57 protein-coding genes (1 of these 57 cut by a window edge) are annotated in these 57370 nt (G+C 58.6%); 24 read left to right on the top strand and 33 right to left on the bottom strand.

Annotation, left to right across the window (positions count from 1 at the left end):
* The 11 genes from C8N31_RS19070 to C8N31_RS19020 form a co-directional block, all read left to right on the top strand.
* On the top strand, positions 1-285 hold the 3' end of the coding sequence (locus C8N31_RS19070) for a histidine phosphatase family protein (RefSeq protein WP_025046875.1). The gene continues 369 nt to the left of window position 1, outside the view; the window shows 285 of its 654 coding nt (coding positions 370-654); its start codon lies beyond the left edge, outside the window; the stop codon is at positions 283-285.
* 10 nt (positions 286-295) lie between these two features.
* Entirely contained in the window at positions 296-1327 is a 1032-nt protein-coding gene (locus C8N31_RS19065) for a phosphotransferase family protein (RefSeq protein WP_025046876.1), read from the top strand.
* Between the two features lie 13 nt (positions 1328-1340).
* On the top strand, positions 1341-2123 hold the full coding sequence (locus C8N31_RS19060) for an IclR family transcriptional regulator (protein ID WP_037917690.1): 783 nt from the start codon (positions 1341-1343) through the stop codon (positions 2121-2123).
* 442 nt (positions 2124-2565) lie between these two features.
* Complete coding sequence (locus tag C8N31_RS19055) at positions 2566-3810, top strand: branched-chain amino acid ABC transporter substrate-binding protein (RefSeq protein WP_025046878.1); 1245 nt, start codon at positions 2566-2568, stop codon at positions 3808-3810.
* A gap of 92 nt (positions 3811-3902) precedes the next feature.
* Positions 3903-4859 carry a branched-chain amino acid ABC transporter permease gene (locus C8N31_RS19050; protein WP_037917662.1) on the top strand — a complete coding sequence of 319 codons (957 nt, stop codon included), beginning with the start codon at positions 3903-3905 and terminating at the stop codon, positions 4857-4859.
* Complete coding sequence (locus C8N31_RS19045) at positions 4856-6154, top strand: branched-chain amino acid ABC transporter permease (protein ID WP_025046880.1); 1299 nt, start codon at positions 4856-4858, stop codon at positions 6152-6154. The genes C8N31_RS19050 and C8N31_RS19045 overlap by 4 nt, the downstream gene beginning before the upstream one ends.
* Complete coding sequence (locus C8N31_RS19040) at positions 6151-6912, top strand: ABC transporter ATP-binding protein (protein WP_025046881.1); 762 nt, start codon at positions 6151-6153, stop codon at positions 6910-6912. Before C8N31_RS19045 ends, C8N31_RS19040 begins: the two co-directional genes overlap by 4 nt.
* A complete protein-coding gene (locus C8N31_RS19035) occupies positions 6909-7613 on the top strand; it encodes an ABC transporter ATP-binding protein (protein WP_081785631.1) in 705 nt (234 codons plus the stop codon). The genes C8N31_RS19040 and C8N31_RS19035 overlap by 4 nt, the downstream gene beginning before the upstream one ends.
* 24 nt (positions 7614-7637) lie before the next feature.
* A complete protein-coding gene (locus C8N31_RS19030; protein WP_037917663.1) occupies positions 7638-8843 on the top strand; it encodes a serine hydrolase domain-containing protein in 1206 nt (401 codons plus the stop codon).
* Positions 8840-10795 (top strand): acetoacetate--CoA ligase, encoded by a 1956-nt coding sequence (locus tag C8N31_RS19025; protein WP_025046884.1) that lies wholly within the window; start codon positions 8840-8842, stop codon positions 10793-10795. The genes C8N31_RS19030 and C8N31_RS19025 overlap by 4 nt, the downstream gene beginning before the upstream one ends.
* A gap of 9 nt (positions 10796-10804) precedes the next feature.
* Entirely contained in the window at positions 10805-11671 is an 867-nt protein-coding gene (locus C8N31_RS19020) for an acyl-CoA thioesterase (protein ID WP_025046885.1), read from the top strand.
* A 534-nt stretch (positions 11672-12205) separates the two neighbouring features.
* Here the strand turns inward: C8N31_RS19020 and C8N31_RS19015 are convergent.
* The 8 genes from C8N31_RS19015 to C8N31_RS18980 are packed head-to-tail and all read right to left on the bottom strand — an operon-like array spanning position 12206 to position 19829.
* Positions 12206-12754, bottom strand: coding sequence for a gamma carbonic anhydrase family protein (locus C8N31_RS19015; RefSeq protein ID WP_025046886.1), 549 nt, complete (start codon positions 12752-12754; stop codon positions 12206-12208).
* Positions 12747-13118, bottom strand: coding sequence for a VOC family protein (locus C8N31_RS19010; RefSeq protein ID WP_025046887.1), 372 nt, complete (start codon positions 13116-13118; stop codon positions 12747-12749). Before C8N31_RS19010 ends, C8N31_RS19015 begins: the two co-directional genes overlap by 8 nt.
* Positions 13119-13174: 56 nt before the next feature.
* On the bottom strand, positions 13175-13948 hold the full coding sequence (locus C8N31_RS19005; protein WP_025046888.1) for an SDR family oxidoreductase: 774 nt from the start codon (positions 13946-13948) through the stop codon (positions 13175-13177).
* A 4-nt stretch (positions 13949-13952) separates the two neighbouring features.
* Entirely contained in the window at positions 13953-14723 is a 771-nt protein-coding gene (locus C8N31_RS19000) for an SDR family NAD(P)-dependent oxidoreductase (protein WP_025046889.1), read from the bottom strand.
* Positions 14720-16036 carry an acyl-CoA dehydrogenase family protein gene (locus C8N31_RS18995; protein ID WP_037910891.1) on the bottom strand — a complete coding sequence of 439 codons (1317 nt, stop codon included), beginning with the start codon at positions 16034-16036 and terminating at the stop codon, positions 14720-14722. Before C8N31_RS18995 ends, C8N31_RS19000 begins: the two co-directional genes overlap by 4 nt.
* Before the next feature lie 21 nt (positions 16037-16057).
* Positions 16058-16837, bottom strand: coding sequence for an enoyl-CoA hydratase-related protein (locus C8N31_RS18990; protein WP_025046830.1), 780 nt, complete (start codon positions 16835-16837; stop codon positions 16058-16060).
* Positions 16834-18126, bottom strand: a complete 1293-nt coding sequence (locus C8N31_RS18985) for a 3-hydroxyacyl-CoA dehydrogenase (protein ID WP_025046831.1) — start codon at positions 18124-18126, stop codon at positions 16834-16836. The genes C8N31_RS18990 and C8N31_RS18985 overlap by 4 nt, the downstream gene beginning before the upstream one ends.
* Positions 18123-19829 carry a class I adenylate-forming enzyme family protein gene (locus tag C8N31_RS18980; protein ID WP_025046832.1) on the bottom strand — a complete coding sequence of 569 codons (1707 nt, stop codon included), beginning with the start codon at positions 19827-19829 and terminating at the stop codon, positions 18123-18125. Before C8N31_RS18980 ends, C8N31_RS18985 begins: the two co-directional genes overlap by 4 nt.
* A gap of 358 nt (positions 19830-20187) precedes the next feature.
* On the opposite strand from C8N31_RS18980, the gene C8N31_RS18975 reads away from it, so the two are divergent.
* Positions 20188-20622, top strand: a complete 435-nt coding sequence (locus C8N31_RS18975; RefSeq protein ID WP_146173153.1) for a DUF4274 domain-containing protein — start codon at positions 20188-20190, stop codon at positions 20620-20622.
* Positions 20623-20722: 100 nt separating this feature from the next.
* Here the strand turns inward: C8N31_RS18975 and C8N31_RS18970 are convergent, their stop codons facing one another.
* The 5 genes from C8N31_RS18970 to C8N31_RS20655 form a co-directional block, all read right to left on the bottom strand.
* Entirely contained in the window at positions 20723-21469 is a 747-nt protein-coding gene (locus tag C8N31_RS18970; protein WP_037917659.1) for an amino acid ABC transporter ATP-binding protein, read from the bottom strand.
* Between the two features lie 21 nt (positions 21470-21490).
* Positions 21491-22597 carry an amino acid ABC transporter permease gene (locus C8N31_RS18965; RefSeq protein WP_025046835.1) on the bottom strand — a complete coding sequence of 369 codons (1107 nt, stop codon included), beginning with the start codon at positions 22595-22597 and terminating at the stop codon, positions 21491-21493.
* A gap of 3 nt (positions 22598-22600) precedes the next feature.
* Positions 22601-23740: an amino acid ABC transporter permease gene (locus C8N31_RS18960; RefSeq protein ID WP_025046836.1), complete on the bottom strand. Its 1140-nt coding sequence runs from the start codon at positions 23738-23740 to the stop codon at positions 22601-22603.
* Positions 23741-23799: 59 nt separating this feature from the next.
* A complete protein-coding gene (locus tag C8N31_RS18955; protein ID WP_025046837.1) occupies positions 23800-24813 on the bottom strand; it encodes an amino acid ABC transporter substrate-binding protein in 1014 nt (337 codons plus the stop codon).
* Positions 24814-24967: 154 nt separating this feature from the next.
* Entirely contained in the window at positions 24968-25621 is a 654-nt protein-coding gene (locus C8N31_RS20655) for a GntR family transcriptional regulator (RefSeq protein WP_025046838.1), read from the bottom strand.
* A gap of 142 nt (positions 25622-25763) precedes the next feature.
* On the opposite strand from C8N31_RS20655, the gene iadA reads away from it, so the two are divergent.
* Entirely contained in the window at positions 25764-26936 is a 1173-nt protein-coding gene (gene iadA, locus C8N31_RS18945; RefSeq protein ID WP_025046839.1) for a beta-aspartyl-peptidase, read from the top strand.
* Here iadA and C8N31_RS18940 read toward each other — a convergent pair.
* Together C8N31_RS18940 and C8N31_RS18935 are read right to left on the bottom strand one after the other, a co-directional pair.
* Positions 26925-27146, bottom strand: coding sequence for a helix-turn-helix domain-containing protein (locus C8N31_RS18940; protein ID WP_025046840.1), 222 nt, complete (start codon positions 27144-27146; stop codon positions 26925-26927). The two genes, iadA and C8N31_RS18940, sit on opposite strands and share 12 nt — an antisense overlap.
* A gap of 118 nt (positions 27147-27264) precedes the next feature.
* Complete coding sequence (locus tag C8N31_RS18935) at positions 27265-27732, bottom strand: Lrp/AsnC family transcriptional regulator (RefSeq protein WP_025046841.1); 468 nt, start codon at positions 27730-27732, stop codon at positions 27265-27267.
* 92 nt (positions 27733-27824) lie between these two features.
* Here C8N31_RS18935 and C8N31_RS18930 point away from each other — a divergent pair, with 92 nt between their 5' ends.
* The 4 genes from C8N31_RS18930 (at position 27825) to C8N31_RS18915 (ending at position 33394) form a co-directional block, all read left to right on the top strand.
* Positions 27825-29027 (top strand): methionine gamma-lyase, encoded by a 1203-nt coding sequence (locus C8N31_RS18930; protein ID WP_025046842.1) that lies wholly within the window; start codon positions 27825-27827, stop codon positions 29025-29027.
* A gap of 76 nt (positions 29028-29103) precedes the next feature.
* Positions 29104-30426: a trans-sulfuration enzyme family protein gene (locus C8N31_RS18925; RefSeq protein WP_025046843.1), complete on the top strand. Its 1323-nt coding sequence runs from the start codon at positions 29104-29106 to the stop codon at positions 30424-30426.
* On the top strand, positions 30419-30970 hold the full coding sequence (locus C8N31_RS18920) for an OsmC family protein (protein ID WP_025046844.1): 552 nt from the start codon (positions 30419-30421) through the stop codon (positions 30968-30970). The genes C8N31_RS18925 and C8N31_RS18920 overlap by 8 nt, the downstream gene beginning before the upstream one ends.
* A 39-nt stretch (positions 30971-31009) precedes the next feature.
* A complete protein-coding gene (locus tag C8N31_RS18915) occupies positions 31010-33394 on the top strand; it encodes a transketolase-like TK C-terminal-containing protein (RefSeq protein WP_025046845.1) in 2385 nt (794 codons plus the stop codon).
* 2 nt (positions 33395-33396) lie between these two features.
* Here the strand turns inward: C8N31_RS18915 and C8N31_RS18910 are convergent, their stop codons facing one another.
* Complete coding sequence (locus C8N31_RS18910) at positions 33397-34440, bottom strand: helix-turn-helix domain-containing protein (RefSeq protein ID WP_025046846.1); 1044 nt, start codon at positions 34438-34440, stop codon at positions 33397-33399.
* An 83-nt stretch (positions 34441-34523) separates the two neighbouring features.
* On the opposite strand from C8N31_RS18910, the gene C8N31_RS18905 reads away from it, so the two are divergent.
* On the top strand, positions 34524-36329 hold the full coding sequence (locus C8N31_RS18905; RefSeq protein ID WP_025046847.1) for an acyl-CoA dehydrogenase family protein: 1806 nt from the start codon (positions 34524-34526) through the stop codon (positions 36327-36329).
* 37 nt (positions 36330-36366) lie between these two features.
* Complete coding sequence (dmdD, locus tag C8N31_RS18900; protein ID WP_025046848.1) at positions 36367-37173, top strand: methylthioacryloyl-CoA hydratase; 807 nt, start codon at positions 36367-36369, stop codon at positions 37171-37173.
* A gap of 44 nt (positions 37174-37217) precedes the next feature.
* On the opposite strand, the gene C8N31_RS18895 is transcribed toward dmdD, so the two are convergent.
* The 3 genes from C8N31_RS18895 to hemF form a co-directional block, all read right to left on the bottom strand.
* A complete protein-coding gene (locus C8N31_RS18895) occupies positions 37218-39062 on the bottom strand; it encodes a polysaccharide biosynthesis protein (protein ID WP_478126601.1) in 1845 nt (614 codons plus the stop codon).
* A gap of 244 nt (positions 39063-39306) precedes the next feature.
* Complete coding sequence (locus tag C8N31_RS18890; RefSeq protein ID WP_025046850.1) at positions 39307-39987, bottom strand: DUF1045 domain-containing protein; 681 nt, start codon at positions 39985-39987, stop codon at positions 39307-39309.
* A gap of 7 nt (positions 39988-39994) precedes the next feature.
* Positions 39995-40876 (bottom strand): oxygen-dependent coproporphyrinogen oxidase, encoded by an 882-nt coding sequence (hemF, locus tag C8N31_RS18885; protein ID WP_025046851.1) that lies wholly within the window; start codon positions 40874-40876, stop codon positions 39995-39997.
* A gap of 156 nt (positions 40877-41032) precedes the next feature.
* Between hemF and C8N31_RS18880 the strand changes: the two genes are divergently transcribed.
* Positions 41033-41503 (top strand): MarR family winged helix-turn-helix transcriptional regulator, encoded by a 471-nt coding sequence (locus C8N31_RS18880; protein WP_037910959.1) that lies wholly within the window; start codon positions 41033-41035, stop codon positions 41501-41503.
* Here the strand turns inward: C8N31_RS18880 and C8N31_RS18875 are convergent.
* From C8N31_RS18875 to C8N31_RS18840, 8 genes are all read right to left on the bottom strand, one after another.
* Positions 41500-41898 carry a RidA family protein gene (locus C8N31_RS18875; protein ID WP_025046853.1) on the bottom strand — a complete coding sequence of 133 codons (399 nt, stop codon included), beginning with the start codon at positions 41896-41898 and terminating at the stop codon, positions 41500-41502. The two genes, C8N31_RS18880 and C8N31_RS18875, sit on opposite strands and share 4 nt — an antisense overlap.
* An 11-nt stretch (positions 41899-41909) precedes the next feature.
* Positions 41910-42305 carry an acyl-CoA thioesterase gene (locus tag C8N31_RS18870; protein ID WP_025046854.1) on the bottom strand — a complete coding sequence of 132 codons (396 nt, stop codon included), beginning with the start codon at positions 42303-42305 and terminating at the stop codon, positions 41910-41912.
* 2 nt (positions 42306-42307) lie between these two features.
* On the bottom strand, positions 42308-42997 hold the full coding sequence (locus C8N31_RS18865) for an ABC transporter ATP-binding protein (RefSeq protein ID WP_025046855.1): 690 nt from the start codon (positions 42995-42997) through the stop codon (positions 42308-42310).
* Positions 42994-43749, bottom strand: coding sequence for an ABC transporter ATP-binding protein (locus C8N31_RS18860; protein ID WP_025046856.1), 756 nt, complete (start codon positions 43747-43749; stop codon positions 42994-42996). The genes C8N31_RS18865 and C8N31_RS18860 overlap by 4 nt, the downstream gene beginning before the upstream one ends.
* Entirely contained in the window at positions 43739-44725 is a 987-nt protein-coding gene (locus tag C8N31_RS18855) for a branched-chain amino acid ABC transporter permease (protein WP_025046857.1), read from the bottom strand. Before C8N31_RS18855 ends, C8N31_RS18860 begins: the two co-directional genes overlap by 11 nt.
* Position 44726: 1 nt before the next feature.
* Positions 44727-45644 carry a branched-chain amino acid ABC transporter permease gene (locus C8N31_RS18850; protein WP_025046858.1) on the bottom strand — a complete coding sequence of 306 codons (918 nt, stop codon included), beginning with the start codon at positions 45642-45644 and terminating at the stop codon, positions 44727-44729.
* 61 nt (positions 45645-45705) lie between these two features.
* Positions 45706-46854 (bottom strand): ABC transporter substrate-binding protein, encoded by a 1149-nt coding sequence (locus C8N31_RS18845; protein ID WP_025046859.1) that lies wholly within the window; start codon positions 46852-46854, stop codon positions 45706-45708.
* 243 nt (positions 46855-47097) lie between these two features.
* Entirely contained in the window at positions 47098-47553 is a 456-nt protein-coding gene (locus C8N31_RS18840; protein ID WP_025046860.1) for a c-type cytochrome, read from the bottom strand.
* 191 nt (positions 47554-47744) lie between these two features.
* On the opposite strand from C8N31_RS18840, the gene idi reads away from it, so the two are divergent.
* Positions 47745-48284: an isopentenyl-diphosphate Delta-isomerase gene (idi, locus tag C8N31_RS18835; protein WP_037917676.1), complete on the top strand. Its 540-nt coding sequence runs from the start codon at positions 47745-47747 to the stop codon at positions 48282-48284.
* A gap of 102 nt (positions 48285-48386) precedes the next feature.
* Here idi and C8N31_RS18830 read toward each other — a convergent pair whose 3' ends face one another.
* Both C8N31_RS18830 and C8N31_RS18825 read right to left on the bottom strand, forming a co-directional pair.
* Entirely contained in the window at positions 48387-49475 is a 1089-nt protein-coding gene (locus C8N31_RS18830; RefSeq protein ID WP_025046862.1) for a ParB/RepB/Spo0J family partition protein, read from the bottom strand.
* Positions 49462-50853 carry an AAA family ATPase gene (locus C8N31_RS18825; RefSeq protein WP_025046863.1) on the bottom strand — a complete coding sequence of 464 codons (1392 nt, stop codon included), beginning with the start codon at positions 50851-50853 and terminating at the stop codon, positions 49462-49464. The genes C8N31_RS18830 and C8N31_RS18825 overlap by 14 nt, the downstream gene beginning before the upstream one ends.
* Before the next feature lie 494 nt (positions 50854-51347).
* Here C8N31_RS18825 and C8N31_RS18820 point away from each other — a divergent pair, with 494 nt between their 5' ends.
* The gene (locus C8N31_RS18820; protein ID WP_231476696.1) at positions 51348-52526 is read left to right on the top strand and encodes a replication initiation protein; all 1179 of its coding nucleotides are present in this window, start codon (positions 51348-51350) and stop codon (positions 52524-52526) included.
* A gap of 13 nt (positions 52527-52539) precedes the next feature.
* Here the strand turns inward: C8N31_RS18820 and hemE are convergent, their stop codons facing one another.
* On the bottom strand, positions 52540-53574 hold the full coding sequence (hemE, locus tag C8N31_RS18815) for a uroporphyrinogen decarboxylase (RefSeq protein WP_025046864.1): 1035 nt from the start codon (positions 53572-53574) through the stop codon (positions 52540-52542).
* Between the two features lie 97 nt (positions 53575-53671).
* Here hemE and hemC point away from each other — a divergent pair, with 97 nt between their 5' ends.
* Complete coding sequence (hemC, locus tag C8N31_RS18810) at positions 53672-54616, top strand: hydroxymethylbilane synthase (RefSeq protein WP_025046865.1); 945 nt, start codon at positions 53672-53674, stop codon at positions 54614-54616.
* Here hemC and C8N31_RS18805 read toward each other — a convergent pair whose 3' ends face one another.
* Together C8N31_RS18805 and C8N31_RS18800 are read right to left on the bottom strand one after the other, a co-directional pair.
* On the bottom strand, positions 54617-55087 hold the full coding sequence (locus C8N31_RS18805; protein WP_025046866.1) for a MaoC family dehydratase: 471 nt from the start codon (positions 55085-55087) through the stop codon (positions 54617-54619).
* 11 nt (positions 55088-55098) lie between these two features.
* Positions 55099-56103, bottom strand: coding sequence for an NADP-dependent oxidoreductase (locus C8N31_RS18800; protein ID WP_025046867.1), 1005 nt, complete (start codon positions 56101-56103; stop codon positions 55099-55101).
* Positions 56104-56149: 46 nt separating this feature from the next.
* Here C8N31_RS18800 and C8N31_RS18795 point away from each other — a divergent pair, with 46 nt between their 5' ends.
* Positions 56150-56803, top strand: a complete 654-nt coding sequence (locus tag C8N31_RS18795; RefSeq protein WP_025046868.1) for a histidine phosphatase family protein — start codon at positions 56150-56152, stop codon at positions 56801-56803.
* Positions 56804-56851: 48 nt separating this feature from the next.
* Here the strand turns inward: C8N31_RS18795 and C8N31_RS18790 are convergent.
* Positions 56852-57370: zinc-binding dehydrogenase (locus C8N31_RS18790; RefSeq protein WP_146173152.1), on the bottom strand; the 519-nt coding region annotated here is incomplete at its 5' end.

Below are 57370 nucleotides of genomic sequence, written 5' to 3'. Positions count from 1 at the left end.
GAGACCTATGCCGACTTTGCCGCACGGGTTGAGGCGGCGCGGGAATTTGCCACGGATACGCAGGCCAAGCGGGTCTTGGTGATCAGTTCCGGCGGGGTGATTGGCCAGATGACAGCCACGGCCCTTGGCGCGCCTGCGCGGCAGATGATGCAGTTGAACTTGCAGATCAAGAACACCGCAATGACGCGATTTATGTTTTCAGGGCCAATGTTTTCGTTGCATGAATTTAACGCAACACCGCATTTTGCCTCTGCGGCGGGCGCAAAACTGCTGAGCTATAGTTAGAAAAACGGGGATGAGCGTGGACACACAAACACTCGATCAAGCGGCGGTCAGCGCCTATCTGGAACAGCATCTGCCCGGATTTGCAGGGCTGAGCGAGGTGACAAAGTTTCAGGGGGGGCAATCCAACCCCACGTTCCTGTTGACCACACCCAAAGACAATTACGTGCTGCGCCGCAAACCGCCGGGGGTCTTGTTGAAATCGGCCCATGCGGTGGACCGGGAATACCGGGTGCAAAAGGCGCTGGCGGGCACGGATGTGCCAGTCGCCAAGATGTATCTGCTGTGTGAAGACGACGATGTGATCGGATCGGCGTTTTATATCATGGAGCAGGTCGCAGGCCGCAACATCACTGATCCCGCGATGCCGGATTTCAGCACCGCAGATCGCGGCGCCATCATCGACGAGATGAACCGCGTTCTGGCAGCGTTGCATCAGGTGGATATTGATGCGGTTGGGCTGTCCGATTATGGCCCTGAGGGCAATTACTTTGAGCGGCAGGTGGGCCGCTGGTCCAAGCAATATCGCGCCTCGGAAACCGAAAAAGTGCCGGCGATGGATCAATTGATGGATGCGCTGGTGGCGGAGCGGCCCGAAGATGACGGGCAGCGCACATTGGTGCATGGCGATTACCGGATCGACAACATGATGTTTGATGCAACGGGCACCCAATGCCGTGCGGTGCTGGATTGGGAATTGTCCACGATTGGTCACCCGTTTGCCGATCTGGCCGGGGTGATTATGCAATGGCAAATGCCCACAGGCACCGAAGGGCGCGGGATGGGCGGGCTGGACCGCGCCGCGCTCGGCTTGCCCAGCGATCAGGAGTTTATCGCGGCTTATTGCGCGCGTCGGGGTCTGAACGGGATTGATCATTTCGGGTATTATCTGGGGTTTTGTTTCTTCCGCATGGCGGGGATCATTCAGGGCGTTCTGAAACGCGCCATTGACGGCAATGCGTCCAACCCTGAAAGAGCGATCAAGCTGGGGCAATATGTGCCGGTGTTTGCGCAACACGGGCTGGATGCGCTGAAGCGGGGATAAAGCGATGCATGACATGGACGCAGATCAGGCAGAGGGTAAGGACAGGAATTTTGTCACCTCTCTGGCCCGTGGATTGGAGATTCTGCGGTGTTATCGCGACAATGAACCTTCGCTGACCAACAGCGATTTTTCGGACCGCACCGGCCTGCCCAAGGCGACGATCTCGCGGTTGACCTATACCCTGTGCGAGCTGGGGTATCTGGTGGCGGATGAACGGGTCGGCACCTACCGTTTGGGCGCGGGGGTGCTGCAACTTGGGTTTGGGGTGCTGGCGTCGATGGACATCAATGACCGCGCCAAACAGGAAATGCAGGCGCTGCGCCGCGGGCCTAATTCCTACATCACCGTGGCTTTGGGTGAACAGCACGGGCTTGATGTTGTGTATCTGGCCACGGCCAATTCCTCGGAAGGGGTTTCCCTGTCGATCCGGGTGGGGTCAAGGTTGCCGGTGTTTCATTCCGCGATTGGCCGGGCGATCCTTGTCGGGATGGAGGACGATCACCGCGAGGCGGTTTTTGAGATTGCCGGACGCCAGGATCCGGAGGTCGAGGCCGAGGGCCGGGAACACTATGCCGAGGCCAAAGCCGAGTTTGGTGACAAGGGATTTTGCACCGGTTACGGACGCTGGCGCAGTGACGTAAATGGCATCGCGGTGCCGGTGTTTTCACTGACCGGCGCGCGCACCTATGGGCTGAATGTCGGGGGGCCGTCCTTTCGGGTGAAAAAGCGCCAGTTGGAAAGCGTCTATGCGCCGCTTCTGATCAAGGCGGCCGAGGCAATCAGCGTCCGGCGGTGAGCCGCGCCGCCAAGAATCGAAACCAAAGTCACGGATCACAGTTTCGCTAAGCGGAACAAAACCAAAAATCTCTTCCGATTTCCGTAGCGTCACTTTGCGCAAACAAGGCGAGATAAAAGTGATCAAACCACGCATTATCGCGTGGTTTTTCCGGTTTTGATCTGACCGCTCGCCGCGAACAAACATCTGTTTCGCGCCGCAATACCCTTTGCAAAACAAAGAAAAAGTAAAATTTTTCAATAGGTTAGCTTTGCTCTTGTTCTGGGTCATGGCGGTTGTTTGGGATCATTGCGATGGGGTGTCAGGGGCTTGAAATCCCTGCCCAATCCGGGCTGGCGCGTCCTGCCAACAGCCTTGACTTTGAATGGGGGTATGCAAGTCTTTCCAAGCGGCTCAGGGCTCATGAAAAAATATTGCCAAAGTCGTCATAGGGAGGATGAAAATGAAAAATATTACCAAACTGGGTGCGGTTTCCGCGCTTTCGTTGATCGTCGGGGCCACAGCGGCCTTTGCTGACAACATCAAAATTGCATTTATTGACCCGCTGAGCGGCCCATTTGCCAGCACCGGCACCAACGGCCTGCACCAGTACCAATTTGCGGCTGACCACATGGTCAACGAAAAGGGCGGTGTTCTGGATGGCCAGAACTTTGAAATCGTGCCTTTCGACAACAAGATCAGCCCCAAGGAATCGCTGATCCAGCTTCAGGTCGCGATTGACCAAGGCATCCGTTACATCGCGCAGGGCAACAGCTCGGGCGTGGCGAACGCGCTGACCGAAGCGATTGCAAAGCATAACAAGCGTAACCCAGACAGCCGGGTTCTGTTCCTGAACTATGCGGCGGTTGATCCGGCGCTGACCAATGACAAGTGCAACTTCTGGCACTTCCGTTTCGACGCCAATGCCGACATCAAGATGGACGCGCTGACAGATGTGATGGCCGCTGATGACAGCATGAAGAAGGTCTATATCATCGGTCAGGACTATTCCTTTGGTAAGGCCGTTGCGGCCGCTGCCGTTGCGAACCTGTCCTCAAAGCGTCCTGACGTTGAAATCGTCGGCAACGAATTGCACCCGATCGGCAAGGTGAAGGACTTCACCCCTTATGCCCGTAAGATCGTTGCGTCCGGCGCGGATGCGATCATCACCGGCAACTGGGGCGCAGACATGTTGGGCCTTGGCAAATCGGTGATCGAGAACGGCTATGAAGGCCCGATCTTTACCTATTATGCGGCCGGTTCCGGTATGACTGCTGCCTTTGGTGAAAGCGCCAAAGACCGCATTCGCCTGATCTCTCAGGGCGGCATCAACCCGATTGCCACCGAAGAGGCCCGCGCGACCTATGATGCGTTTGAGGCCAAGTACCCCGAAGGCAACATCGACCAAAGCCGGATCTTCAACGTGATCGGCATGTTGGCGCAGGCCATCGAAGGGGCCGGCACAGCGGATGATGTTGTTGCCGTGGCCAAGCAGCTGGAAGGTATGGAGTACGATTCCATGTGGGGCGGCAAGATCTTCATGCGTCCACAGGATCACCAGGCGATCCAGGATATGCATGTGGGTGTCCACACAAACGAGAACATCGACTTTGACTATGACAACTCTGGTTACGGTGTATTCACCGAATCCACAGTGACAATGGCGTCGATGGACAGCCCGACCACTTGTAAGATGAAGCGCCCATAAGACCTGAGCGTTCTTCTCTTCTTTTCCGCACCGCTGACACACAGCGGTGCGGAACTCATTGCAAATAAATATCCTATCCCTCGGGGGACCTGATGGAACTCATCCTCGTCAATGTGATCGACGGGCTTGTGACCGGATTGCTGTTGTTCATGCTTTCCGCCGGCCTGACGCTTATTTTCTCTATGATGGGCGTGCTGAACTTTGCACATGCCAGCTTTTACATGCTGGGCGCCTATTTTGCCTATCAGATCAGCCTCGCCCTTGGGTTTTGGGTTGGCTTGTTGATTGCGCCCTTGATCGTGGGTGTGATGGGGGCAGGTGTCGAAAGATACGGCCTCAGGCGGGTCCACCAATACGGCCACGTGCCCGAGCTGATTTTCACCTTTGGTCTGGCGCTGCTGATCGAAGAGCTGGTGCAGTTTGTCTGGGGCAAGAACCAGATGGCCTATGACATCCCCGATATTTTGAATTTCACTGCCTTTTCCATCGCGGGCAATTCGATCCCTGCCTACAAGATCTTTATGATCTTCATTTCGGTCGGGATCTTCATGGGGCTGCTCTATGTCCTGACCAAAACACGGGTTGGCATGATCATTCAGGCCGCGCTCAGCTATCCGCGCACGGTTGAGGCGCTGGGGCACAATGTGCCGTTGATCTTTATGGGTGTGTTTGGTGTGGGCACAGCATTGGCCGGGGTGGCCGGTGTGATTGCCGGGCCGGTTCTGGGCACGTTTCCGGGCATGGCCTTTGTGCTTGGCTCGATCGTGTTTGTGACCATTGTGATTGGCGGTCTCGGATCGCTTTGGGGGGCGCTTGTGGCCTCTCTGCTGATCGGCTGGATCACGACCTTTGCCAAATCCTACAACATCGCGATGTCTGATATCCTGAACGGGATCGGCATCGCCACACCTGAGAACCTGAGCGACAATATGTTCCGCGACCTATGGACCGTCACCAGCCCACAGATTGCAGATATCCTGCCCTATATCCTGATGGTGCTGATCCTGATCTTCCGCCCAGCGGGCCTCTTCGGAAAGCGTGAATCATGAACGATCAGCTGAAGACAGATCCGAGCAAACCAGCCCAGCGGATGCGGGCCGGTTCGATGACATTGACCCTTGGCCCATGGATTGTGGCGGCCATTGCATTGTTGGTGATGCCCTACATCTTTACCTCCAATTCGGCGCTGACGATCATGAACCAGATGTGGATCACGGTGGTTTTTGCGCTGGCCTATAACATGCTGCTGGGGCAGGGGGGCATGTTGTCCTTTGGCCATGCGGTTTACATGGGTCTTGGCGGGTTTTTCTGTATGCACCTGATGAACTACATCGAGGACTTTGGCCTTGCCTTCCCACTGCCGCTGCTGCCGCTGTTTGGTGGTCTGTTCGGCATGGGGTTCGCGATGATCATTGGCTCTTTCTCGACCTCTGGCGCGGGCACGCGGTTCGCGATGATCTCGCTTGGGGTGGGCGAATTGATTGCGGCCTGTTCCGTGATCATCGTGGCCTTCTTTGGCGGAGAAGAAGGGATCTCGGGCGACCGGACCTATGGTTTGCCGTTCTTCGGGGTCGAGTTCCTCAAGCAGATTGAAGTGTATTATCTGATTTCTTTCTGGCTGATGCTGTCGGCGGTGCTGATGTATCTGTTCTCGCGCACGCCGGTGGGCCGGATGGCCAATGCGGTGCGCGACAATCCTGAACGGGCGCAGTTCCTTGGCTATTCCGCACGTTGGGTCCGGTTCTACAGCTTCTGCGCGTCGGGCTTTTTCTGCGGGATTGCAGGCGGGCTCTTTGCGATCAGCTATGAGATCCTGACCGAAGAAAACCTCAACGCAACCTCATCGGGTGTGATCCTGCTGGTGACCTTCCTTGGCGGTGTCGGGTTCTTCTTTGGGCCGATCATCGGGGCGATTGCGTTTACCCTGCTGCAAACCGTGCTCAGCCTTCAGACCGAACTTTGGGCGATCTACGTTGGCGGGTTGTTCCTGGCGACTGTGATGTTCTTCCCCGGCGGTTTGGCAGGTCTGATGATGATGCATGTGCCGGCCCTGAGGTTGGGCAAGGCTGGCGGATTGGTCATGCCCTATATCAAGACATTGATCCCCGGCGCGATTGGGGTTCTGGGGGTTTGTGCCCTGATCGAGATGACCTTTCACTTCCGGCATGCGGCCAAAGGCGATCATGAGATGACCCTGTTCTGGACCACCTTTGACAGTCACACGGTGATGCCATGGCTGATCGCGGGCATTGTCGCGGCTGTTGGTCTTGGGGTGGCGCGGGCCACCGCACCGGCAATGAAAGAAGCATGGGACGAGGCCAACACGGCGGGAGGTGCGTCATGAGCACAGCAGCACTTGAACTGACCGGGCTGAAGAAAAGCTTTGGCAAGGCTGAAATCATCCGCGGCATTGATCTGTCGATTGGCAAGGCCGAGCGGCACGCGATCATCGGGCCAAACGGCGCGGGCAAATCGACGCTGTTCAACCTGATCACGGCGCGGTTTCCGCCCTCCGCTGGCACGGTGAAATTGCACGGCGAGGATTTGGCGGGGCTGGAGCCCTATCAGATCAATCGCAAAGGCCTGTCGCGGTCTTTCCAGATCACCAATATCTTTCCCAAGATGACGGTGTTTGAGAACGTGCGCTGCGCTTTGCTGTGGTCGCAGGGGTACAAATATTCGTTCTGGAACCTTGTGAACCGCAGCCGCGCCTTGACCGAGGGCGCCGAAGCGATCCTTGAACAGATCAATTTGCTGGAACGGCGCGATTTGCCTGCGGGCACCTTGTCTTATGCCGAACAGCGGGCGCTGGAGATCGGGATCACCATCGCGGGCGGCGCGGATGTGATCATGCTGGATGAACCCACCGCCGGGATGAGCCATTCGGAGACAGACTATATCACCGACCTGATTATGAAGGTCACTGAGGGCAAAACCCTGATCATGGTGGAACATGACATGGGCGTGGTCTTTGGCCTTGCTGACCGGATCAGCGTGCTGGTTTACGGCGAAATCATTGCGACGGGCAAACCCGAAGACGTTCGCGCAGACCCCAAGGTACAAGAGGCCTATCTGGGTGCCGCATTGGAGGCAGAACACTGATGATCGAAATCACAGATATGCATGCCTATTATGGCAAGTCGCACATCCTTCAGGGTGTGAACATGAATGTGCAGGAAGGCGAGATTGTCGCGCTTCTGGGGCGCAATGGCGTGGGCCGGTCCACCACCTGCAAGGCGATAATGGGCGAGGTCGAGCCGAAAGGTTCGGTCAAGTTCAGAGGTCAGGAAATCGCAGGCAAGAAAGCCTTTGAAATAGCCAATATGGGCATCGGATATGTGCCCGAGAACCGGGATATTTTCCCCGGTTTGACGACCCGCCAGAACCTGATCCTTGGCCTCAAGCCGGGGCAGAAGGATGGCGAGGGGCGCTGGTCGATGCAGAACATGTTCGACATGTTCTCGAACCTGAATGAACGCGCGGATGTTGAGGCATCGGTGTTGTCTGGCGGTGAACAGCAGATGTTGACCATGTGCCGGACCTTGATGGGGGATCCTGAGTTTGTGATGATCGACGAGCCGACAGAGGGTCTGTCGCCGCAGATGACGATGAAGGTGGCCGAGGTGCTGCAAGAGATCGCAAATCGCGGAATTTCGACCCTTCTGGTGGAACAGAAACTGGCCATTGCCATGGATATTGCGCACCGCGTTTATGTCATGGGCCATGGTCAGGTGGTGTTTGAGGGCACACCGGCAGAGTTGCGCGAACGTGACGATGTGCGCAAAGAATGGTTGGAAGTTTAACACCATCCCGGAGCGAATCCAAAGATGAGCAGATTTGACGCAGGCAGGTTGACCCGGATCGGGACGTGGATGCAGTCATATCTGGACAAGGACCGTTTTGCCGGCTGTTCGGTTTTGATCGCCAAGGGCGGCGCGGAACAGTATTTCCACAGCTGCGGAATGCGCGACATGGCGGCGGGCCTGCCGTTTGAGCGGGATACCGTGGCGCGGATTTATTCAATGACCAAACCGATCACCTCGGTGGCCTTGATGATGCTGGCGGAGCGGGGGCTATTTCACCTTGATGCGCCGGTGTCGGATTTCATTCCATCCTTTGCCGAGGCACGGTGCCTGATCCCGGATGCGGCGGATATTTCGCAGACCGAACCCTGCGCCCCGCCAACGCTGCACCAATTGGCGACCCATACATCGGGTCTCAGCTATCCGTTTAATCCCGGCCTGTTGGCACGGGCGATGGACGGCGAGGATCTGTTGTTCAAGCCTGATCAGGGACCGCTGGCTGCGATGACAGACCGCGTTGCCGCGCTGCCGCTTGCGTTTCGACCGGGCAGCCGCTGGGAATATTCGGTGGGCATTGATGTACTGGGCCGGGTGATTGAGGTGGTGACGGGCAAGACGCTTGGGCAATTTCTGACCGAGGAAATTTTTGAACCTTTGGGCATGCACGAGACCCGATTTTCGGTGCCGCCCCAAGCGGTTGATCGGTTTTCCGCGCTTTATACGCCGCTGGCCGGCGACAGTTTTTCGGTCAGCGCGGTTAAGACGGGTGGTGATCCGTTGCGCCAAGTGGATCACGCGAGCAAATCACCGTTCCTCAACGCCTCCATGCATTCGGGCGGTGGCGGTCTGGTTGGCACGATTGACGATTATCTGAAGTTTGCCGAGATGTTGCGCACCGGCGGGCAGGGGCTTTTGTCGCCCAAAACGCTGGCCTTTATGATGCGCAACCATCTGCCGGGGGATATTGCATCCATGGGTCCGCAAAGCTTTGCCGAGCAGCCGATGGAGGGCATGGGCTTTGGCATTGGCGGCGCGGTGGTGCTGGAACCGGGCCGTGCCCGCAGCCCCGGATCGGTGGGCGATTTCAGTTGGGGCGGCATGGCCTCGACCTTTTTCTGGATAGATCCGGTGGAGGAATTGAGCGTGGTGTTCTTTACCCAGTTGTCACCCAGCAGTTCTTATCCCGCCCGTCCCCAGCTCAAGGCGTTGGTACATGGAGCATTGATGTGACCGCCAAAATCCTCTGGACCCCAAGCCCGGACCGCGCCGCGGCCTCGACCATGGCGCAGTTTGAACGCTGGGTGCAGGACAATCGCGACCTGACGTTTGACGATTACAACGCCATGTGGCGGTGGAGCATTGACGATCTTGACGGGTTCTGGTCCGCGATTTGGGAGTTTTTTGACGTTCGCGCCAGCCAGCAGCCGGAGACATTTATCGCCAAACGGCAAATGCCGGGCGCAGAATGGTGCCCCGGTGCGCGGCTGAACTATGCCGATCAGATCGTCAAACACGCCGAAAACCGCCCCGATGAAATTGCGCTGGTGGTGCAGTCGGAAACCTTTGGGCGCAGTGAGACAACCTGGGGCGCATTGCGCGATCAGGTTGCCTCTGTCGCGGATCATCTGCGCGGGATGGGCGTGGAGAAGGGCGACCGTGTTGTCGCGATCCTGCCCAATACAGAGGTGGCGCTGATTGCCTTTCTTGCCACGGCAAGCCTTGGCGCGGTTTGGTCGCTTTGTGCGCCGGATATGGGCCATGTTGCGATCCTTGACCGGTTTACCCAGATCGAACCCAAGGTTTTGATTGCGCAGGATGGCTATGTGCATGCGGGCAAGATGACGGACCGCCGCGATGTGCTGGCGCAGATTGGTGCGGCACTGCCTTCGGTGGATCATTTTGTGACTGTTGCCGTGGCGGGGGATTTGCCGGGTGGCCATGTGGCGTGGGATGATTTGATCCACGGTACGGGCGCATATGCCAGCACCCATGTGGCTTTTGATCACCCGCTTTGGATTGTCTATTCCTCTGGCACCACCGGCAACCCCAAGCCGATTGTGCATGGCCATGGCGGCGTGATCCTGGAGGCGGCAAAGCAGTCTCTGCACAAGGATATTTCGCCCAAGGACCGCTATTGCTGGCTGACGTCTTCGGGCTGGATCATGTGGAATTCGCAGTGGATGGCGCTGGGGCAGGGGGCGCGTGTGGCGCTGTTTGACGGAGCACCGAACCATCCCGATATGGGGGTGATCTGGCGCTTTGTCGCCGATGAGGGCCTGACGTTTTTCGGGGCGGGGGCGGCCTATTTCAGCACATGTATGAAGGCCGGGTTGATCCCGCGTGAGGCGGTTGATCTGGTCGCGCTGCGCTCGCTTGGCTCAACCGGATCGCCACTGTCGAGCGATACTTATGACTGGATCTACAGCGATGTGAAATCCGACGTCTGGCTTGCGCCGCTGTCGGGCGGCACCGATCTGGCGGGGGCTTTTGTGGTGGGGCATCCGGGCATGCCGGTCAGGGCAGGTGAAATGCAATGCCGCGCCCTTGGCAATGCGGTACGGGCATATGACCCCCTTGGCAATGAACTGGTCGGCGAGGTGGGCGAACTGGTTTGCACCGAACCTTTGCCCTCTATGCCGCTGTTTTTCTGGGGCGATGAGGACGGCAGCCGCCTGTTCGAAAGCTATTATGACACCTATCCCGGCATTTGGCGGCACGGGGACTGGATCTCAATCGATGGAGGCGGGGCCAGTGTGATCTATGGCCGATCGGACGCCACGATCAACCGCAAGGGCCTGCGCCTTGGCAGCGCCGAGATTTATCAGGCGGTTGAGGGGCTGGACGAGGTGCTGGATTCACTGGTGGTCGATCTGGAGTTTCTGGGCAAGGACAGCTTTATGCCGCTCTTTGTGGTGCCGGCGCAGGGCGGTGCGGTGGATGATGCGCTCAAAGACAAGATCAACGCGGCGATCCGGGCGCAGGTCTCGGCGCGGTTTGTGCCCAACGAGATTGTCGAGGTCAAAGAGGTGCCGCGCACCCTGTCAGGTAAAAAGCTTGAGGTTCCGGTCAAAAAGCTGTTGCTTGGCGGTGATCCGGACATGGTTGTCAATCGCGATTCCATGGCCAATCCGGACTGCTTTGATTTCTTTATCGCCTATGCCAACGCACGGGCCAACGCCTGAGGCCAGCCCATGACATCCGTTGCCGATAAACTGCTTGAGCTTTTGGACATCGAACAGCTTGAGGTCGATATGTTTCGCGGCCTTGGATCGGGCGGCGAGACGACGACGCGGATCTTTGGCGGGCAGGTGATCGCGCAGGCCCTCATGGCGGCCTATCGCACGGTGGAGGACCGGCTGTGCCATTCCCTGCATGCCTATTTCATCCGCCCCGGCGATCCGAGCATTCCGGTGATCTATCAGGTGGACCGCGCCCGCGATGGCGGCAGTTTCACGACCCGGCGTGTTGTGGCGATCCAGCATGGCAAACAGATTTTTAACCTCTCGGCCTCGTTTCATGTGCAAGAGGACGGGTGGGATTATCAGCACCCGATGCGCGAGGTTGGTAAGCCCGAGGATTGGCCGTCACGGGCCGAGGCCCGCGAGGCCTATGTGGATCGTATTCCGGAAAAGTACCGCGAAGAGTTCCTGCGCGAGCGTCCGATTGAACTGCGCGAGGTGGCGCCGCGCGATATGTTCGACCCGGAGGTAGAGAGCGACGTGAACCAGCTTTGGTTCCGGATGGAGGCGGCCAAGGGGCAGTCACCGCAGATGCAACATTGCCTGCTGGCTTATGCTTCTGACATGAACCTTTTGGGATCGTCCCTGCGCCCGCATGGCCTGACCTGGTTCAAAGGCAATGTGATGACCGCAAGCCTGGATCACGCCATGTGGTTTCATGCGCCGATCGAATTTTCCGACTGGCATCTTTATGATCTCGATGCCCCATGGACAGGCGGCGCACGAGGGTTTAACCGTGGCGCAATCTATAGCCAGAATGGCCAATTGGTGGCCAGCGTGGCCCAAGAAGGCCTGATGCGACCCGTAAAACGCAAATAATTGGCGAAGTTATCCCCAAGGTGCCAAGCCTTTGGGATCAGGGATCAAAACCCACTTCCCCACAGGAAATACACAAGTTATTCCAATAGGTTATCCCCAAGAAATTGCGCGATTGCGTGATTTTTTGTTTGCGCGACTCAGGGGTTGGGTGCCAGTCTTTAGTTAACGCGAAGGGTCGCAAGACCCCAAGCGGGACGCGAAGGTCTTTCGAGGTTGGAGCGGGCAAGGAGAGGGTCAAACCAAACCGAACCCCGTGTTGATAGCAACGGAACGCTGGGCGAAACGAAACGGTCTTTTGAGCGGTTCGGGAAGTCGGTGAAAAAGCCATCGCGTGTCTGGTAGCGGTCTTTGACAGCTGCCGGTTGGGGGGACGGTCCGCAAGGATTGATCCCGCTTGCAACGGCTCGTAGAGCCCGAGCATTTGAATAGGGGGACCTTCGGGAAGCTCTGTTTAGGAAGGCGTCAGGATGGCAGTTTCGGCTGCTTGGTGCGGACCTCGGTCCAAGCTCCTGACGCCTTTTTCTATGTCTGGCCTCAAGGGTGCAGGGCTTTGAGATCTTCAGGCGACAAACGATCAATCCCCTTGGCATAGTTCAGCGCGTTCAGATGATAGAACCTGGCGTTCATTAGGTTTGCGGCACTGTTGTCGCGGGTTTTGATCAGCTTTGCCGGGCTGCCTGCGATGATTGAATTGTCGGGAAATTCCGACCCTTCGGTGACGATGGAATGACCCGCAACAATGGAATTGCTGCCGATCTTGGCCCCGTCCATGATCGTCGCGCCAATGCCGATCAACACCCGGTCGCCAATCTCGCAGCCATGCAAAACCGCGCGGTGGGTGATCGAACAATCCTCCCCCACGATTGTGCCCGTCGCCGTGCCGACATGGATCATCACGTGGTCCTGAATGTTGGTGCGGGGGCCGATGATGATCTCGTGCATTTCGGCGCGGGTCACCACATAGGGCCAGACAGATGCGCCCGGCCCGATGGTGACCTTGCCGTATAGCTGTGCAGTGCCATGCACAAAGGCCGGATCGTTGAGGATCACATGCGGGCCGATATGGGGCTGGAGATCAGCCAAAGACGAAAAAGCACAGCTTGTTGCCATCGGGGTCACGCACGTAAGCGCCATAGAACCGGTCGGGGATGCGCTGGCCGGGCGGTCCGTCGCAGGTCGCGCCGAGATCCAGCGCCTTTTGGTGCAGTTGATCGACCTGTTCTTTGCTGTCTGCCGTCAGGGCCACCATGGTGCCATTGCCGGGGACAGGATCGTTTTTGTCGTAGGGTTCGCAGATCGCCAGCATCGGCTGGCCGCGTCCGGCGCTGACAAAGGCGAGGCGCCCTTGATCCATCACAACTTTCGCGCCTTTGTCCGCAAGCAGATCACCATAGAATGCTTTGGCGCGGGTCATGTCGTTCACGCCGAGGGTTACATAGCCGATCATCGGCGTTTCCTTTCTTTTGTGGTTGGCCTGTTTGGCCCGACCAACTCTTTTGCCTTTTACATGTCCATGCCGCCAAATTTGCGGTTCAACTTGCGCATGCCGCCGATCCAGCGGTCGTAATCATCGGTCTTGTTCTTCATGTACTCGCGCACTTCTGGATGCGGCAGGATCAGGAATGTCTCGTCCTGGATCGCCTGCAAACAGATTTGCGCCACGGGTTCGGGTTCCATCATGCCGTTGATCGCCGCGACGTGATCTTCGTGGCCGCGGGTCATTTCGGTGCGCACCGCTTGGGGGCACAGCACGGACACCTTGATACCCTCGTCGCCATGGGTCATCGCAATCCATTCGGCAAGGCCAACAGCGGCGTGTTTGGTCACACCATAAGAGGCCGATCCGATCTGGTTGAGCAGACCCGCCGCCGATGCGGTGTTCAGCAGATAACCCCCGCCGCGCGCCGCCATCAACGGCACCAGATGCCGCGCGGCCCAGACATGAGACATCACGTTGACGTCCCAAACCCGCTGCCATGCGTCATTGGGGGTGTCCATGCCGCCGCCCACTGCAATGCCAGCATTTGACCAGAACAGATCAATAGGTCCGATGTCCCGTTCAACACTGTCGATCATGTCTTTGATCTGATCCTCGCGGGCGACATCGACGGTATAGGCCGCGCCGCCCACCATTTCTGCGGTTTCTGCCGCACCGCCGCCGTTGCGGTCCACACAGACCACCTCGGCTGCGCCGGCGTCTTTGAACGCCACACAGAGCGCCCGGCCAATGCCGCTGGCCGCGCCGGTGACGACACAGATTTTATCTTTTACATCCATGATCTCAGGTCCACATGTTGGAGCCGCCACAGACCGTCAGCGCCTGACCGGTCATGTATTTGCTGGCATCAGAGGCAAGGAACACCGCAAGCCCGGCAAAATCTTCCGGCTCTCCCAAACGGCGCAGGGGGATCTCTTCCTTGATGCGGTTTTCGACCTCGGGATTGTCCCACAGCTCGCGGGCAAATTCGGTTTTCACAAGGCCGGGGCAGATCGCGTTAAAGCGCAGACCTTTGGGTCCGAACTCCGCCGCCAAGTTTCGGCACAGACCGATCAGCGCCAGTTTTGACATGCCGTAGGTGCCCAGCATAGTTGAAGGTTTGAACGCCCCGATGGAAGATGTAAACGCCATGGAGCCAGCGCCCTTTTCAATCATATCAGGCGCCACCATCTGGGCCAGCCAGAGGTTGGATTTGACGTTGGCATTCATGGTCTTGTCATAGGCATCGTCGGGGATTTGTGAGGTCTTGCCGTAATAGGGGTTTACCCCTGCATTGCCGATCACAACGTCGATCTTGCCCGCCTTTTCATGGGTTTGATCGACCAGCGCCTGAAGCTGTTCCTTATAGCCAACGTTGCAGGCCACACCAAAGGCCTTGCCCTTGCCGCGGGCATTGATGCCCGCCGCCGCTTCGTCCAGCTGATCTTGCTTGCGGGCGGAAATCACGACAGTCGCGCCGTGATCGGCAAGGGCGGTGGCCATCGCCAGCCCCATGCCTTTGGACGCGCCGGTAAGCAGCGCGACCTTTCCTGTCAGATCAAACAGATCGCTCATCCCATGAACCCCGCAGAACCGCGTGCCTCTGTATGGGCCTTGGCAGCGGTCTGGCGCGAGTTGCTGTCTTTGTAGGTTTTCACCTCATGGCGGGCGATCACATGGTGGTGCACCTCATCGGGGCCATCTGCATACCGCAGGGTCCGCTGCTGAGCATACATGCCAGAGAGTGGCGACCATTGGCTGATGCCTGTCGCGCCATGCACCTGCATCGCCTGATCAATGATATCGCAGACCTGCTCTGGCACTTTGGCCTTGATCATCGACACCCAGATGCGGGCCTCCTTGTTGCCCAGCACATCCATCGCCTTGGCGGCCTTGAGCACCAGCAGACGCATCGATTCAATCTCGATCTTGGCGCGGGAAATGGTTTCCATGTTCTTGCCCAGATCGACGATCTTTTTGCCAAAGGCGACGCGGCTGAGGCCGCGTTCGATCATCAGATCCAGCGCCTTTTCGGCTTGCCCGATAGAGCGCATGCAATGGTGAATACGGCCTGGTCCAAGGCGCACCTGGCTGATTTCAAAACCGCGCCCTTCGCCCCAAAGCATGTTTTCCTCAGGCACGCGCACATTGGTGAACTTGATGTGCATATGCCCGTGCGGCGCATCGTCATGGCCAAAGACATGCATCGGGCCCAAGATCTCAACACCGGGGTGGTCCATCGGCACAAGGATCTGGCTTTGCTGGCGGAACGCTTCGGCGTCGGGGGAGGTTTTGACCATCACGATCATGATTTTGCAGCGCGGATCACCAGCGCCGGAGATGTAGTATTTCTCGCCGTTGATCACCCATTCACCGTTTTCCAGCACCGCGGAGGTCGAGATGTTCTTGGCATCCGAAGAGGCGACATCCGGCTCTGTCATCGCAAAGGCAGAGCGGATTTCACCCGCCAGCAACGGCTTGAGCCATGTGTCTTTCTGCTGCTGGGTGCCGACCCGTTCCAGCACTTCCATATTGCCGGTGTCCGGCGCAGAACAATTCAGCGTCTCAGACGCCAGCGGGTTCTTGCCCAGCTCGGCCGCGATATAGGCGTAGTCGAGATTGGACAGGCCTTCGCCGGTTTCGGCATTGGGCAGGAAAAAGTTCCACAAACCGCTTTCACGGGCCTTTTGCTTGGCGCCTTCCATTAGTTCGGTCTGGCGCGGATGATAGGACCAACGGTTTTCGTTGCTGTCGGCAAGGCGGTGGAACTCTTCGGAAATCGGATCGACATTTTCGCGAATGTGCTTGATCACGGCGTTCAGCAGTGGCTTGGCCTTGTCAGACATTTCCAGATTGTTCAGGCTGAGTGGCGAATTGCTATCGGACATATTGTGCCTCCTTGGCGTGGTTTACTTGTTCACCCATTGGGGTGCGCGTTTCTCGACAAAGGCGTTGACGCCTTCTTTGAAATCTTCGGTTTTGGACAGATCGGCGATGACTTCGCGGGAATATCCGATGCTTTGCTGCATGCCGTCGCGGGCGTACATGTCATTAAGCACCCGTTTCGTCGCCTTGACCGCAGAGGGGGAGACCGAGCAAAGCTGCTCGGCTTTCTCCATGGCTTTTGCCATCAGTTCGTCATGGGGATGCACCGCGTTGACACAGCCCATTTCCAAGGCTTCCGCCGCGCCAATGGTGCGGCCCGTAAACATCATTTCCTGCGCGGCCAAACGGCCAATGTAGCGCGACAGGCGCTGCACACCGGAGGCGGCGGCGAAAAAGCCGACCTTGACCTCGGGCAGCGCAAACTTGGCGTTCTCAGAGGCCAGAATGATGTCGCAGCTCAGCGCGGTTTCAAAGCCGCCGCCCATGGCAAAGCCGTTGACGGCCGCGATGATCGGTTTCTCCAGATCGAAACGCGCGGACAGGCCGGCAAAACCGGATGGCGTCATCTCTTTCTTGGATCCGCCCGCCGCCGTGGCCTTAAGATCATTGCCCGCAGAAAACGCCTTGTCCCCCGCGCCGGTCAGAACCGCGACCCAGAGATCCTGATCCGCTGCAAAAGCGTCCCAGCAATCGGCCATCTCGTTGTGCATATCCACATGCACCGCGTTGTAGACATCGGGGCGGTTCATGGTGACCACCAGAATATGCCCCTGTTTCTCGGTCTTGATGAATTCGTAGCTCATACCTTGAGCCCCCCTGTGTCTACTTCAGTGAATTTGCCGCCCTCAGCGGCCAGTGTGCGCAGTGTCTCTGCCGGTGCAAATGCGGCATCTTCGGCGCCCAACGCTTCCATCCGGTTCAGCACCGCCTGTGCGCCGACCATATCGCCATAGAACATCGGTCCGCCCTTGTCGGCGGGCCAGCCATATCCATTCAGCCAGACCACATCGACATCCGAGGGCCGCTGCGCCTTGTTTTCCTCAAGGATTTTCACCGCCTCGTTGATCATCGGATAGATGCAGATCTCGATGATTTCATCGGCGCTCATCTTGGATGGCTCTGCGCCGGTGATCTCGCGGATGATGCCCGCGGTCACATCCGAAGGCACCGGGCGGCGGTTTTCGTCATAGTCATAAAAGCCCGCTTTGGTTTTTTGCCCGCGCCGGTCCAGCTCACACAGGGCATCACGGATCGGATTGTCGGTCTTGGCCCCCTTGGACCAGCCGATATCAAGCCCCGCCAGATCGGACATCTGAAACGGCCCCATCTTGAACCCGAACTGGTTCAGCGCCGCATCCACATCCCATGGCATCACGCCCTGATAGACCAGTTTATTGGCCTGAATTTGCCGGGCGAACAAAATCCGGTTGCCGACAAAGCCGGGGCAAACCCCGACCAGAGTGGCAATCTTGTTGATGTCTTTGGCCAGCGCCATGCAGGTGGCGACGACATCATCGGCGGTGTGTTTGGCGCGGACAATCTCAAGCAGTTTCATCACATTGGCGGGGGAGAAAAAGTGCAACCCGATCACATCTTCGGGGCGCTTTGTCATGCCGGCAATCTCGTTGATATCCAACGCCGACGTGTTGGTGGCCAAAATCGCGCCCGGCTTCATCACTGCGTCCAGTTCGGTGAAGATCTTGCGCTTCAGCTCCATATTCTCAAATACCGCTTCGATGATCAGGTCACAATCGGCCAGATCGGCAATCGCCAGACGCCCGTCAAAGCGGGCCATCCGCGCCTCGACCTCGTCCTGGGGAAAGCGGCCCTTGTCCGAACTACGCTGATAATTGCCGCGCACCACGGCAAGACCGCGATCCAGCGCCTCTTGCGTGGTTTCAACAATCCTGACCTGAAAACCAGCGGTGGCAAAGTTCATCGCAATGCCGCCGCCCATCGTGCCAGCACCGATGATGCCAACGGTCTTGATCGGGCGCAGGGGCGTATCAGCGGGCAGGCCCGGCACCTCCCATGCCGCTTTGCCGGATGCGGCGATATAGCTGCCGATTTGGTCTTCGGTCGGCGTCATCATATTTTAGCCTCTTGGTTGTCCAGACAGGCCGCGCGGATCGCGCGGCGGTCAATCTTGTCGGTCGCGCCACGGGTCAGCACATCGCGCTGTGCCCATAGATGCGTGGGAATTTTAAACTTGGCGAGATGCCCGTCCAGAAACGCCGCCATATCCGCATGGGACAGGCTGGCACCATTGCGCAGCTGGACAGCCGCGCCAACGGTCTCTCCCAGACGCTCATCTGGCACGGAAAAGGCAGCGGCCTCCAACACGTCGGGATGACGGTGCAGCGCCCCTTCGACATCCAGACAGGCGATGTTTTCACCGCCCCGGATGATGATGTTTTTCTTGCGATCGTGAATGGTGACGTAACCTTCGGCGTCAATTGTGCCCAGATCACCTGTGCGCAGCCATCCGTCCTGCAAGGTCTCGGCGGTCGCCTCGGGCTTGTTCAGATAACAGCGCATGTTCGCCGGGCTTTTGACCGTGATCTCGCCCATTTGTCCCACCGGCACATCGTTGCCGTCGTCATCGAGAAACCGCAGTTCCTGTACGGGCGGATGCAACTTCCCTGCGCTTTCGGGGCGGGCGGCGTAATCATCGCCGATCATACCGATACCCAAGGCATTGGTCTCGGTCATGCCCCAACCTGTCGCCACGCCTGCGTTTGGAAAAGCATCGACCAGTTGCGAGACCTGCGCGGCGGGCCGTTTGGCGCCGCCCGATCCGATATAATCCAGCGTCGGCAGGGCCTCGCCCATCTCGCGCGCCGCAATCATCAGTTCGGCCGATTGCGTGGGCACCCCGAGAAAGCGGGTGATGTCATTGTCCCGGATCAGGCGCACGGCCTCTGCGGCATCCCATTTGTGCATCATCGTGATCTTGGCCCCCGCAGGCAGGCTCAGCAAAAACAGCGGATGCGTGGCGGTTACATGAAACAGCGGCGTCACCACCAGCGCCGAAGGGCGCGGCGGCGGCGGGGCATCGGGCGCAGGCGGGTCGATCAGCGGCGCCACAACCGATTGCATCAGCCAGCTGAATACCGCGTTCACCGCGCTGCGGTGGGTTTGAACCACGCCTTTGGGATGGCCGGTCGTGCCGGAGGAATACATCACCGCAAAATCGTCGTCTGTATCAATGGCAACCTGCGGCGCGGCGCTGGTCGTCGCGGCGGCGTCAAGATCGGCAAAACTGTGATCGCCCTGGCCCTCACCATCGCGCACTCCAACCAGGGTCAGCCTCAGATCGGCCTGCAACGGCAGCATCCGTTCCAGTCGCGGCCCATCGGCAAAGATCACCTTGGCCGCGCTGTCGCGCAGGGCGTAATCCAGCTCTTCGGTGGTCCACCAGGCATTCACAAACACAACAACCGCCCCAATAGAGGAGATCGCCAAAGTCATGATCAACAGCTCGGGATAGTTGCGCATGGCAATGGCCACACGGTCACCCTGTTTTACCCCAAGCTGCCGCGTCAAGGCATCCGCTTGCCGATGCACGGCGGCGCAGAACTGGTCATAGGTCAGGAATTCATCGCAATAGGCCAGATACTCCCACGCGCCATCGCTATGCCGCGCATGCCCTGCCGCCATCAGTGCAGGTACAGTGCCGGGAATATTCTTGAACGCGCGGAATGTGACGCCCCGCACCTCTGCCGGCCCCACTTCAAAAACCGGATCTGTTGTAATGACGTGATGCACCGCCGCTTCTGGTGTCATCGCTGTCATGGCAGCAACCTTGTGGTCTGCATGTCGTCCTCCCATTGCAGATTTACGCACAACCCTCCCCGGAGGTGCGACTCTGTTACCCAAAGGTTAGGCAGTTAAGAGGGATCTGCCAATACCGCATAACGGAACCAAGTTCCGCATTTTTTACACCAGACCAAGGCAAGGCCCGTTGCGGTATGGTTTTCAGCTTATATCAAGGCCCAGAACGGGCCAGATTTACGCAGCGTCACGAAGGCACGTGCACAGCAGATCGACCGCCCTGTCATATGCGCAAGGTTCTAACAAACGTCCCGGCAAGATCAAATTTTTGCCCCTGTCCGATGGCACATCCTGTCTGCCACCCTTAGGAGAACCGGCCTTGGTCCAAGTCATTGCACATCACGAAGTCTCGCCCAATGGTGAAGAGGATATCCGGCTGGAGAACGTGGCCGAATTCATCATGGACCAACCTCAGGTGTTTTGGCTGCTTTATGTCTTGAACATGAATTGGGTTGTGAACGACGAAATTGTCGAGGCGATGATTGCCAGACCCGATGCCGACCTGGCCATCATTGCGCATTTGTTTTGGGGCTCCGAACCCAGCTATTATTGCAAATATCCAGCGAGACTCCCCGGATCCAATGTCGAACTCATTCTGAGGAATCTGCGTAAAGGATGGTACAAAAACAGTGAATTCTCGCTGCCTCGCGGCCTTTTCGCGGGGCGTGCCACCGCATTCATCCGCTTTGCGTCATTGCCGGAAAACACAGCTTTTGATGTGCCATTGAAGTTATTCGGCCCGTTCCAGCCCTAGTTTTTCAAGCGGCTCAACCGTTTCGGCCCCAACAGATCCTGCGTCAGCCCGCAATTCGCAAAATCCGTTGGCAGTGGCTTATCGGTGCCAATTGGACCTGTCAGTGTTGAAGGATCTGGTTAAGAAACTTTTTCGCGCGGTCGGTACGCGGGTTTTCGAAGAACGAGATCGGGTCGTTGCGTTCGATCACGCTGCCTTCTTCCATAAAAATGATCTGATCAGCCACTTCGCGGGCGAAACCCATTTCATGAGTCACGCAGAGCATTGTCATGCCGTCATTGGCGAGTTCTTTCATCACTTCAAGCACCTCGGAGATCATTTCCGGGTCCAGCGCAGAGGTAGGTTCGTCAAACAGCATGACCTTGGGGTCCATGGTCAGGGCACGGGCGATGGCGACGCGTTGTTGTTGGCCGCCAGACAGTTGGCCCGGAAATTTCTGCGCCTGATTGGCAATCTGGACCCGGTCCAGCAGATCCAGCGCTTTTTTCTCGGCTTTAGCACGGGATTGGCCCAGAACCCGGCGCAGTCCAAAGGTGCAATTGTCCAGAACGGTCATATGGGGGAAAAGGTTGAACTGTTGAAACACCATGCCAACGGTCAGGCGGATTGCTTCGAGGTCTTTGAGATCCTCGGACAGCAGTACGCCATCGACATTGATATCGCCGTCATTGTGTTGTTCAAGGTTGTTGATGCAGCGGATCAGCGTTGATTTACCAGATCCGGAGGGCCCGCAGATCACCAGCTTTTCGCCGGGGGCAACCTCAAGCGAGATGTCGCGAAGCGCGTGATATTCACCATACCATTTGTTGACGGCGGTCATCGAGATGATGGGAGCGGGATTGGTCATGGGTGCATTCCTTGTAGGTCGTCAATGCCGTGAGGCTTCGATGCCGCGTTCAAGATGGGCGCCGTATTGGGCGATTGAAAAACAGATCACAAAAAAGGTGAAAGAGACGACGATCAGCCCTTCGACATCGAGGCCGATCCATTCGAGATATTGAAAGACGGCGCGGATGGTGCCGACCAGCTCAAGCAGGCCAACGATCATTACCAGAGTGGTTTCTTTGAACAGGCCAATGAAATTGTTGATCAGTGCGGGCACCGAATTGCGCAGGGCCTGGGGCATGATGATGAAAAAGATGGTCTTCCAATAGCCACAGCCCATTGCATAGGAGGCCTCGAACTGGCCCTTGGGCAAGGCCTGGATCGCGCCGCGCAGGATCTCAGCCTTATAAGCGGCAGAGACAAATATCATCACTGCCAGAATGCGCAGAAGCCGGTCGATTTCCATGCCGCCGGGCAGGAAGATTTGCAGCATCAGCGAGGCCATGAACAGAAACGTCAAGAGCGGCACGGCGCGGACAAATTCGATATAGATCACGCAGATCCAGCGGATGATCGGCAGTTTGGATTGGCGTCCCAGGGCCAGTAGGACTGATACGGGCAGGGACAGGCACATGGCGATGGTGCCCAAAAAGAAGGTGAGCATCAGGCCGCCAAAAACAGTGGAGGGCATGACCTCCAGAAAGCCGCCGCCTTTGAGAAGCAACCACAGGGCAACGGGGAGCAGGGCGGCGTAGGCCAAGACCAAGCTGCGCGGCATTCTGCGGGAAAAGAGCAAGGGAAAGGCAAGCAATCCCAAGAGGAAGGCGACGTTGACCCGCCATTCCTGTTCGGCGGGGTAGGGGCCGTAGACAAAGACGTTAAAGTACTCAAAAATCGGTATCCAGCAGGCCGCGTCCGCGGTGCAGGCTTGTCGCCCTTCGCCGGAAAAGACCGCCGAGAATACCAGCCAATCGAGCGCAGGCGGAATTTGCCAGAGCAGGATCAGACCGACAAAAACCGTGATCAGGGTGCTTGTGATGTCCTGAAACAGATTGCGGCGCATCCATTGTGCCAAACTGGCAAATGAGCGATCGGTGGCGGCGGGGGCGCGGGGTGTAACGGGCAGGTTTGAGATCTCGTGAACGGGCATCGCCTATCTCTCCTTGATCTGTACAGCTTTGTTGACTTTTCCCATCACGGCGGACAGGGCCAGATTGAGAACCATGTAGGTGGTCATGACGATGGCGATACATTCGATGGCTTGGCCGGTGATGTTCAGCGTACTGCCGCCGGTGGTGCCCATAACATCAAGAAACCCGATGGCGGTGCCGAGGGCGGCGGCCTTGAGGATGTTGATGTAGTTTGAGGTCATGGGCGGGACGATTGCGCGCAGGGCCTGCGGGATCACGACCTCTAGCATGACGATGCGGCGCCGTGCGCCCAAGGCTTGGGCGGCTTCGGCCTGTCCTTTGGGGACGGCCATGACCGCGCCGCGGATCACCTCGGCGCAATGGGTTGAGAAATAGACGGTCACAGCCACCCACATCACCAGAAATTCGGGTGGCAGGACCATGCCGCCGGTAAAGCCAAATCCCTCAAGTTCAGGATAGGTAAATGACACGGGCGCCCCGGACACGAGGGTTGCGGCAAAGATGAGGGCGGCCAAGGCGCTGATGCCTGCCAAAAGACGCAGAGATCTGGCGCGGCGGTGCAGGCGGCGACGAATGGCGGCCAGTAGGCCGAGGGCAAGTGCGACAAAGATCAAAGTGGCCAGTGGGCCGTATTGCCAGTGCACCGCTGGCATCACGAAGCCGCGGTTGGACAGGAAAGCGATGTCAAACACCGGGATCGCCTGCCGCACCGATGGCAGGGCCAGAAAAATACCGTACCAGATGAAAATATGCACCAGCACCGGCACGTTGCGCAGATATTCCAGCGCCACACGCGAGGTCACCGACAACAACCAGTTGGGCGACAGCCGCGCCATGGCCAATGCAAGCCCGCAGAGGGTGGCGGTGACAATTGTGACCGCGGCAAAGAACACCGTGTTCAGCGTGCCGACCAGCCATGCATAGGTGAGGGTGGCGGTGCGGGAGGAGTAGTCAACCAGCGAAAAGTTAATGTCATAGCCAGCGCGTTCGGACAGGAACCCAAAGCCGCTGGTGACACCGGAGTTTTGCAGGTTGGTCACCGCGTTGAACCCGGCAAAGCCAAGGATTGCGGCCAATCCGGCAAGGGCCATCGCCTGTAGCGACAGATTGCGAAGCTGTCTGTTGCGCCAGAGTTTTTGCATGATGGCCCCCGTGATGTTTTGATGTGGGAGATGGGGCGGTGTGAGCCGCCCCATCGGATTTAGCGGAAGGGGTAGGCGTACAGCAGGCCGCCTTCATTCCACTGGGCGTTCAGGCCGCGCTCAAAAGCGAGGGGCGAGTTTGCGCCAAGGTGGCGGTCGAACAATTCACCGTAGTTGCCGACCGCCTCAATCGCGGCGCGGGCCCAGCCGGTTTCAAGGCCGAGGCCCTCACCGATGCTGCCTTCGGAGCCAAGCAAACGCTTGATCCCCGGCCCGCCAGTGTCTGCCATTGATGCGGCGTTGGCCTTGGTTACACCCATTTCTTCGGCGGCGATCAGGGCCATGGCCGTCCATGCGGCGACATCTCGCCAGCGGCCTTCGCCGGCTTTTACATATGGGCCAAGCGGTTCTTTTGAGATGACGTCAGGCAGCAAAATATGTGCATCTGCGTCTGACATGCCCAAACGGGTTGCGGCCAAGGCGGAGCGGTCATTGGTGATCACGTCACAGCGGCCCGCAAGGTAGGCTGTTTTGGCTTCAGCGGACCCTTCGATGATCAGGGCCTTGTAGGTCATGCCATTGGTTTCAAAGAAATCATTGACGTTTCGTTCGCTTGTAGTGCCCGGATAGGTACAAACGGTTGCGCCGCTCAGATCGGCGGCACTGGACACGCCAAGTGCCTTTTTGACCAGAAAGCCCTGACCGTCATAGAACCAAGGGGTGGTCACATCGACACCATTGCGCATGTCGCGGGTCGCGGTGAAGGTCGTTGTGCGCGACAGCACGTCGATCTCATCGGTGACGAGGGCGGTCAGGCGGTTTTTGGAACTCATCGTGGAGAATTCGACTTTGGTTGCGTCGCCCAGAACGGCGGCGGCCAAGGCGCGGCAATAATCGACATCAAAGCCCTGCCATGTACCTTCGGCGTCGGGCGTTGCGAATCCGGCTTTGCCCAGATGAATCCCGCATTTCAGGACACCGCGGTCTTTAATTTCATCCAACTTGTCGGCCATGGCGGGCATGGCAAAGCAAATCGAAGCCGCGACGGCGGCGCTCAGTCGTTTGGCGAACATCTCACATCCTTTAGTTATGTATGCATTGGCTACATCTTGATTGGCTTTTTGTATACAAAAAATATGAAAATGAATCATTTTGGGCGACATAATTCGACGCGCCGCAGCAGCGGCAGCGTGACAAATCATTCAATTTCAATAGGTATGAGGGTGTCTAGCTGTTTGCTTGCAATGCAGACAAATGTTCAATCAGCGCATGTGAGTTGAGCAGGATATGGCTTTCCAACCTGTCACAGGCGCCTTGAACGTCCTGATTCCGGCAGGCCTGGAGGATTTGATTGTGGTCGCGCACCGAACGGTCGGGATTGCGGAACATCCGCATTGGCGAGCGCAGTCGGGTGATGGACCCCATATATAGGTCTTCGATCAGCGCCATAGTGTGAGGTTTGTTGGCAGGGCCGCAGAGGATCTTGTGAAATTCAAAGTTCAGCTTGGGCCATTCGTCGGGTTGGCAGGTCAGCATCTTTTGATTGATCTCGGAGGCCTTTTGGATGTGCGCGTCTGTCATCACCGGAATGGCGAGGCGTAGCATCCACATTTCCAACTGGCACCTGATTTCATAGTATTCTCTGATCAATTTGAGATCTACGCCTGCAACCACTGTGCGGCCTGTCGGACCAATCTGCACCAACCCTTCCTGGGCGAGTTCCTTGAGTGCCTCACGCACGGGAGTGCGGCTGACGCCCAGCAATTCGGCGATTTCGGTTTGGCGCAGGGCTTCTCCATCGGAAAAGGTGTTGCCGAGAACCAGCTCCCTGAGGCGGTCGACGGTTTGCCCGGCGGCGCGCTTCTTCTTTTGGGATTCCATATTGTACTCGCTCTTGTGCCTGCTTTGGCCATTATAGAGATGCGCGGCGGATATGGGCAACTTGCTTGTATAAAGTGGATACAAATGATCTTAGATAGGTGGGTTTATGTATACAGTTAGATTTGATTGAAGGAATCGCCAGATGTTCACGGTCTTGAAGAATGCCAAGGTCTTTGCGCCAGAGGATCTTGGCAGGGCTGATATCCTGATCTGCGGCTCGCGGATTGTTGCGATCGAAAAAGATCTCGCGGTTTCGGGTTTGCCAGAATGCACAGTTATAGACGCAAGCGCACGTATCGCCACCCCGGGGATTGTGGATGGGCATGTGCATCTGACCGGCGGCGGCGGTGAGGGCGGTTTTGCCACGCGAACACCCGAGGTGAAGGTAGAGACGCTTTGCACGCATGGGGTTTGCACGGTGGCTGGCCTGCTGGGAACCGATACGCTGGGCCGACATCCAGAAACCCTTTTGGCCAAGGTGAACGGGCTGCGGGCCGAGGGGGTATCGGCGTATATGTTTACGGGCGGATATTGTTGGCCGTCGCCTACGGTGATGGGTGCAGTGGACCGGGACATTGCCTTTATTGACGCGGTGATTGGCGCAAAGATTGCAATCACCGATCATCGGTCGTCGCAAATGACGGCGCAGGAACTGTCGCGGTTGACCAGTCTGGCACGGGTCGGCGGCATGATCGGCGGGAAGGCCGGGCGTGTGGTTGCCCATTTGGGGGCAGGCAAGGCCGGGTTTGGATTGTTGCACGAGGTTATTGAGACAACAGATATTCCAATTGGGCAGTTTATTCCGACCCATGTGAACCGCAATGAGGCGCTGTTTGATCAGGCGTATGCATGGCTGGGCGCAGGGGGACACATTGATTTTACCTCAGGGATCAACCGCAAGGCCAAGCCGGGCGGAGCAGTGAAACCAAGCGTCGGGATTGCGCAGTGCTTTCGCGATGACATCGGCTTTGACCGGGTGACCATGACCAGTGACGGCAATGGGTCTGCACCGGTTTTTGACGCGGGCGGTACCTGCATAGGCATCGGTATTGGAGGGTTTGAGGGTATGTTGCAGGAAACCCGCGATCTTGTGGGAATCGAAGGATTACCGCTGGAACAGGCCTTGCGGCCAGTGACGTCTAGCGCGGCAACTGTCTTGGGGTTGGGCGACAAGAAAGGGCATCTGGCCGTGGGCGCGGATGCGGATATCCTGCTGTTGGACGAAGATCTGGCGATTGATCACGTCTTTGCGCGCGGGAAACACATGGTTCGACAGGGCGATCCGATTGTGTTTGGCGCGTTTTCACGCGGCTAGGTGTACAGCCGCGGACATCTGAGCAACCATCCCATAGGAGCCGTTTAGTTCAGGCAACTCATCGTCATTGTAGAAGTTGCGGGTGATCTCACGGTAGATGATCGATCGGCGCCGATTGAGCCGCCGAGCAATCTCGGTCACGTTGACCTTGAGATGTAAAAGATCTTCGATCGTACCGCGTTCGGCGGGATTTAACTCAGTATATTTCATAAACTGTTCTCCTGACTTTCCAGCAAGATCGGGGAAATTTCGCCTCCCAGTTTAGAATGTGCCGTGGTGTGAATCCAATCACCCGTAATTCACATTATGTAACTAAACTCCATCAACCCTATCCCACCTCGGGATACACATGCGTCCGTTTCACCACCCCGTAAACAAAGCTGGTGTCGATTGACCCGATCCCGCCAATCGGGTGCAGGCGTTCGCGCACAAACCGTTCGTAGCCTTCCAGATCGCTCACCACGACCCGCAGCAGGTAATCCGACAGGCCCGTCATCACCATGCATTCCAGCACCTCGGGAATGCGTTTCATCTGATCTTCAAAGTGCCCCACGACATCCTTGGTGTGTTTGTCCAGCGTGATCCGCACCATCACCGTCACCGGCAACCCATAGGCCTGCGCGTCCACGTCCACGCTATAACCGGTGATCGCCCCGCTTTGTTCAAGCAGTCGCAGCCGCCGCAAACAAGGAGATGGCGACAGGTTCACCGCCGCGGCAAGGTCAAGGTTGGTCATGCGCCCGTTGGCTTGCAGCGCACGGATGATTTTTCGGTCACTTGCGTCAAGTTTTGGCATTTTGTTCCAACATTGATGAAACCATAGCACAACATAGCAACTAATGACCTCTGATCCTAGCTGATAATGCCTCCAGAATCGAGGAGACAGCGATGCGTTCCACTGACTATGACTTTTCCACCCGCGCCATTCACCACGGCTATGATCCGCAATCCCATCAGGGGGCGTTGAACCCGCCGGTCTATATGTCCTCCACCTTCACTTTTGACACTGCCGAATCCGGCGGCGCGATGTTTGCGGGGGAAAAGGAGGGGCATTTCTATTCGCGCATCTCCAACCCGACCCTCGATCATCTCGAACAGCGGATCGCCAATCTTGAGGGCGGCGAAGCGGGCCTTTGCACGGCTTCTGGCATGGGCGCGATCACCTCGACCCTGTGGTCGTTTCTTGAGGCCGGTGATGAGGTGATCATCGACAAAACGCTCTATGGCTGCACCTTTGCGTTCATGACCCACGGATTGCCCCGCTTTGGCGTCAAGGTGACGCTGGTGGATATGACCAACCCCGAAAACCTGACCCATGCGATCAGCGCCAAAACCAAGATCGTGTATTTTGAAACACCCGCGAACCCCAACAACCGGTTGGTGGATATCGCGGCGGTGTCCCGGATTGCCCATCGCGCGGGGGCCAAGGTGGTGGTCGACAACACCTATGCCACGCCGGTGATCACCCGCCCGCTTGAACACGGGGCCGATATCGTTGTGCATTCGGCAACCAAGTTTCTCAGCGGTCATGGCGATGTTGTGGCCGGGCTGATCGTCGGCAGCCTTGAGGATATCACCCAGATCCGCCTTGTGGGCCTCAAGGATATGACCGGCGCTGTGATGTCACCCATGACGGCCATGTTGCTGCTGCGCGGGATCAAAACGTTGGAACTGCGCATGGAACGGCACTGCAAAACCGCCGCAGAAGTGGCGCAGGCGTTGGAGGCCCATCCCGCCGTGCTCAGCGTCAGCTATCCCGGTCTCGACAGCTTTGCCCAACGTGACCTCGCCCGCCGCCAGATGGCCAGTTTTGGCGGCATGATCCCCTTTGAGGTCAAGGGCGGCAAGGCGGGCGGCATTGCCCTGATGAACCGTCTGAATCTGATCCAGCGGGCGGTCAGCCTTGGCGATGCCGAAAGCCTGATCCAGCACCCCGCCAGCATGACCCATTCGACCTATACCCCCGAGGAACGTGCCGAACATGGCATCGCCGAAGGGCTGGTGCGCCTGTCTGTCGGCCTCGAAGGGGCGGCGGACCTGATAAACGATCTGGATGGTGCGCTTGGCGCGCATAACATGCAGGCTGCCTGACCTCCCAGAGGCAGCAACTGGGCGCAGGCAGGGGAGTTCCTGCGCCCATTTTTCCCAACAAAATCGGAATAGACCCATGACAAATCCCAAGATCCTTGGCGATGACGCCAGCCTGCCGCCTGCTTCGACCAAGGGGGGATGGCTCAATGATCTGAACCGCGCCCGCGCCGCCGGGCCGTTTCTGGCCGCCCATCCCGCGCCCGGCACCGGGCCCTCCACCACCGCCGTGCATGCCGGCACCCATGATGATCCGCGCACCGGCGCGGTGGGCACCCCGATTTATCAGGCCTCGACCTTTGTGTTGAACGACGGCCAGTACCGTTCTGTCGAAGATGGATTTGCCCGCGACCGGTTCATCTATTCGCGCTATGGCAACCCCTCCCAATGGGCGGTTCAGGAAAAGCTGGCCGCGCTTGAGGGTGCCGAATCCGCCATCGTCTTCAGCTCCGGCATGGCCGCGATCACCAGCACCGTTTTGGCACTGATGGACAAGGGCGCACATGTCGTCGCCTCCAGCGATCTTTACGGCGGAACGTTCAACCTCTTTAACCAAGAGTTCCCGACGCTGGGCATGTCCTGCACCATGGTGGATTCCTACGATTTTGACGCCATCGAAGCCGCGATCCAACCCAACACCCAGATGCTGTATTTTGAGGCGATCACCAATCCACTGCTCAAGGTGATCGACATCCCGCGTTTGGCCGAGATTGCGAAACGCCGGAACGTGCGGCTGGTGGTCGATGCGACATTTGCCCCGCCCGTGGCCATGCGCACGCTGGATCATGGGGTGGATGTGGTGATCCATTCCGCTTCCAAATACCTCAACGGGCACAGCGATCTGATTGCCGGTGTCGCCGCTGGCCCGCGCAAACTGATTGATATGATCTGGCCGCGATTGCTCAACTACGGCGGCTCCCTTGATCCGCATGCCTGTTTCTTGCTGGAACGCGGGCTCAAAACCCTCGCCGTGCGGATGCGTGCCCATGAAGAAAGCGCGCTGGCGCTGGCCGAATATCTCGAAAGCCACCCGCGTGTGCAAAAGGTGTTCTACCCCTTCCTGCCCAGCCATCCTGACTATGACACCGCCAGCCGCCTGCTGAAAAACGGCACCGGCAATGTGACTTTTTTCATCGAAGGGGGCGATGCTGCCGCGCTGCGTTTGGTCGATGCCCTGAACATCCCCAAACAGGCCACCAGCCTTGGCGGTGTCGAAAGCCTGATCAGCCTGCCGTTCAACACCTCGCAGGCCACATTCACCGCCAAACAACGGGCCGATGTCGGCATCGATCCGGGCTGCGTGCGCCTGTCGGTCGGGATCGAAGACGCCGCCGATCTGATCGCCGATTTCAAACAGGCCCTCACAGCTATTTACCCAGCAAAGGAAGCCGCACATGCGTAACGCCATCCCCACCGCCGCCCTCAGCGAATTTGTAAACGAAGTTGCCGCCGCCCCCGAAGAGGCGATCATGGATTATGGTCTTGAAGTAAAATGGCAAAGCGGCACCCGCGCCATCAGCGAAACCAAACCGATGAAAGTCGGCCCGCATCAGGTCAGCCGCTCGTTCAGCTGGACATCGGACGAGCCGCGCCAATTGATGGGCAACAACCACGGCCCCAACCCGCAGGAACTGCTGCTGTCGGGTCTGGGGTCTTGCATGATGGTCAGCTTTATCGCCGGGGCCACCGCCGAGGGCATTCAGCTTGAATCGGTGCGCATTGATTTTGACGCCACGCTGGACCTGCGAGGGTTTATGGGGCTGGGCACCAACAGCACCGTGGGCTTTCCCGAAATCCGCTATCAAATCCACGTCACCGGCGATGCCACAGCCGAAGAATTTGCCGAACTGCACCGCAAATCCGTGGCCCACAGCCCCAATGCACAGACGATCCTGAACCCTGTGCACTTGAACGGCGACATTATCAGCACCCGGATCGAAAACTGATCTAACATTCCCCTGCCCGCACCCGAGGAAGGCACCGCCATGACACAGATTGACCAAACCCATCTCAAGACAATCGAACAGCGGCTCTTGTGGCTGTCGCACTGGATGATCCACAACGCCAACCACATCCGCCCCAAGGCGGACGGGATCAAGGTCGGCGGGCATCAGGCCTCCTCTGCCTCCATGGTCTCCATCATGACCGCCCTTTACTACAGCGCCCTGCGCCCCGAAGACCGGGTGGCGGTCAAACCTCATGCCTCGCCGATCTTTCACGCAATCCAGTATCTGATGGGCAACCAAACCCGCGAAAAAATGGAAAACTTCCGCGGCTTTCATGGGGTGCAAAGCTATCCCAGCCGCACCAAAGACATCGACGATGTGGATTTCTCCACCGGATCTGTTGGTCTTGGCGTGGCGATTACGTCATTTGCTTCGCTGGTGCAGGACTACATCACCGCCAAGGACTGGGGGGATGGCCTGCCGCTGGGCCGGATGGTCGCGCTGGTGGGCGATGCGGAACTGGACGAAGGCAATGTTTACGAGGCCCTGCAAGAGGGCTGGAAAAACGATCTGCGCAACACATGGTGGATCATCGATTACAACCGCCAGTCGTTGGACGGTGTGGTGCGCGAGGGGCTGTTCAAACGCATCGAACAGATCTTTGACGCCTTCGGCTGGGATGTGGTCAAGGTCAAATACGGCGCCCTGCAACGGGCCGCCTTTACCGAACCGGGCGGTGACAAGCTGCGCGACTGGATCGACAATTGCCCCAACCAGCTTTATTCGGCGCTCACCTTTATGGGCGGCGCGGTCTGGCGCGAACGGCTGATGGAGGCGCTTGGCGATCAGGGCGATGTGACCGCGCTCATCGACGCCCGCTCGGACGATGAACTCGCCGACCTGATGGAAAATCTCGGCGGCAACTGCGTTGAGACAATGGCCGAAACCTTTGACGCCATCGACCACGACCGCCCCACATGTTTTCTGGCCTATACGGTCAAGGGCTGGGGCACGCCAATCGCGGGTCACAAGGACAATCACGGCGGCCTGATGAACAAAACCCAGATGGGGCAATGGCAAAAACACATGGGCGTGGCCGAAGGCGACGAGTGGGAAAAATTCGCCACCGTCCAAGACCCCGCCGCGCTGCAAGCCTTCCTCGACAAAGCACCGTTCTTTGCCAAAGGCCGCCGCCGCTTTACCGATGACAAACTGCCGGTTCCGGCGATTGATCTGGCCACTGACCGCGAGATTTCGACACAAATGGCCTTTGGCAAAGTGCTTGATGATCTGTCCAAAGGTGACAGTGATCTGGCCGCCCGCATCGTCACCATGTCGCCCGACGTGACCGGCACCACGAACCTTGGCCCTTGGGTGAACCGGCGCAAGCTGTTTGCCCGTACCGAACAGGCCGACACCTTTATCAACGAAAAAATCCCCTCAACCGCAAAGTGGGAATTCACCCCCAAGGGCCAGCATATCGAACTGGGCATCGCCGAGATGAACCTGTTCTTGTTGCTGGGCGCGGCGGGCCTGTCGCATGCGCTGTTTGGCAAACGGGTGATCCCCATCGGCACGGTCTACGATCCCTTTGTCGCCCGCGGTCTCGATGCGCTGAACTACGCCTGTTATCAGGATGCGCGGTTTATGATCATCGGCACACCCTCCGGCGTGACCCTCGCCCCCGAAGGCGGCGCGCACCAATCCATCGGTTCACCCCTCATCGGGATGAGCCAGGACGGGCTGGCCAGCTTTGAACCCGCCTTTGCGGACGAGTTGGCCGTGATCATGAAATGGGCCTTTGATTATCTGCAAAAAGACGGTGAAGGCGACCCGGACGAACGCACTTGGCTGCGCGATGAAACCGGCGGCTCTGTCTATCTGCGCCTGACAACCAACCCCATCGAACAGCCCGGCAAACGTGTGGATGAGGATTTTCGCCAAGGCGCGATCGACGGGGCCTATTGGCTGCGCAAACCCGGGCCGAATTGCGAGGTGGTGATCGCCTATCAAGGGGCCGTCGCCCCCGAAGCGATCAAAGCGGCGGGCATCATCGCCGAAGGGCGGCGCGATGTTGGCGTGCTGGCCGTGACCTCTGCCGACCGGTTGAATGCGGGATGGACGGCGGCGCAACGGGCCCGCGCCCGTGGCAATGCCGCCGCGCAAAGCCATGTCGAAACCCTGCTGTCCGCCCTGCCCCGCGATTGCAAACTGATCACAGTGATTGATGGCCATCCCGCCACGCTGTCTTGGCTTGGGTCCGTGATCGGGCATCAAACGGTACCGCTCGGCGTCGAACACTTTGGCCAGACCGGCACCATCGCCGATCTTTATCGCCACTTTGGCATTGATGCCGCGTCAATCGTTGAAAAAGTGCAAGGGCTGACACCGGGGCGCAGCGTGGTACACCGCATCGCGAGCTAGGGTCAGGACACCTGCGCCGGGGCGCTGATCCGTGATTTCTTGCGGTAAGCCCCCGGCGTCAGGTCCGTCCAACGTTTGAAGGCGCGGTGAAAATTCGCCGCCGAGGCAAAGCCGACATCAAGCGATATCGCCTCAATGCTCTTGCCCCCCTGCGCCAAATCCCGGATCGCCAGATCCCGGCGCAACCCGTCTTTGATCCCCTGAAACGACGTGCCTTCCGCGTCCAGCCGCCGCATCAATGTGCGCGGCGTCAGGTGCAACTGCTGCGCCGCGTCCCTTAGCCCGGCCTCCAACCTGTCCGAGGCCAGCAATAATTCCCGCACCCGCAGCGGCAGCGCGTGTTCATTCAGGCTGGTGAAAATCCAGTCGCGCGGCGCACGGATCAAAAATTCCTGCATCTCCGCCTCTGTGCGCGACACCGGCATCGGCCCCACGCTGGCATCAAAACTCACATAGGACTTCGCCTGCCCAAACCGGATCGCCGCCGGAAACAGGATCGGATAATCTGCGGCAAACTCCGGCCGCTCAAAACAAAACCCGACCGAGGTCAGCGGCAGCTCATACCCCGCCAGCCAGGACGCAACCCCATGCGTCAGCTTGAGCAGCAACATATGGCCAAACCGCTGCGGCGCCTGATCCCCCCGTGGCAACAAGGCCATGCGCAGGGTTTCGCCATCGTTTTCCAACGTCATCTCGTAGTCATCGAGCAGCAGGTTCCAGAACGACGTAAACCGAAACAGCGCCGCAGATAGCGACGACGCCCCCCGCACCGAGGCGCACAGATGCTTCAGCGCACCGGGCCGGATGGTCCGGCTGCAAAGGCCCATCATCTCATCCCCGGTTTCCGCCACCACCATTTGATACAGCCGCACAATCTGGTCATGGGTCACGCGCCCCCGCGCCCCGTTCACCGCCGAAAGGCCGGTTTTGTCCAGAAAATCCGCCATCTGCCGCGCCGAACAATCACGGCGCAGCACCGCCAGCCAATCATCCAGAAAGGCACGCGACACAGTTGGCAATATTGTAAGGGTCTTTGCGCTGTTCATTGCCCCATATCGCGCAGCTTTGTCACTTTTTGCAAGTTTTGCGTCCATAGAAGAGATGGCAAGCCCCCCTTTGTCCGCTATGTATGGCGCAACGCAGCCTGCCAACCGGAGACATCAAAATGTTCACCGCCCCGACCCAAGACATGCTCTTTAACATCACCCATCTGACACAATGGGACAAAATCTCGGCTTTGCCGCAGTATGACGGGCTCGATTTGGATGACATCGGCGCGGTCCTTGAGGAATACAGCCGGTTCTGCGGCGAGGTCGTCGCGCCGCTCAATGCCTCGGGCGATCAGACCGGCGCCCAATACAACGCAGGCCGCGTGACCATGCCAGACGGCTTTACCGAGGCTTATGCCCAATTTGTCGAAATGGGCTGGCAAAGCCTGCAACACCCCGAAGCGTTTGGCGGTCAGGGTCTGCCCCGTTCCGTTGGCGCAGCGGCGACCGAAATGCTCAACGCTGCAAACATGAGCTTTGCCTTGTGTCCGCTGCTGACCGATGGCGCGATTGAGGCGCTTTTGACCGCCGGATCTGATGCGCAAAAGCAAACCTATCTGGCCAATCTCACCTCCGGCAAATGGTCCGGCACCATGAACCTGACCGAACCACAAGCGGGCAGCGATCTGGCGCTCGTGAAATCCAAAGCGGTGCCCAATGACGATGGCACCTACGCCATCACCGGCACCAAGATCTTTATCACCTACGGCGAACACGACATGTCGGAAAACACCGTGCATCTGGTGCTGGCCCGCACGCCCGATGCCCCCGCTGGCGTCAAAGGGATCAGCCTGTTTCTGGTGCCCAAATTCATGGTCGATGAAAGCGGCGCATTGGGCGACCGCAACGCGGTGCAATGTGTCAGCATCGAACACAAACTCGGCATTTCCGCCAGCCCAACCGCAGTTCTGCAATTCGAAAATGCAACCGGATTTCTGATCGGCGACGAAAACGCCGGCCTCAGCTATATGTTCGAAATGATGAATTCCGCCCGCTATGCTGTGGGTCTGCAAGGGGTCGGGATCGCCGAGCGCGCCTTTCAGCAAGCGCTCGCCTTTGCCAAGGACCGCGTGCAAAGCGCCCCGGTTGACGGCTCCACCCGCGAGGCCGTGACCATCATCCACCATCCTGATGTGCGCCGCCTTTTGGCCCGGATGCAGGCGCTGGCCGAAGGGGGCCGAGCCCTCGCCGCCTTTACCGCAGGCTGGCAAGATCTCGCCCGTCACGCCGCCAGCGAAGGGGACCGCGCCGAGGCATCTGCCATCTCTGAATTCCTGACGCCGCTGGTCAAGGGCTACTGCACCGAATCCGCCATTGATGTCGCCTCTGCCGGGGTTCAGATCCATGGCGGCATGGGCTTCATCGAAGAAACCGGCGCGGCCCAGCATTACCGCGATGCACGCATTTTGCCGATCTACGAGGGCACAACCGCGATCCAAGCCAACGATCTGATTGGCCGCAAAACCCTGCGCGATGGCGGGCGCACCGCCCTCGCCCTCGCCGCGATGATCAAAGGCACCGAGGCCGATCTGGCCGCTGGCGATCCGATCGCGCAATCCGTCGGCAAACAACTTTCCACCGCCCGCGCCGCCTTTGAAACTGTCGTGGCGCATTTTCTGGCCACTGCCAAACAAAATCCCAGCGCGGCTTATGGCGGCTCCGTGCCCTATCTGATGCTGGCCGGAAATCTGGTCAGCGGCTGGCAAATGGCCCGCGCACTATTGGCCGCTCAGGCCGAGATTGCATCGGGAAACAGCACCCCTTTCCTCAAGGCCAAAATCGCCACGGCCCATTTTTACGCCGATCACATTCTGGTCGAGGCCGAGACCCAAAAGCACCGCATCACCGGCGGCGAAGACAGCCTGCTCGCGCTTGATTTCGCCTGATCAACCGCGCCCCCCAAACGCACAAAGGACGTACCCCATGACCAAGACCATCGACATCTCCAGCTACACCAACCTTGACCTCGCCCCGCAGGACGATGGCGTCTGGGTTGTGACCCTGAACCGCCCGAAAAAGCGCAACGCGCTCGATATCGACACCATCGAAGAACTGGTTGATTTCTTCTCCCTTGCCCCTCGCGCAGAGGTAAAAGCTGTGGTTCTGGCAGGGGCAGGTGATCACTTCTGCGCCGGTCTCGATCTCATCGAACACCACGACCAAGACCGCAGTCCAGCCGATTTCATGCACGTCTGCCTGCGCTGGCATGAGGCGTTCAACAAGATGGAATATGGCGGTGTGCCTGTCATCGCCGCCCTGCAAGGCGCGGTTGTTGGTGGCGGTCTCGAACTGGCCAGCTCTGCTCATGTGCGCGTGATGGACCAGACCTGCTATTTCGCTCTGCCCGAGGGCCAGCGCGGGTTGTTCACCGGCGGCGGCGCAACAATCCGCGTGGCCGATCTGGTCGGCAAATCGCGGATGATCGACATGATGCTGACCGGCCGAGTGTACCAGGGCCAAGAAGCCGTCGATCTGGGTTTGGCGCAATACATCGTCGAAGGGTCCAGCTTTGACAAAGCCATGGAACTGGCCCGCGCGGCGGCGCAAAACCTGCCGCTGACCAACTTCGCCATATGTTCCGCGATCAGCCACATGCAAAACATGTCCGCGATGGATGCCGCCTATGCCGAGGCTGTCGTGGCCGGTGTCGTTAACACCCAGCCCGATGCCCGGTCGCGCCTCGCTGCCTTTGCCGACAAAAGCGCCGCACGGGTGCGCCCCAACAGCTGATTTCGAAAGCTCTTCGCGGAACCGGCGGGCGGCTTGATCGCCCGCTAGACCGGCATCCGCGTTTTCGAAACCCGCAGTTGGACAGTGCCTGTTTTGATCCGCCTCAGCGGCGTCATTGGCTCAATCCGGTCCTTGATTATCCTGCGCAACAGGGCACGATCTCCCTCGGCAATCGCCCGCTCCACTTGGCGCAACAGCCTTGCCACCTCAATCTGGCTCAGCATCGCTTCCTTGGCACGCAAAATCTTTGGATGCGGTGTCTGGATCAGGCTACCACGATCAATCAACAGCTCTTCATGCAATTTCTCGCCAGACCGCAAGCCAGTGATCTTGATCGCAATATCGCCTTTGCCGGTCACCGGATCTTTTTCCTGCCGCCCCGCCAGCCGGATCATCCGCCGCGCGATATCCATCACCCTTTGCGCCGCGCCCATATCCAGAACAAACACTTCGCCGCCCCTGGCAAATGCACCCGCCAACAGCACCAGCCGCGCCGCTTCGGGCATCGTCATGAAATAGCGCGTCACCTCAGGATGGGTTACCGTGACCGGACCGCCCTTGGCAATCTGGCTGTGAAACAGCGGCAAAACCGATCCAGATGAGCCCAAAACATTGCCAAACCGCACCATCGCACATCGGGTGTCCGCATGGCGTGTTTGCAGATCCTGCACCACCAGTTCCGCCATCCGTTTGGTCGCGCCCATCACATTGGCCGGACGCACCGCCTTGTCCGAAGACACCAGAATAAACCGCTCAATCCCCGCCTCGACGGCGGCTTTGGCCACCGCATGGGTGCCCAGAACGTTGTTTTTGGCCCCGGCCAGTGGATTGTCCTCCACCATCGGCACATGTTTATAAGCCGCCGCGTGCAGGATAATCTCGGCCCCATCGCCCGCAATCACCTCCCGCACCCGCGCGATGTCCGTGACCGATCCAAGCCGCGCAACCAGCTTGATCCCTGCCGCTTCGCCAAGATCAGCCAGTTCCTGCTGCACCTGATAGAGTTGGAATTCACTGTGATCGAACAGGACAACTCCCGCCGGACGACAGTCCAGCAATTGCCGGCACAGCTCTGCGCCAATGGATCCGCCCGCGCCGGTCACCATAATCATCCGCCCGGCATAGGCCTTGGCAATCTGCGGTGTATCAAGCGCGACCCTGTCGCGACCCAAAAGCTGCTCTGGCGCAACGGGACGGATCTCTCCCGGCGGTTCGCGCCCCATCAACATATCCCCAAAGGACGGCAGCACCTGCACCTCAACCCCATGAGCCCGCAAACGCCTGACCAGCGGATCCCGGCGTGCCGGTTCCATCGACGGGGCTGCCAGCACAATCTGTTCGACATTATGCCGGGCGATCAACATCGGCAATTTGCCGGCCTCAAACACCGGCAAACCGCAGATCGTCAGCCCCTGCAATTTCGGATTGTCATCCACAAAAAACGCCGGTCGCGCCTCGCAAGCCTGCAACAACGCCGCCGCCAGTTGCATCCCTGCCGCGCCTGCTCCGTAGATCGCAATGGTCTTTTGGTCCACCGACCCGGTGCGCGCAATCACCCAGCGCAGCACATGCAGCGCGGCAATGCGCACCCCGGTCGCAAACATGACAAACAGACTGCCAAATATCACCGCCACAGCAATCGCATGGTCCAGCCCGGCCAATGTCATCATCACCGCCGCAATCAGGCCCAAGCAACCGGCCGCCATCGTGACCCGCAGCCCGCTGATCATTTCAGGCGCGGTCAATTTCACCCGGTCCAACCGCACAGCCGCCACCACCAGCGGCGTGACCAAGCCCATCACAACCAGCAAAACCCATAGCTTTTGCGGGGCCTCAAAAAACACCCCACCGCCGCGCAGCACCATCGCCAGAAACAATGCTGACCACATCAGCAGGCTGTCCACCGCAATCAGGATAATCCGCTTTTTCCATCGCGGCAGAATATGCAATTTCGCAAGCTGTTCCAATGCGCCCGTCACCTGTCCTTCCTGCCCCATCAAAAACGCAGATGCTGAAGAAACCGTTAATACCGGACCCATATCCCCCTTTTTGGCTCTAAATATTCCGGGGAGTTTGAGGGGCTGGCCCCTCAATCCGCACTCACGGGTGCGGGCCATCCCGGCGCGATGACCATCACCCTTGCAACGCGCACCGTGCAATCACCTCAAACCGCCCATCGGGCCGCTGCCCAACCAGCGCCAGATCATCAATCCTCATCGGATCGGCCAGCAGCGGCGCAAAATAGTCCCGCGCGCCTTGCACCACCCGCTCCACCTCGGCCTTTGGTATCCGCCCCGTCAGGGTCATATGAAACCGGTAGGCCTCCATGACATGCGGATAACCCCAGCGCTGCAAATATCCGCGCTGCACATCGGACAATCCGGGCCGATTGCGCCGCTCAAACTCTGCCGCAGGCAAGGGCGCGCGCCACTGATCCAACCCTTCCACCACCTGCGCCGCCATGGCCCGCAGGTCCGCCGCCCCGCTTTGCGGGATCAGCGCGATAAACCGGCCAAGCGCAACAACCTCAAGATCACCGCAACGCACTGCCGCAATGCCGGTGCACAGCTGCGCGAATGCGCGGCGCAATTCCTCTAGGGTCGCCCCCTCCCGCATCTGAAACGGGGCCATAACAGTACCGTGAAACCCGTATTTGCGCGGCGTTTGGGTAAGCGCGGGCAGATTCAGATCAAGCCCATCAGCCTGCGCAACCTCGCCACCCTCACCAACGTCCCAGCCAAGCCAGGCCGCCCCGGCCGCCCCCAGATCACCCTGAGGCACAACATAGACGGCATATCGCGCATAGGCGCTCATGGCCTGCTCAGTACCACTTGGCCAAGGGCGGCAGGCTCATCAAAACCGCATCCGGGTCATGGCCGGTCTCAAGACCAAATTTCGTGCCCCGATCATAGACCAGATTGTATTCGGCATAGAGCCCGCGATGGCGCAGTTGCACGTCTTTGTCTGCCTCATCCCAAGGCATCTCGCGGCGCCGATCCGCCAGTGGCACAAAGGCCGGCAAAAACGCCGCGCCCACATCCTTGGTCAGGGCAAAATCAGCCGCCCAATCGCCGCTGTTGCGATCATCATAAAAGATCCCGCCAACCCCCCGCGCCCGTTTGCGGTGCGGGATATAGAAATATCGGTCGGCCCAGTCCTTCAGCTCATCATAAAGCGTATCGCCATGCGGATCGCAGGCCCGCTTCATCTCTGCGTGAAAATGCGCGGTGTCTTCATCATATTCGATGCAAGGGTTCAGATCCGCGCCGCCGCCAAACCACCAGGCATGCGGGGTCCAGAACATCCGTGTGTTCATATGAACCGCCGGCGCATGGGGGTTTTGCATATGCGCGACCAAGGAGATGCCCGAGGCCCAGAACCGAGGATCATCTTTCATCCCCGGAATGCCTTTGCGGGCCGCCATCGCCGACTGCGCCCGCGTGCCCAACACGCCATAAACGGTCGAAATATTAACCCCGACCTTTTCAAACACCCGCCCGCCGCGCATCACGCTCATTTCGCCGCCGCCCGCGTCCGATCCATCTTCCGATGTCCGGCTGGTTTTGCGGACCTCCATGCGCCCCGCAGGTACATCGCCGCCCTGCCGGTCTTCAAGCGCGTGAAAGGCGCTGACGATCTCGTCGCGCAACTCCCGGAACCAACCGGAGGCCTGCGCTTTTTCAGTTTCAAATGTATCGGTCATGGGCCTGCTGTCTTTGCTGTTCGGATGCAGATTAAACCGCCCGAGCGGCAGTTGAAACCTGCCGATTGCCGCAGAGCGCTTGAAATGGTGTCGGCGCCCCCCTACCCTTGCCCGGCATGGCGCCCATGGTGGCATGATCCTCACAAAGGCAGGCACGTGACAGCACAATCAGATCCTTCTCGGCCCGATCTTTCCCGCCGCCGTTTGCGCACCTGGATCAGACTGCTGCGCCTGACCCGCGGCACCGAAAACCAGCTGCGCGAATATCTGCGTGTCACCCATGACACCACCCTGCCCCGGTTCGATGTGATGGCCGCACTTTACCGCAATCAATCCCCGATGAAGATGACCGCTCTCAGCAAGATGTTGCTTGTGTCCAACGGAAATGCCTCCACCATCGTGAACCGCCTTGAAAAAGACGGGCTGGTGGAACGGGTCTCGCCCGAAAAAGACCGCCGTGTGGTCAATGTCACCCTCACCGCCGAGGGCCGCGCCCAGTTCGAAGTGCAAGCCAAGGGCCATGAGGCAATGGTGAACGATCTCTTTGACGGGTTGGAAGACGCCGATCTGGATCAGATCCGCGATCTTTTGCGCCGCGCCGATGCCGCAGAGGAGGCCGCGATCTAGCTGTTCAGAACCGCCGTCGCCTCGATCTCGACCAGCGCCTCGTCCTCAACCAGACCGGCCACGACAACCATGGTCATCGCCGGAAAATGCCGCCCCAGAACCTTGCGATAGACCGCGCCCACTTCTGCCTGCCGCGCGACGTATTCTTTCTTGTCGATCACATACCATGTCAGCCGCACGATATCGGTCACCTGCCCGCCTGCGGCCTCGACCACATCGACGATATTGCGCAGCGCCTGTTCCATCTGCCCGATGAAATCATGGCTTTCGAATTTCTGTTCAGCGGTCCAGCCGATCTGTCCGCCCACATAAAGCGTATTGTCGGCGGTTTTTACACCATTGGCATAACCTTTGGCCTTGGCCCACCCTTCGGGCTGGATGATCTCATGTGCCATACGTGTCTCCTTTACAGATGGGTCTCTAAACGGCTGCGGATGTGATCCGGCCATGGGGTGGATGCGCCTTGGGCGTCGATGAATACGATTGTCGATGTGGCACTAAACCGCTCTTCAGTGCCGCATACCGCGTGATAGTTCAGATCAAGCGATGACCGGCCGATCCGTGTGCAGCGCAACGTGATGTCCAGAACATCGCCCAACCGGCTTGGCCGTTTGAACTTGGCCTCGATCTGCGCCGTCGGGATACCGCTGGCTTGATGCATTTGGGAGAACGGAAAGTCCAGTTCTTGCTCAAAAAACGCCTCGACCGTGTCATTGGTCATCTCGAAGAACCGCGGATAGAAAACAATGCCCGCCGGATCGCAATGCCGGAACTTGATCTTTTGCCGATAGGTGAATGCCATGCTCAGACCCCCAGATACCGGTCTTTGACGTCAGCGCTTAACGCATCCATCGTGCCATGCCAGACCGACACACCCCGCTCCAGAATGACCACGCTGTCCGCAACCTGACGCAGTTCGCTGATGGTTTTATCGACCACGAGGATCGACAGGGATGTGGTCTTTTTCAGGGTCGCAATCGCTGCCCAGATTTCCTGCCGGACCACAGGTGCCAACCCTTCGGTGGCCTCATCGAGGATCAGCAATCGCGGATTGGTCATCAACGCCCGGCCAATCGCCAGCATCTGTTGTTCCCCGCCCGACAGCGAGCCCGCCAATTGATCGCCGCGTTCCTCAAGCCGTGGAAACAGCGCATGCACACGGGCAAAGTCCCACTCACCGGGCCGCGCCGAGGCAAAGAGGTTTTCGCGCACCGTCAGATTGGTGAAACACCGCCGCCCTTCCGGCACCAGCCCGATGCCAAGCCGCGCCGCCTTGTGGGCGGGCAACGCGCCGATGTCCTGCCAGTCAAACAACACCTGCCCCTGCGGGTTTTTCAACAACCGGCTGATCACCTTGATCGTGGTGGATTTGCCCATGCCGTTGCGCCCCATCAGCGCGACAACCTCGCCCTCGCGGATTGTCAGATCGACCCCGAACAGGGCCTGCGACGCGCCATAGATCGCGGTGATCTGCTCTAGCTGCAACAGGCTCATGCCGCGTCCTCCTCACCCAGATAGGCCAGCTTGACCTCGGGGTTTGTGCGGATCTCATCCACCGTTCCGGTTGCGATGATCTTGCCATAAACCAACACCGAAATCCGGTCGGCCAGCGCAAACACCGCGTCCATGTCATGTTCGACCAAGAGGATTGGCGCTTCGGCTTTCAGCGCCTCCAGAAATCCGGTCAGGGCCTGCGATCCTTCGGCGCCCATGCCCGCCATCGGCTCGTCCATCAAAAATGCTTTTGGCGACAGGGTCAGCGCCACCGCGACCTCCAATTGCCGCCGCCGCCCGTGCGACAGCTCCGATGTGCGCACATGCGCCAGATCGCGCAATTCCACCCGGTCCAGTGCCTTGTAGGCGCGTTCGAGCAGCCGCGTGTCTTTCATCGCATCACGGAAAAACTGGAACACCGATCCGCTTTGCCCGACCGCGCCAAGCACAACATTTTCCAGCACGGTAAAATCCATCGCCAGTGCCGAGATCTGGAAGGTGCGCCCCAAACCGGCCCGCGCCCGCCGTGCGGTGCTGTGCTGACTGACATCGCGCCCGTCAAAATACACCTTGCCGCTGTCGGGCTTCAATCCGCCCGCAATCTGCTTGATCAGGGTCGATTTGCCCGCCCCGTTCGGCCCGATCAGCGCATGGATCTCGCCCGGTTTCAGGTCCAGCGATATGCCGTCGCTGGCCTTGAGCGCGCCAAAGGATTTGCAGATGTTATCGACCCTCAGAATGCTATCCGTCATGGCGCACCTCCCGGCGGGCCAACCCGCCCACGATGCCGCCTTTGGCAAACAGCACCACAAACAGCAGGATCAGCCCCAGATAAATCTGCCAATATTCGGATATCCCGCCCAGCATATGTTCCAGCAGGATGTAAACCGCCGCGCCCGCCACGGGGCCAAACAGCCGCGCAACACCGCCCAGAATGATAAACACCATAATCTCGCCCGAGGTGTGCCAGCTGAACATCGTCGGGCTGACAAACCGGTTGAGATCGGCAAACAGCGCCCCGGCCAAGCCGGTGATCGCCCCCGATATGACAAAGGCCACCAGCCGCAACCGGTACACATTGATCCCCACCGTCAGCGCCCGTTCCTCGTTCTGATGCGCCCCGTTCAGCGCCAGACCAAAGGGCGATTTATTCAACCGGTTCACCAAAAACAGCACCGCCATCAGCACCACAAAACAGATCCCGAAAAACTGGATCGGATCTAGGGTATTCACCCCCGGAAACTGGTTGCGCACATAGATCGACAGCCCGTCCTCGCCGCCATAGGCCGGCCAACTGATCGCGAAATAGTAAAACATCTGGCCAAAGGCCAGCGTGACCATGATGAAATAGACCCCGCTGGTGCGCAGGCTCAGCGCCCCGATCAACAGCGCCGCCAGCGCCGATGCCACAATCGCCACCAGCCAGATCACCGGCATCAGATTTGTGCCTTCAATCACAAAAGGCACCTCCATCAGTGGCGCATAATCCTGTGCGTGGCTGGCCAGAATGCCCATCGCATAGCCGCCAATCCCGAAATAGGCCGCATGGCCAAAACTGACCAGACCGCCCTGCCCCAACGCAAGGTTCAGCCCCACACCGGCCAGCGCCAAGATCGCCGCTTTGGTTGCCAGCGTGATGATAAACGGCTCGTCCATCTGCAAGGCCACCAAAGGCACGATCAGCAGCAAAGCTCCGATCAAAAAGTTGATATATCTTTCCCGGATCACGTCACGCGCTCCCAAACAATCCGGTGGGTTTGAACAAAAGCACCCCCGCCATCAGGATATAAATCAGCATCGACGCCAACGACGATCCCACCGAACTGGCCGCCGACGGCTCCATAAATGCGGCAAACGCCCAAGGCAGCATCGTCCGGCCCAATGTATCAGTCAGCCCCACCAATATCGCACCCGCCAGCGCCCCTTTTATCGACCCGATGCCGCCAATCACGATCACCACAAAGGCAAGGATCAGCACAGGCTCACCCATGCCCACCTCAACCGACTGAATTGCGCCAACCAAGGCCCCCGAAAGACCAGCCAGCGCCGCGCCAAGGGCAAAAACCAATGTATATAGAATGGAAATATCAACGCCCAAGGCGCCAATCATCTCGCGGTCGTTTTCCCCGGCTCTGATCCGCATCCCCACACGGGTTTTCGAGATCAGCAGGAACAAACCAACCGCCACCGCCAGCCCGATCAGGATGATCGTCAACCGATAGCGCGAATACTCAATGCCCCCCGGCAACGTCAGCGTCCCTGACAGCGCCTCGGGGATATTCAAAAACAGCGGGAATGATCCAAACACCCACCGCGTCGCCTCCGAGAAAATCAGGATCAGCGCAAAGGTCGCCAGCACCTGATCAAGATGGTCCCGCGCATAAAGCCGCCGGATCACCGTCAATTCAATCAGCGCCCCAAACAGCGCCGCCGCGGCAAGGCTGGCCGCCAGCGCCAACAAAAACGATCCGGTCCAGCCCGCAACCGCCGCCGCCGCAAAAGCGCCCACCATATACAGCGATCCATGCGCCAGATTGATCAGCCCCATAACCCCAAAGATCAGGGTCAGACCGGCGGCCATCAAAAACAGCATGACGCCAAACTGTAGCCCGTTCAGGATCTGCTCAATGATAAGGATAGAAGACATTGCCCTGCCTTTGATTGTTTCACCGGCAAGGCCCCTGCCCCGCCGGTGAATGGTCATCTGCTCAGAGTTTGCACTCGGCGGCATAGACATCCTGATGGTCCGTCAGGCCGGTGCTGATGATCTTGTTGGTGTAAACGTCACCCTCTTTGATCACTTCGCGCACATAGATGTCCTGAATAGGATGGTTGTTGTTGCCGAACTTGAAGTCACCCCGCACCGAAGCAAAATCTGCCTCTTTGAGTGCTGCGCGGAACGCATCCTGGTCTTTCACATCGGCCTTGCCCATCGCGCTGATGATCAGGTTGGCCGTGTCAAACCCTTGCGAAGCATAAAGCGAGGGCAAACGGCCGTATTCCGCCTGAAAGGTCTCGACAAAGGCTTTGTTCGCCGCATTGTCGATGTCCTTGTTCCACTGCGATGTGTTCTGCACACCCAGCGCCGCATCGCCAACCGCCTGCAAGATCCCCTGATCAAAGCTGAACGCCGGGCCGACAACCGGCAGGTCAATGCCGCTGTCTGCATATTGCTTGAGGAAGGAAATCCCCATGCCGCCGGGCAGGAAGAAAAACACGCTGTCCGCATCGGATGCGCGGATCTGCGCGATCTCGGCGGCATAATCGGTCTGGCCCAGCTTGGTATAAAGCTCACCTGCCAGATCGCCGGAATACATCCGTTTGTACCCCTTCAGCGCATCCTTGCCCGCCGGATAATTCGGCGCGAGGATAAAGCTGTTTTTGTGCCCGACCGAAGACGCATGTGCGCCCGCCGCTTCGTGCAGGTTGTCATTCTGCCATGCCACGTTGAAATAATTCTCGTGGCAGCCCTTGCCGGCCAATTGGAACGGGCCCGCGTTTGGCGACAGATAGAACTTGCCCTGCGCCGTTGCGCTTGGCACCACGGCCAGCGCGAGGTTAGACCACACGATGCCGGTCAGGATATCCACCTTTTCGGACTGGATCATCTTGTCGGCCAGTTGCACGGCCACATCCGGCTTGCGCTGATCATCCTCGACCACCACTTCGATGCCGTCATTGCCCGATTGCTTCACCGCCAGCAGGAACCCGTCACGGATATCCACACCCAGACCTGCGCCGCCGCCGGTCAGTGTGGTGATCACACCGACCTTCACCTTGGCATGACCATCCGCCACGGCGGCACCCGCCATCGCCAAAGCAACAGCAGTGGCCGCGCCCAATGTCTTGAGGCCCATCTTGGCCATCTTTGTTGTTTGCATTTTTCGTCTCCCTGGTAACTTTGGCCCGTCATTGCGCAGGCCCTTTCGGCACGATGTGCCAATCGCGAACCATTTTCCATGGCTTTGTGGACGTGACGCTACTTTAGAGCGGAATTTATTTCAAGTTCAAAATATTTGAGCTTGAAATGTCAGTCCAAAACAAGAAACGGCGGCACAGTCCGCACTGCACCGCCGCTCCATTCTTTGCTGTGGTTTGGATCAGTTGCTGGCTTCGACAGCCGGACCAACAGACACCAGATAGGCCCAAACGTCTTTTGCCGCCTGCTCATCTTTCAGGCGGAAAGACATCTTGGATTTGGCTTTCTTGTCATCCAGATAGGCCCGCAGGTACTTCTTGGAATCGGCTGTGAAGGCCACAAATTCCGCCTCGTTCCACGCCAGACCGGCCTCGCCCGCCGCCTTCAGAGACTTGCCGTATTTCTTGCCAAAGTCCTCATCGCTGCCCGCAACGCGGCCAAAGATGCCATAAAGGTTCGGGCCACTGCGCCCGCCCTTGGCAATCGCTTCGCCATCCGCATCAACCACGGAGTGGCAGGATTTGCACTTCTTAAACACGGCCTCACCGGCCGCGGCGTCACCTGTGGCGTGACCATCTGCAAACGCAGGGCCAGCAGCAAGGGCAAGCCCCAGAACAGCCAATTTCAATTGTTTCATCTCGGAACTCCTTTTCGGTATTCACTCTGCCTAATATGGCGATATCGGCTTCTACCCCAAAATGCCACCAGTAGAAATATTCGAAAGGCGCATTGGCGTCTTTGTCGCAGCAGCCTGTTCCGGGCCAATTCCGCTTGCACATCACCGTCCTTTTGGTTTTGACAGGGCAACCTTTCCTGATCGGGCTTTTGATGACCAACACCACCGATAATCTCAAGATCATGATCCCCGCATGGGTGGATGGCACCCTGACCCCTGTTGAAAAGCTGGAGACCCATCTGCGCGGTCTGCGCCATCTCGCCGTGTCAGTCTTTGTGATCCGCGAGGGCAAGATCCTGATCCAGCGCCGGGCGCTGTCCAAATATCACACGCCGGGCCTCTGGGCGAACACCTGCTGCACCCATCCCGCGTGGGACGAACCCCCCGCCGATTGCGCCACCCGCCGCCTGACCGAAGAGTTGGGGATCACCGGCCTCTCCCTGTCCCATCGCGGACAGGTCGAATACCGCGCCGAGGTCGGCAACGGGTTGACCGAACATGAACTGGTTGAGGTTTACCTCGCCGATGCCCCCGATGACATGCCGCTGGCCCCCAACCCGGACGAGGTCATGGACACCCGCTGGATCACGCTGGAGGATCTCAAATCCGAGATCGCCCAAGACCCCGATGCCTTTACACCTTGGTTACATATCTATCTGGACCGCCACAGCGACATGATCCTTGGCCTATAGGCCTTGGCGCTCGTAGATGCATAGAACGTAGTCTTTTCAATGCCTTATGTGTTTTCCACGGACGGGCATTACATCTTTTTCAGCTAGGTTTCGCCGCGAAACCTAGGGTTTTTCCAGCAGATGCTGCAATTCCAACATCACCGAATCCATAATGTCTGACGAAAGCCCCCTGCCCTGCAGCCGGATGACATAGCCTTGCGAATCCTCCTCGCGGCGCAGTGTGATTCCGCTGGAAAGATGTAGCGTTTCATTGTCCTGCCAGCCCGGCTTGGGTGTCTTGATCGCCGGTCGTCCACCCCGGCTTTTGTCCTTTGGCGCACCGTCAAATTCCGCCAGTGCCAGCCCCAACAATTCCGCCTCACGCTGCGGCGTTGAACCTTGGTCCGTTGCCAACACCTCCCGAAGGCGCTCTCCCCCGCCTTGGCGCAAGGCCTGGGCCAGCTTCAGCCCTTCTTTTTCCCTGAGCATTTCAGGAAATTTGAACATATCCCCCAGCTCTTCAAAAATCAGGGCAAAGGATCTGATCTTGCTCCGCTTGGCCTTGGACGCAGACGGGAAAAGCGCATCAACCGCTGCCTCGACATTCACAAACGATCCCTGCTGCACCGCGATCACCACGATCCGTCCCCGTTCAAAATGGCTAAGCGAGGCGCGAATCTCATTCTCTTCGATCATCGCTGCAAAGGCCCCGCCCATCTGATCTGGGTCGCGCAAGACCGCTTTGATGGTGCTATATTTTTCTTCTCCGGTCAGCTCGAACAAGTGCTGCATCGCCTTGAACCGCCGAAAGCCGGACAGGATGCCGTATTGCGGGCCGTCTGGCTCAGGGTTCGGTAGGGCAAACACTTCGATCGGGAGGCGCAAACCGTTCAAAGAAATGGAGGTCTGAAGCTCAGACATTTCCTCGGCATTCAGCACGGTCCGGTCCCGGATCATCGCATCCGCCTGAATACGGGCCAGTGGCAGTTGCATGATCACCAACCCCTGCTCGCGGGCGGCGCGCATGGCTTTGGCGTCTGCCTGATCACGGGTCTGCGCGCCCTCAACCATGGCATCTGCGCTGTCAGCGGCGACCTGCGCAATCGGGGCGGCAAGCCCGCCACGGCGCGGGGAGGTTTCGCGGCGAAACTCCTCCTCGATGCGGCTTAGATCATCAACACTGGGGGTTTCCAGTCTTTTACGCTTTACCATCTTCCTGCGCCTCCATCTGTACATCGCGCCACCAGGTGCCAAGCAGGATTTCCTTGATCTCGGCCCAGGTCCGGTCAAACGTCTCGCGTCCCCGGACATAGGTGTCACGGTTAAACTCTCGGTAATCGGCCTCGTAGATCCCATTCACCTGCTCACCTGCCTGCCCGACCATGGCGGTCATTTCCTGCCGGTAGGTGGTCATGAAATCCCCAAAATAGGCCTGAATGACATTGGCCAGATCGGTCTGCTGGGCGGCATCAAAGCGGGTGATCAACGCCCGCACCGCGTCCCATTCAAACTTCATTTCGGGCAGGTCATTTTGCCGCCTGATCCGGTTTTCGCCCTCTTCGATGCTGGCGAAAGTCGAATAGAGCATGTCAAAGAACCGGCCCGTTGAATCAAATTCGAGGAACGAAGCGCCAAGCGGGACCAAGAGGATATCAGCCGCCGACAAAGCGTTGATCGTCAGATAGCCAAGGGCAGGGGGCGTATCGAGCAAAATGATGTCGTAGTCCTCCAATATCTTGTCCGACTGCAACGCATTGGCAAGCGCATCCCAAAGCGGCCAAGACCGCGCTTGCATCCGCCAGACCGGCACCTGAAATTCCGCCCAGTAAAGGTTTAGCTGCGCACCGATCAGATCAATGTTCGGCCAATGGGTGGACTGGATCAGGTTTCGCGGCGAAACCTCAAGGCTTTCGGTTAAGGTTTCGTCAAGAGGCAGTGCGCTGCGTCCCGCCGCGGCGCGGGTCTCATTCTCGGCCTGCACATGACGGGCATAATCACGCGCCAACAGCGGGAAGGCAGTCTGCCATTCATCCTCGACCTGACCGCCCATGATCGATGTCATTGACCCCTGACTGTCCAGATCAATCACCAACACGCGATAGCCGTCCAGCGCGGCAGACATCGCCAAATGTGCAGCGGTGGAGGTCTTGCCAACACCGCCCTTGAAATTGGCCACGGAAATGACCTTGGCCGGCTGACCCTCGGGCCGCCAGGATTTGTATTGTTTGGCAGATGACCCCTCGCTGGCGAAATGATCACGCAGGGTTAACACCTCTTCGAGAGTGAACCACTTGGAGCCGCCTTCGCCAGCCCCTTGGGGCAAATCCTCATGCGCCTTGAGCACCCGGCGCAGATGGGCGGGCGCGATATCCAGCAGATAGCGGCACACCTCCCATGTGGAGAACTTTCGCAGGCGTTTGCGCCCATCCGGGGAATAGCCCCGCTTGGCCAGATCATCGCGCCCCTTGGCGGCAAAGGTCGCGGCTTTTGCGAATCGGACGGTGTCGATAGGATCCGATAAACGCGCCGCTGCTTTCGCAGGGTCGATGTTGAAATAGGGGGGCGGGGCAGGTTTGCTCGATGATGTCATAAGACCTCAGCTATGTGCGCATGTTTTTCAAATGTCAGCGAAACAATCGCACATCCGGGATCATATGTGAACTTGAACTTGCAATCCCATTCGGCAGAATCAATTGACCAAAAGAACACAACAAAGGTTGTAGAATCTTTGAGATCTTTAAGGACTTTCAGCATCAAAAATTCATTTAGCTGCAATAGTTTAAGATGTTTTCGGTGCCAGTATACAGGACCAAGGGCACCAGATAACAGGATCAAAGGCACCTAAATACGGGAGGAAAGGTGGCGATTCGCAGGGGGAAGGGGTGCTTTCTACGGTATTGTGCGTGTTAGAGCCGGTTATCGCCCGTTGTAGCGCCATTTCGTTAAACCCGATCCCGTAAATGGGTCCTTTAGCCTGAGGCGGAGACCTGCGCCGTGCTGCCAAACTAAGGTACCCAAAAAAACTTGCAAGCGGGTACCGTAAAGCGACATACTGCGCCAAAGGCACAAAAAGGAATCGAACCTTTGGCCATTCGAGCAAGTAAGACCGACGATATACCCCGAGACCAACTGACCGGTGCCTTGCGGCGCGGGGCGGTGAAGAAACATGTGGCGGCGATCCATGTGTCCGGCAAGCTGACTTTGCTGCAACGCAAGCTGTCCAATGTTCTGTTGCTGAACGCCTATGACACGCTGACCGATCAGCAAACGCATCTGATTGATGCCCGCACCTTGTGCATGATGATCGGCTATAACTCCAACGATATGGACACGCTCAAACAGTCACTGCGCGGCCTTGCAGAGACTGTTGCGGAGTGGGACATGCTGGATGACAAAGGCCAGCAGGAATGGGGCGTTTCAAGCCTGCTCAGCTATGCCAAGCTGAAGGGAGGGGTCTGTGAATATGCCTATTCTCCGGCGCTGGCGGAAAAGCTGAACGATCCAAAGGTTTTTGCGCTGATCAATCTGAACATCCAGCGGCGGTTCACCAGCGGGCATGCGCTGGCGCTTTATGAAAACTGCTATCGGTTTGTGCGGACCAAAAGCACCGGTTGGTGGTCGCTGGATCTGTTTCGCAGGCTGATGGGGGTCGACGACAGCCCGTATTACCAAAGCTACAAACATCTGAACGCCAAGATCATCAAGCCAAGCGTGGCGGAGGTGAACAAGACCTCCAACATTGTGGTGACGCCGGAAGTGCGCAAACGGGGCAGGGAGGTTGTTGATATCCGGTTTCACATCGGTGAAAACCCGCAGCTGGCCATTCTGGACATGGATGACGGGGCAGGGGTGCGCAATGCGCCGGTCTATGGGCGGTTGCGCGAGATGGGGTTGAGCGACCGCTTGGCGCGGCAATGGATCGCGGAACATGGCGAGGATCAGGTGGCGGCCAAGCTGGCTTATGTGACGGGGCAGGCTGGAGTGGAAAACCCGGTGAGATACCTCAAGGCGGCGCTGCGCGATGACTATCAGGCGCAGGTGAAGGCACCCACACGGCCCGAAGTCGCGGCGCGGGCCGCAAAATTGGCAAAGGTGCGTGATCTGGCAGCGGCGCGGACCCCGACCCAACGGGATGCGGACAAACGGCTGTTCCTGTCACAATTGACCGAGACACGCCAGCGCGACGATTTTGACCGTCACGGCTGGATGTCTGCGATCAATTTCGCAGCTATTGTCGATTTTTGGGAAGAGATGGGCGCGTAGCCCGTGCAGGGCGTTAGCCGCCGCGCACGGTGTCGATCATCAGTTGCACATTGGCGGGATCGGCGTCTGGGGTGATGCCGTGGCCAAGGTTAAAGATATGCGGCCCACCTGAGAGCGCATCGACGATCTGGCGGGTTTCGCGGATCAGATCCTCACCGCCAGAGACCATATGCCGCGAGGCCAGATTGCCTTGCACACATCCGGCGGATTGTACGTTTTCAGCAGCCCAAGCAGCGCTCACCCCATCGTCGAGCGCGATACAATCGGCGCCAATCGCGGCATGGGCCCCGGTGTAGCGTTCGCCTGCACCGCGCGGAAAGGCGATGATCGGCGTTTCGGGGTGTTTTTCCTTGAGCGCTTGGGTAATCTTTTGCATCGGCTTGAGAGAATAGTTCTCAAAATCAGCGCCTTGCAGTGATCCGGCCCAGCTGTCGAAGAGTTTGACCACCTCTGCGCCTGCCTCGACCTGGGCAGAGAGGTAGTGGATTGTTGCCTCGGTGATCCGGTCGAGCAAGCCGTCAAACACGGCGCGGTTTTCGGCCTTGAGCGCATGGGCCGGCCCCTGATCCGGGGTGCCGCGCCCGGCGATCATATAGGTGGCAACGGTCCAGGGCGCCCCTGCAAAACCGATCAGGGTGGTTTCTTTGGGCAGTTCCCGGGAGAGGATTTTCACGGTCTCATAGATGGGGTTCAGGGTCTCGTGAATGTCATCCAGCGGTTTGAGCGCGTTCAGCTCTGCCTCGGTGGTGATGGTGGACAGGCGCGGCCCTTCGCCGGTGACAAACCAAAGATCGGCACCCAGCGCCTGAGGCACCAGCAGGATATCGGCAAAGAGGATCGCGGCGTCAAAGCCATAGCGGCGAATGGGTTGCAACGTCACCTCGGCAGCGAGATCGGGGTTGTAGCAAAGCGACAGGAAATCACCGGCCTGCGCCCGCGTGGCCTTGTATTCGGGCAGGTAACGGCCCGCTTGCCGCATCATCCAGATCGGCGGCGTGGGCAGTGTTTCGCCCGCCAATGCGCGCAGGATTGTTTTGGTCTGTGTCATGGGGATCTTTCCGGCTTTGTCGTCTGCTGCATCATGCTTTTTCGCGCTGCCACATACAACAGTTGTCAGCCTGAGTGTACAGGGGTACGAAAGCGCCATGACATATGATCTTCCTTCCCCGCAGAACCCGTTGAACATTGGCACACGCGGATCGCCGCTGGCGCTGGCACAGGCGCATGAAACCCGTGAAAGGATGGCCAAGGCCTTTGATCTGCCGTTCGAGGCCTTCACGATTGTGGTGATCAAAACCACCGGGGACAAGATCATTGACCGGCCCTTGAAAGAGATCGGCGGTAAGGGGCTTTTCACCCGCGAGATCGAAGAGGATCTGGCGGCAGGGCGCATTGATATTGCGGTGCATTCGATGAAGGATATGCCCACCTATCAGCCCGATGGCCTTGTGTTAGAGACGTATTTGCCCCGCGAGGACGTGCGCGATGCGTTTATCTCGCCGCGTGCAAAAGCGCTGGAGGATTTGCCTGCGGGCACGGTTGTCGGCACCTCAAGCCTGCGGCGCAAAGCGCAGCTGAAACTGCGGCGGCCGGATCTGGAGGTTGTGGAATTTCGCGGCAATCTGCAAACCCGCCTGATGAAGCTGGATCAAGGCGTGGCAGAGGCGACATTTTTGGCGATGGCGGGGTTGAACCGGCTCAATATGACGGACGTGCCAAAGACCGCGATTGAAACCGATGTGATGCTGCCCGCCGTGGCGCAGGGCGCGATCGGGATCGAGCGGCGGCAAAATGACACACGGGTCGCCGATATGCTGGCTGCGATCCATGACGGGCCAACGGGCCAGCGTTTGGCAGCAGAGCGGGCCTTTTTGACGGCGCTGGACGGGTCATGCGAAACCCCGATTGCCGGATTGGCGGAGCTGAACGGCGGCGGGTTGTTCCTGCGCGGTGAAGTGTTGCGCCCCGACGGGTCAGAGGCGATCAGCGACGCCCTGCGCTGTCCTATCGAGGACGGCGCAAAGGCGGGGCGTGAAATGGCCGAAAAGATGCTGGCCCAAGCGGGGCCAAAGTTTTTCGACTGGCGCTGATCAATCCTCAAAAATTGCCAGACCCAGCCATTCGGCTACAAGGGCAGGGGTCTTTTCGCCCTCGATCTCAATGGTCAGCAGGTTTTCACGCAACAGATCTGTTGCGCTGCGCTTGGTGACTTTCTGAAGCGTGAACCGCCCGCGCAGCCGCGCCCCGGCGCGCACCGGCATCAGAAACCGCAGCTTGTTCATGCCGTAATTGATGCCCATCACCTGACCGGGCAACATCGGAAAGCAATCATAGGCAAAGCGGCTGGCGAGAGAGAGCGTGAGGAAGCCATGGGCGATGGTGCCGCCAAAGGGGGTCTCTGCCGCCGCGCGTTCGGGATCAACGTGAATCCATTGAGTGTCAAAGGTGGTTTCGGCAAACTGGTCAATCATCGGCTGGTCTACCGTGATCCAGTTTGACACGCCCACTTCGGTCCCGAGGTGGGCTTCGGCATTTGAAAAAGCAGTCTCTAATGCGGACATTTTCGCCTCCCTTATGATGGATCGGAGGACACGCGCACCATGCGCTTGCCCTTGTTGTCACCGGCCAACAAACCAATCAAAGCCTGCGGCGCGTTCTCAAGACCATCAACGATGTCCTCGGTCACTTTGATCTGGCCCGTGCCAACCCAATGCTGCATCGCGCGCAGACATTTGGCATCGTTCTGGGCAAAATCCATCACGATGAATCCCTCCATCTTGAGCCGTTTGACCACCACAACACCGGGCAGATTGCGCGGGCCGGTGGGGTTTTCGGTGTCATATTGGCTGATCGCGCCGCAGCAGATCACCCGCCCGCGTTCGTTCATCACGTTCAGTGCCATTTCAAGCACTGTGCCGCCGACATTGTCGAAATAGACATCGACGCCATCAGGGCAGGCACTGCGCAACGCCTTGAAGAACCCCGGAGCGCGATAATCAAGGCAGGCGTCAAAGCCCAGATGGTCAGTGACCCAGGCGCATTTTTCTGCACCCCCCGCAATGCCAACAACTCGGCAACCAAGCGCCTTGGCGATCTGGCCGACGTAACCGCCTACAGACCCGGCAGCAGCAGAGACCAGCACGGTTTCGCCCGCAACAGGTTGGCCGATGGACATCAACCCGTGATAGGCGGTTTTGCCAGCGATGCCATAGACCGACATCAGATGGGAAAGTGTCTCTACCTTGGGCATTTTCATCACTTTATGCGCGGGCATTGTGATCACCTCGGACCATGTCGCCTCTGCCGCGACGATGTCACCGGGGGCAAGTTTCGGGCTGTTGGACTGCATCACCTCGCAGATCGCATAGGTGGGCATCGCGTCGCCCTTTTGCACGGCGGCGCGGTAGGTCGCACCCTTCATCCAGGACCGGTTGGCGGCGTCGATGGACATGAGGACCACCCGCAACTGCACCTCGCCTGCGCCGGGTTCTGGCGTGGCGGTTTCGGTCATGGTGAAATGTTCCGGGCCGAGGGCATCTGTGGGCAGTTCGGCAATCACGATTTGTCGGTTTGTCATGGGTTTGTCCTTGCGGTTAAGCTGCGCTGAGGTCAGCGGGGGATTTATGAGTAACGAAATGCGGCAACACCGATTTACAGCGCCCAAAGGCGCGGCGGATCTGATTTTGATCCGGCATGGTGAGACACAGGCGGCTGTGCGCGGCCAAAATTTTCCGATGGTGGCCGGGCAGGGCGATCCGGCGTTGCGGCCCGAAGGCCATGCGCAGGCCGAGGCGGTTGGCGCACGGCTGCGCGATCATCCGATTGACGCGATTTATGTGACGACGATGCAGCGGACCCATCAAACCGCTGCTCCGCTGGCGGCGCATCTAGGGATGACGCCACGGGTTGAGGCCGATTTGCGCGAGGTGTTTCTGGGCGATTGGGACGGCGGCGAATTCCGGTTTCGTGCGGCAGCGGGCGATCCGGCGATCCTGCGAGCGCGAGACCGGCATGAATGGGGCGAATTGCCCGGCGCAGAGACCACGGCGGCGTTCCAATTGCGGGTGCGGCGCGGGTTGTTGCGGATTGCGGCGGCCCATGCAGATGAACTGGTTGCGGTGGTTGTGCATGGCGGCGTAGTGGGGGCTGCGCTGGCGCTGGCCACGGGGGCCAAGGCGTTTTCCTTTAGCGGCGCGGCCAATGGATCCATCTCAAGGCTGGTGGTGCATGGCGAAGAGATGATCGTGCGCGGGTTCAACGATTGCGCCCATCTGTGAGGGCGCAACCGGCTGTGTGATATGTGAGACTGCGACGCCATTCAGGGTCTAGTCTACCGTCACGACAACTTTGCCCAGAACCTTGCGATCCTGCATCAACTCAAGCGCCTCGGCGGCGTTTTCCAGTGGAAAGCGGGCCGAAATGCGCGGCTTGATCTGGCCATCCGCGTACATTCTGAACAGGTCCGACATGTTCTCGGCATGGCCTTGCGGCTCCCTCAAGGTGGAGGCACCCCAGAACACGCCGACGATCTGGCAACCTTTGAGCAAGGTCAGGTTCAGCGGGATTTTGGGAATGCCAGCGGGGAAGCCGACGACCAGATAGCGACCCTTCCACGCCAGCGCCCGAACGGCGGGTTCCGCATAATTGCCGCCCACCGCGTCATAGACCACATCGACGCCTTCGCCGCCCGAGAGTTTCTTGATCTGGGAGGAAAATTCCTTTTGGCCGTCCCGGTCCAGCTCGCGAGGGTAAACCAGTGTTTCGTCAGCACCCAGATCGCGGCAGAACTGCGCTTTTTCCTCGGAAGATACGGCGGCGATGACCCGTGCGCCTGCGGCTTTGCC

The organism is Sulfitobacter mediterraneus, assembly GCF_003054325.1.
Lineage (GTDB): Bacteria > Pseudomonadota > Alphaproteobacteria > Rhodobacterales > Rhodobacteraceae > Sulfitobacter > Sulfitobacter mediterraneus.
This window is presented reverse-complemented; position numbering and strand designations above follow the sequence as displayed.

Coding starts and splice junctions, on each gene's coding strand:
- C8N31_RS19065 (WP_025046876.1), top strand. CDS start 296: ATGAGCGTGGACACACAAACACTCGATCAAGCGGCGGTCAGCGCCTAT.
- C8N31_RS19060 (WP_037917690.1), top strand. CDS start 1,341: ATGGACGCAGATCAGGCAGAGGGTAAGGACAGGAATTTTGTCACCTCT.
- C8N31_RS19055 (WP_025046878.1), top strand. CDS start 2,566: ATGAAAAATATTACCAAACTGGGTGCGGTTTCCGCGCTTTCGTTGATC.
- C8N31_RS19050 (WP_037917662.1), top strand. CDS start 3,903: ATGGAACTCATCCTCGTCAATGTGATCGACGGGCTTGTGACCGGATTG.
- C8N31_RS19045 (WP_025046880.1), top strand. CDS start 4,856: ATGAACGATCAGCTGAAGACAGATCCGAGCAAACCAGCCCAGCGGATG.
- C8N31_RS19040 (WP_025046881.1), top strand. CDS start 6,151: ATGAGCACAGCAGCACTTGAACTGACCGGGCTGAAGAAAAGCTTTGGC.
- C8N31_RS19030 (WP_037917663.1), top strand. CDS start 7,638: ATGAGCAGATTTGACGCAGGCAGGTTGACCCGGATCGGGACGTGGATG.
- C8N31_RS19020 (WP_025046885.1), top strand. CDS start 10,805: ATGACATCCGTTGCCGATAAACTGCTTGAGCTTTTGGACATCGAACAG.
- C8N31_RS19010 (WP_025046887.1), bottom strand. CDS start 13,118: ATGATCGGCTATGTAACCCTCGGCGTGAACGACATGACCCGCGCCAAA.
- C8N31_RS19005 (WP_025046888.1), bottom strand. CDS start 13,948: ATGGATGTAAAAGATAAAATCTGTGTCGTCACCGGCGCGGCCAGCGGC.
- C8N31_RS19000 (WP_025046889.1), bottom strand. CDS start 14,723: ATGAGCGATCTGTTTGATCTGACAGGAAAGGTCGCGCTGCTTACCGGC.
- C8N31_RS18995 (WP_037910891.1), bottom strand. CDS start 16,036: ATGTCCGATAGCAATTCGCCACTCAGCCTGAACAATCTGGAAATGTCT.
- C8N31_RS18990 (WP_025046830.1), bottom strand. CDS start 16,837: ATGAGCTACGAATTCATCAAGACCGAGAAACAGGGGCATATTCTGGTG.
- C8N31_RS18985 (WP_025046831.1), bottom strand. CDS start 18,126: ATGATGACGCCGACCGAAGACCAAATCGGCAGCTATATCGCCGCATCC.
- C8N31_RS18980 (WP_025046832.1), bottom strand. CDS start 19,829: ATGACAGCGATGACACCAGAAGCGGCGGTGCATCACGTCATTACAACA.
- C8N31_RS18970 (WP_037917659.1), bottom strand. CDS start 21,469: ATGACCAATCCCGCTCCCATCATCTCGATGACCGCCGTCAACAAATGG.
- C8N31_RS18965 (WP_025046835.1), bottom strand. CDS start 22,597: ATGCCCGTTCACGAGATCTCAAACCTGCCCGTTACACCCCGCGCCCCC.
- C8N31_RS18960 (WP_025046836.1), bottom strand. CDS start 23,740: ATGCAAAAACTCTGGCGCAACAGACAGCTTCGCAATCTGTCGCTACAG.
- C8N31_RS18955 (WP_025046837.1), bottom strand. CDS start 24,813: ATGTTCGCCAAACGACTGAGCGCCGCCGTCGCGGCTTCGATTTGCTTT.
- C8N31_RS20655 (WP_025046838.1), bottom strand. CDS start 25,621: ATGGAATCCCAAAAGAAGAAGCGCGCCGCCGGGCAAACCGTCGACCGC.
- iadA (WP_025046839.1), top strand. CDS start 25,764: ATGTTCACGGTCTTGAAGAATGCCAAGGTCTTTGCGCCAGAGGATCTT.
- C8N31_RS18940 (WP_025046840.1), bottom strand. CDS start 27,146: ATGAAATATACTGAGTTAAATCCCGCCGAACGCGGTACGATCGAAGAT.
- C8N31_RS18935 (WP_025046841.1), bottom strand. CDS start 27,732: ATGCCAAAACTTGACGCAAGTGACCGAAAAATCATCCGTGCGCTGCAA.
- C8N31_RS18930 (WP_025046842.1), top strand. CDS start 27,825: ATGCGTTCCACTGACTATGACTTTTCCACCCGCGCCATTCACCACGGC.
- C8N31_RS18925 (WP_025046843.1), top strand. CDS start 29,104: ATGACAAATCCCAAGATCCTTGGCGATGACGCCAGCCTGCCGCCTGCT.
- C8N31_RS18920 (WP_025046844.1), top strand. CDS start 30,419: ATGCGTAACGCCATCCCCACCGCCGCCCTCAGCGAATTTGTAAACGAA.
- C8N31_RS18915 (WP_025046845.1), top strand. CDS start 31,010: ATGACACAGATTGACCAAACCCATCTCAAGACAATCGAACAGCGGCTC.
- C8N31_RS18910 (WP_025046846.1), bottom strand. CDS start 34,440: ATGAACAGCGCAAAGACCCTTACAATATTGCCAACTGTGTCGCGTGCC.
- C8N31_RS18905 (WP_025046847.1), top strand. CDS start 34,524: ATGGCGCAACGCAGCCTGCCAACCGGAGACATCAAAATGTTCACCGCC.
- dmdD (WP_025046848.1), top strand. CDS start 36,367: ATGACCAAGACCATCGACATCTCCAGCTACACCAACCTTGACCTCGCC.
- C8N31_RS18895 (WP_478126601.1), bottom strand. CDS start 39,062: ATGTGGTCAGCATTGTTTCTGGCGATGGTGCTGCGCGGCGGTGGGGTG.
- C8N31_RS18890 (WP_025046850.1), bottom strand. CDS start 39,987: ATGAGCGCCTATGCGCGATATGCCGTCTATGTTGTGCCTCAGGGTGAT.
- hemF (WP_025046851.1), bottom strand. CDS start 40,876: ATGACCGATACATTTGAAACTGAAAAAGCGCAGGCCTCCGGTTGGTTC.
- C8N31_RS18875 (WP_025046853.1), bottom strand. CDS start 41,898: ATGGCACATGAGATCATCCAGCCCGAAGGGTGGGCCAAGGCCAAAGGT.
- C8N31_RS18870 (WP_025046854.1), bottom strand. CDS start 42,305: ATGGCATTCACCTATCGGCAAAAGATCAAGTTCCGGCATTGCGATCCG.
- C8N31_RS18865 (WP_025046855.1), bottom strand. CDS start 42,997: ATGAGCCTGTTGCAGCTAGAGCAGATCACCGCGATCTATGGCGCGTCG.
- C8N31_RS18860 (WP_025046856.1), bottom strand. CDS start 43,749: ATGACGGATAGCATTCTGAGGGTCGATAACATCTGCAAATCCTTTGGC.
- C8N31_RS18850 (WP_025046858.1), bottom strand. CDS start 45,644: ATGTCTTCTATCCTTATCATTGAGCAGATCCTGAACGGGCTACAGTTT.
- C8N31_RS18845 (WP_025046859.1), bottom strand. CDS start 46,854: ATGGGCCTCAAGACATTGGGCGCGGCCACTGCTGTTGCTTTGGCGATG.
- C8N31_RS18840 (WP_025046860.1), bottom strand. CDS start 47,553: ATGAAACAATTGAAATTGGCTGTTCTGGGGCTTGCCCTTGCTGCTGGC.
- idi (WP_037917676.1), top strand. CDS start 47,745: ATGACCAACACCACCGATAATCTCAAGATCATGATCCCCGCATGGGTG.
- C8N31_RS18830 (WP_025046862.1), bottom strand. CDS start 49,475: ATGGTAAAGCGTAAAAGACTGGAAACCCCCAGTGTTGATGATCTAAGC.
- C8N31_RS18825 (WP_025046863.1), bottom strand. CDS start 50,853: ATGACATCATCGAGCAAACCTGCCCCGCCCCCCTATTTCAACATCGAC.
- hemE (WP_025046864.1), bottom strand. CDS start 53,574: ATGACACAGACCAAAACAATCCTGCGCGCATTGGCGGGCGAAACACTG.
- hemC (WP_025046865.1), top strand. CDS start 53,672: ATGACATATGATCTTCCTTCCCCGCAGAACCCGTTGAACATTGGCACA.
- C8N31_RS18805 (WP_025046866.1), bottom strand. CDS start 55,087: ATGTCCGCATTAGAGACTGCTTTTTCAAATGCCGAAGCCCACCTCGGG.
- C8N31_RS18800 (WP_025046867.1), bottom strand. CDS start 56,103: ATGACAAACCGACAAATCGTGATTGCCGAACTGCCCACAGATGCCCTC.
- C8N31_RS18795 (WP_025046868.1), top strand. CDS start 56,150: ATGAGTAACGAAATGCGGCAACACCGATTTACAGCGCCCAAAGGCGCG.